Here is a 55598-nt window from a genome sequence, read left to right on the forward strand (position 1 = left end):
GGTGTTGGTGCCGATCGTCATCGAGATCGCGGGCTCGTCGACGGTGATCAGCGGCAGCGGGCGGGGGTCGTCGGGGTCGGCCAGCGTCTCACCGATCATGATGTCGGGGATGCCGGCGATCGCGATGATGTCGCCGGGGCCCGCCTGCTCGGCCGGCTTGCGCTCCAGCGCCTCGGTCATGAGCAGCTCAGTGATCTTGACGCGCTGGACGGTGCCGTCGGTCCTGCACCAGGCGACCTGCTGGCCCTTCTTCATCGTGCCCTGGTGGATGCGGCACAGCGCGATCCTGCCCAGGTAGGAGGAGGCGTCGAGGTTGGTGACGTGGGCCTGCAGCGGCGCGCTCGGGTCGTAGGTCGGCGCTGGGATCGTGCGCTTGATGACGTCGAACAGCGGCTCGAGGTCCTCGGAAGCGGGCATGCCGCCGTCCTCGGGACGCTCCAGCGAGGCCCTGCCGGCCTTCGCGGAGGCGTAGACGATCGGGAAGTCGATCTGCTCCTCGGTCGCGTCGAGGTCCATGAACAGCTCGTAGACCTCGTCGACGACCTCCTTGATGCGGGCGTCGGGGCGGTCGACCTTGTTGATGCACAGGATGACGGGCATCTTCGCGGCGAACGCCTTGCGCAGCACGAACCTCGTCTGCGGCAGCGGCCCCTCGGAGGCGTCGACCAGCAGCACCACGCCGTCGACCATCGACAGGCCGCGCTCGACCTCGCCGCCGAAGTCGGCGTGGCCGGGGGTGTCGATGATGTTGAGGGTCATGTCACCGTGCTTGACGGCGGTGTTCTTGGCGAGAATGGTGATGCCCTTCTCGCGCTCCAGGTCGTTGGAGTCCATGACACGGTCGTCGACGTCCTGGTTGGCGCGGAAGGCCCCGGACTGCCAGAGCATGGCATCCACGAGAGTGGTCTTGCCGTGGTCGACGTGCGCGATGATCGCGATGTTCCGCAGGTCGTCGCGGCTGTTCAAAGGCATGATGAGGTCTCACTCTGTGTTCGTGGAGGCTGACCGCGGGACGATGCGGCGCAACCAGTTTAGTTGATCCCGTTACACCCTTGGTGTGGTGGGAGCAACAGGGCAGACTTCACCTTGTGTCCCCTCACATGCGGCATGTCCGTAGGCTGCTGGACGAGCGGCGTTACCCGTGGGCGCACGCCTACGTCGACCGGTTGATCTCGGACTCGCCCCTCGACCCGGAGCCGTGGCTGCTGCGGGCACTGATCCTCGAGCGCCAGGGCCGCCCGAACGGGGAGGCGGTGCGGCGCGCCGAGGAACTGGGTGGCGACTACACAACGCTGAGGAACAGCCTCCCTGTTCCCCGGGCGGCCCGGCGTCCGTGGTGGGACGGCTGGGGCATGGAGATCGTGACGCTGCTCGTGCTGGGCATGCTGGTGGCGCCGCTGGTGTGGCTCGGCGAGCCGGTACGCGCCGCCGGGCCGGGCGACTGGAACCTGGCCGTGTACCTCGCGGTGATCCTCGTGGTCTACGGCGTGCCCTGGGCGGTCGGGGCCAGGCGGGAACGGCTGAACATCCCGGCGGAGGCGCGGGCGCGCAGGGGCGCCTCCAGGGCCTTCCACGCCGGGCTGGACGACGAGGGGCTGCGCCACCACGTGGGCGGGCCCGCCAGGTACCTGTGCCTGGCGGGCGTGCTCGGCGCCCTGGCCCCCGGACTGCTCCCGCTGGACGACCCCGCGGCGGCCGTACGGCTCGGCGCGGCCGTCCTCGGCGTGGCGGTGCCGGCCACCGCCCTGTACGTGATGGGCGCCGGACCGCTGCGCAGGGCGGTGCGGGTGAGCTGGGTCGTGTCGGTCAACGCCGCGCTGGCCGTGGTCTGGCTGGCGGTGTCGCTCGCCGTGCCCGGCTGGGATCCGGGCGCCTACCTCCTGGTGTGGGGGCTGCTGGGATGGCTGGCCCCGCTGCTCCCGAAGCTCATGACGCGCCTGGCCTGAGGAACGGCACGCAGGACCGCGACGCCGTGGATCACCACGTCCGTACCACGGGTCCGGCGGGAACGGATCGAATTCCGGAAGACGGAGCCGCATGTGCGCGAAGATGAGAGCGCGCCGCTGATTGACCTCCGAACCGCTTGTGTAGCTGGGTGATCGCATGCACACTCGCGGTGACGCCTGCCCTGAATACTCCGGTTGAAGGCATGACATCGCATAACCTCCCGGTCGAACCGAATCGTTTCGTCGGCCGCACGCGTGACATGGACGAGCTGTGCGGACTGCTGCGCGATCAGCGCCTGGTCACGCTCTGCGGCGTGGGCGGCATCGGGAAGACGCGCCTCGCGCTGCGCGTGGCCGCCAGGGTGGTGCCCGACTTCCCCGACGGCGTGTGGCTGGTCGAGCTGGCCAGGATCACCAGCGCCGACCTGGTGGCGCACGAGATCGCCACCGTGCTCGGCGTGCGGGAGGAACGGTCGCGGCCCGCGCTCGACGGCCTGCGCGTACGGCTGCGCGGCGCCCGGGCCCTGCTCGTGCTCGACAACTGCGAGCAGGTCGTCGAGCGGTGCGCCGAACTGGTGTCGGAGCTGCTGGCGCGCTGTCCCGACCTGCGGATCCTCCTGACGACCAGGGAGGCGCTGCGCGTTCCCGGCGAGCTGGTCTGGCGGGTGCCCCCGCTCGACCTGCCGGACGCCCGCCATCCCGACGCCGAGGCCGTGCTGCTGTTCACCGACCGGGCGATGGCCGTGGGCACCAGGCTGGCCGGTGTCGACTTCGACGACGTGGCCAGGCTGTGCGTGGCGCTCGACGGGCTGCCCCTGGCCCTGGAGCTGGCCGCCGCCCGCACCCGGGTGCTCAGTCCCGCGCAGATCGCCGACCGGATCGGCGACCGCTTCCGGCTGCTGACCAGCGGTGACCGTACGGCTCCCGCCAGGCAGCGGACGCTGCTGGCCGCCGTGGAGTGGAGCCACGACCTGCTCACCCCGAAGGAGCGGGTGCTGCTGCGGCGGCTGGCGGTCTTCGCCGGGCTCTTCGATCTCGACCTGGTCGAGCAGGTGTGCGCCGACGAGCGGGAACTGCCCGCGGAGGAGATGCTCGACCTGCTGGCCGGCCTGGCCGACAAGTCGCTGCTGCTGGCTGACGGGGGGCGCTACCGCCTGCTGGAGACGATCAAACAGTTCGCCGCCGAGCGCCTGCGCGACAGCGGCGAGGTCGCCTGGTTCCGTGACCGCCACCTGCGGGTGATCTGCGAGGTGCAGGAACGGTGCTTCGAGTCGGGCCTGGCGGCGCCGCGGGCGCCGTGGCCGGAGCGCCTGCCGTTCTTCGTCAGGGGCAGGAGCCTGCTCGACGACTGCAGGGCCGCCGTGGGCTGGGCGGTCGAGTCGGGCAACGCCCTGCTGGGGCTGCGCCTGGCGTACGTGGCCTCGGCGCTGCTGGCCGTCCACGGGCAGATCGCCGAGGGCGTCGACTGGTTCGAGCGGCTGCTGCGCCTCGACCTGACGGGCGTGCCGCCCGAGGTGATCGCGCTCAGCAAGGGCGCGCTCGCCTACGGGCTCGAGGCGAGGGACGACCTGGCCGGCTGCGAGCGGGTGGTCGCGGAGGCGCTCAAGGAGCAGGAGACGGTCCCGCACAGCCTCGGAAAGGGCGTCACGCTCAACGTGGCGGGGGTGCTGTTGCTGCGCACCGGCCAGTTCGACCGGGCGGAGCGGCACTTCGAGGAGGTCGTGGCCACCACGAGAGCGCACGACGACACCTTCAACAGGGTCATCGCGCACTCGTGCCTCGCCGTCCTCGCGGGCGTCAGGGGCCAGCTGCGCCTGGCGCAACGGCACGCGGGCGAGGCGCTGTCGGTCGCCAGGGAGAACGGCCACCCGTGGCACGTCGCGATGGCGACCAGCCAGCTCGCCGCGGTGGCCGAGTGGCGCGGCGACACCGAGGCGGCGGTGAGCCACTACCGCGAGGCCGCCGCGATCTTCGGCGACCTCGACAACAGGGTGGAGATGGAGCGCTGCCTGGTCATGGTCGCCAAGGCCGCGGTGGGCCGCAGGGACCACGCCATGGCCAGGGAACTGCTGGCCGAGTGCCTGGAACTGGCGCGGCGGACGGGTCAGCGGCTCGGCGTCGCGCGCGTGCTGCGGGTGCTGTCACGGCTGGCCGACGTCGAGGGCGACCTGGGGTCGGCCGTGCTGTGCTCGGGGGCGGCGACCGCGCTCGCCGAGGAGATGGGCGAGCCGACCGGCTCGGGCCGGATCGAGGACCTGCTCGCCCGCGCCCGCGACAAGCTCGGCGAGGGCCGTACGGCGCTGCAGTGGTCGAGGGGCAGGCAGCTCGACCCGGTCGAGGTCGCGCGCCTGGTGCTGGAGGGCGGGGGAGCGGCGGGGAGCCTGCCGGCCCCGGCCGTGGCCGAGGTGCCGCACCCGGTGCTCACCGCCCGCGAGCAGGAGATCGCCGGCCTGCTCACCCGCGGGCTGTCCAACAAAGGCATCGCCGACGAGCTGGTCATCAGCCCCGCCACCGTCGCCCGGCACATCGCCAACATCATGGAGAAGCTCGGCTTCACCTCGCGCGCGCAGATCGCGCTCTGGGCCGTGGAGCACGGCCTGGGTTCTGCATAGCGGTCTGCATATTACGCCCCATGTGCGGGCGAAGCGTGCTCCCTAGCCTGAGTCGCATGAGCACAGAAGACCTGCTCCGGCGCCGCGGGCTGCGCCCCGGCGACCGGGTGGTCGTCTGCCTGCCCCGGGGAGCGGATCTCAACGCGGCGGTGGACGGCGCGATCGCCGTGGGGGCCATCGTCACCGTGCTGCCCGCCGGCTTCGAGGTGGGCGAGCACATCCGGCAGAGCGCCGCGCGCATCATGATCTCCGACTCGGACGACGCCGTCAAGGCCGCCGAGGACTCCCGCATCAGGCAGGTCATCGGGAGCGCCGAGCTCCGTCAGTAGGCTCGCTCCATGCCTTTCGCCACCAGCTTCCCGGTCATGCTCAGGACCGCCGACGGCGTCCGGATCGACGCCGCCCACACCCCCACCCGTGGCCGCGGCGACCTCGGCATCGTGGTGGCGCACGGCTTCACCGGGTCGTGGCGCGACCGCACCGCCCGCAGGATCGTCCACGTGCTGAGCGGGTTCGGCGGCGTGCTGGCCTTCGACTTCCGCGGCCACGGCCGCTCGGGCGGCGAGAGCACCGTGGGTGACAGGGAGGTGCTCGACCTGGAGGCGGCCGTCCGGCACGCGCGGGTCGCCGGCTACTCCTCGGTGGCGGTGGCCGGCTTCTCGATGGGGGCGGCGGTGGCCGTCCGGCACGCGGCACTGCACCGCGGCGTGGACGCGGTGGCCGCGGTGAGCGGGCCCGCCCGCTGGTACTACCGCGACACCAGGCCGATGCGCCAGGTGCACTGGGCGATCGAGCGGCCGTTCGGCAGGCTGGCGGCGCGGGTGGTCAAGCGCACCAGGATCGCCCGCGGCCAGTGGGACCCGATCCCGATGCCGCCGTACGAGGCCGCCGCGCTGATCTCGCCGACGCCTCTGCTCGTCGTGCACGGCGACGCCGACACCTTCTTCCCGCTGGAGCACGCCCACCAGATCTTCGACGGCGCCCGCGAGCCGAAGGAGCTGTGGATCGAGCCCGGCTTCGGGCACGCCGAGTCGGCCGCGACACCCGAACTCATCCGTCGCGTCGGCAAGTGGATCACCACGAACACCGCGCGGGACTAGATCGAACCTTTTCCGGATGAAGAGCGTCTACCTATGACGTAAGGAAGGAACCCGCCGGGGGACTGCCATCGGCCGCATCGGCCATCACGGCGGTAGACGCGGGACATACTTCTGTAGCCGGGTGAACGCCCAGCGTCGCGGGGGCGCGCTGGGTGCCGCCCCGCACCCTGCCCCGGTACGGCACGCCGTACCGGGGCACTTCGTCGCCGGGACTCAGCCGAGCCGGGCGATGGTCTTGTACTCCAGGTAGGCGGACAGCCCCTCGGGGCCGAGCTCGCGGCCGACCCCGCTGGCCTTGTAGCCGCCGAAGGGCACGTTGGACTCCAGCATGAAGCAGTTGACGCCGTAGGTGCCGGTGCGGACCTGGCGCGCGATGTCCATGCCGTGCTCGGTGTCGGCCGTCCACACCGTGCCGGCCAGGCCGTAGTCGCTGTCGTTGGCGATGCGGACGGCGTCGGCCTCGTCCTCGTAGGGGATCACGGCCAGGACCGGGCCGAAGATCTCCTCGCGGGCGATGCGCATGTCGTTGCTGACGCCGGAGAAGACGGTGGGCGCGACGTACCAGCCCGTGTCGAAGGGCCGGTCGAGGCCGCCCACGACGATTTTCGCGCCCTCGTCCATGCCGAGCTTGACGTAGCCCTCGACACGTTCCTGCTGCCGCTTGGCGACCAGCGGGCCGATGCCGGTGGCCGGATCGGCGGGGTCGCCGACGACCTGCGAGGTGACCATGCCCGCCACGGCCTCGACGACCTCGTCGTAGCGGCGGCGGGAGGCGAGGATGCGGGTCTGGGCCACGCAGGCCTGGCCGTTGTTCATGAGCGAGGCGATGGCGAGCATGCCCATGCTCGCGCCGAGGTCGGCGTCGTCGAGCACGATCGCCGCCGACTTGCCGCCGAGCTCCAGGCTGCACCGCTTGAGCTGTTCGCCGCAGATCGCGGCGATGCGGCGGCCCGCGGCGGTCGAGCCGGTGAAGGCCACCTTGTCGACGCCGGGGTGGGAGACCAGGTGCTCGCCCGTCTCGCGGCCGGCGGGGACGATGTTGAGCACGCCGCCGGGAATGCCGGCCTCCTGCACCATCTCGGCCAGCAGGTAGGCGTCGAGCGGGGTCTCGGGGGCGGGCTTGAGCACGATCGTGCACCCCGCGAGCAGCGCGGGGGCGATCTTCGTCATGGAGACGAACTGCGGGACGTTCCACGGCACGACGGCGGCGACCACGCCGACGGGCTCCCTGCGCACCGTCGTGGGGCCGAACAGGCCGGGGCGCTCCTCCTCCTGCTGGAAGGTCTTGCCGTACTCGGCGTAGTACTGGAGCATCCCGAGCGGCTGGGGGGCCTGGGCCAGCTGCGAGAAGGTGATCGGCGAGCCCATCTCCTCGGTGATGAGGGCGGCCATCTCGCCCTGCCGCGCGGCGTAGATGTCGGCGAGCCTGCCGATCGCCGCGGCCCGCTCGCCGAAGCTGAGCCTGGGCCAAGGGCCGTGGTCGAAGGCCTCGCGGGCGGCGGCCACAGCGCGGTCCATGTCGGCGGGCGTCCCGTCGGGGACCCGGCCGACGACCTGCTCGGTGTGGGGGTTGACGACCTCGATGATGCCGGTGCCCGCCGGAGCCACCCATTCGCCCCCGATGAACAGCGTGTCGTGCTGGCGCATGTCGTGACCCTTCTCATGTGACCGAGTGCTTGCTTCCTTTGGGAGACCGAATCATGTTCTGTGAAGGCACGCAAGAGGGGTACGGCCCACAGAGCCGTACCCCTCAGCGCCGTGCGCTAGCGGGAGTCGCCCAGCAGGTGCGCCAGCGACCGCTTCACCAGATCGGTGCGCTGTGCCTGCGTGGTGACGCCTTCGACGCCGTACCCGAGCAGGACGGTGTCCTTGGTGACGATGCCGCCGCCCTCGTCGAAGACCTTGTCCGTGCGGGCCCAGGTGTTGAGCAGCGGGCCCGAGCCGGGCGGCGGTCCACCCGCCGTCCAGCCGCCGAGGTCGGACTCGAAGGAGGTCTGCTCGGTCACCGCGCCGTCGAGCGTGACCTTCGCGTCGTCGAGGAAGACGCCCGCCTGGTGGGTGGACCAGTCGGTGATGGACGACAGCGAGATCTCGACCTGCTTGCCTGCGTAGGGCGTCAGGTCGATCTTCCACTCCTGCCAGCCTGCCGAGTTGCCGCTGGCCGCGTGCCACGCGCCGCTGCTGCCGGTCGGCTCGCAGTTCGGCCCCTGGTAACGGGTGGTAAAGGGGTGGATGGTCCGCCAGTGCTGGCCGCTGGGCGTGTTGCAGCTCGACCCGGTGGACTGGGTGGTGTGCCCGTTGGCGTCCGGCAGCGTCGTCCAGTCGTCCTGGCCGACGGTGTGCGCCTCGACGGTGAAGAAGTCCCAGTCCGCCTCGGTGTCGCGCGAGGCCCAGAACGTCAGCTCACCGCTGCTCTTCCCGGTCAGGTCGATCGTCCTGGTCAGGCGCTTCCAGGAGGCGTCGGCGATGCCGCTCTGCACGTCCCACGACCCCGTGTGCGGGTCGAACGGCCCGCCCGGCCGGTCCCAGGAGATGCCCGCCCTGCTCTCGAACTGCGGGAAGGTCTCGACCGGCAGGATCGCCGAGGTGGCCACCCACGAGTTGTTATGGTCCTGGTTGCCTGCCGAGTCGCCGCCGTTCAGCGTGCCGGTGAAGCCGTCGAAGGCGCCCACCCTGCCCTTGAGCGCGTACGGCTCGTGCGTCTGCGGGTTGGTGCCGCCGTTGTCGAACCAGATGTAGGCCCCCAGCCAGTACTGCTGGAAGTCGTTGTTGATCTCGAAGCACGGCGGCGTGGCCGCGACCACGCACTCGCCGAGCGAGGGGTCGGGCTGGAAGAAGAAGCCCTGGTTGGCGTTGCGCGCGTAGTGGGCGTACTTGCCTGCCGACAGCAGCTTGCCACCCTCGTTGAGGTAGTCGCGCACCGCGATCTCGGTCTCGACGCTGTGCCTGGCGATGGTGCCGGGCACCTGTCCGGCCGAGCGCGGGTTGATGTCGTCACCGGTCTCCCACACCACGGCCTGGTAGTGGCTGAGCACGCCCAGCGGGTGCGGCGCCTTGCGGCCGTTCTTGTCGATGTCATAGACGTCGGAGGTGTAGCCGGCCTCGGAGATCGCCTTGGCGTAGTCGTCGACGTACTTCGACTCCGTCACACCCTGCGCGGGGCTGATGCCCGTGACGTCCTCGGCCGCCAGGATGAGCACCTTGCCGCCGATGTCGTCGGCCACCTTGTAGGTGAAGTCGGCGCTCTTCTTGGTCAGCGACCGGAACCAGACCTTGACGCTGTCGCCGGGCTTGGTGCCGGTGATCTTGCCGCGGAGCTGGTGGTAGTAGACGTTGTAGCCCTTGCCGTACCGCTCGCCGCCCTTCCACTCGGTGGTGAGCGCGGTCCTGGTGCGGCCGCCGTTGACCTGGTACTGCACGACCACGGGGCCGAGCTTGCGCTTGGCGTTGACCTGCACGACCTGGTCGGTGCCGTGGCTGACCTCGAAGTCGTCGACCACGAAGTCGGGCGTGGTGTTGCCCAGGTGGCTGACCGGCTCGACCGGGTTGGCCGCCGATCTGGCGATGTCGAGGGCGAAGGGCAGGTTCTTGTCGAACTCCGCCTGGACCAGCGCCTCGTCGTCGGGGAAGACGAAGCCGCAGCCGTCGCAGCCCTCGTTCAGCTCCGGCGTCCAGGACAGCGTGCCGTACTGGGCGTGCGCGCGGTCGTTGGTGTCGCCGTTGGTGATGTACAGCTCTCCCGCGGCGAGGCCCGGGTTGAAGCCGGGGACGGCGGGGTTGGCGTCGGTGCCGGTCAGGGCCTCGTAGACCGGGTTGTCGGCGGTCTGCGTGTACATCTGCCAGCCCATCGGGTACAGCAGCAGCGGACCGAAGGAGTGGTAGTTGAGCTGCAGCTTGAACTTGATCCGGCGCAGCAGCCCGTCCATCGCCCTGGTCTCGGGCTCGCTGGCAGGGCCGGTTCCCCGGTAGGTCTCGCTGCTCGGGACGCTGGAGGCGCCTTCCTCGTCATAGTGGAAGTTCGTGGGGAAGTTGCGGTTGGGGTCGACGCCGTCGCCCGCGGTGATCTGCCCGTCTCCGTTGTTGTCCCGCAGATTCTTGCGCCACAGGCGGTTGCCCTCGGTGAAGGTGTAGTCGTAGCCGTCGGGGTTGGCGACGGGCACGAACCACAGCTCGGTCGAGCCCAGCAGGTCGGCCAGCGCCTTCTTGTTGGCCACCACGTGCTTCAGCAGCCGCATGTCGACCTCTGTCGCGATCCACTCGCGGGCGTGCTGGGTCGCCGAGTAGAGGGCGGCGGGCCTGGCGCCGTCCGGCAGGATCCTGGCGTGCTTGGTCACCTTGACCGCCAGGATGTCCTGCCCCTTGATCGTCTTGCCGATCGACTGCAGTTTGACGATGTCCTTGTTGGCGTCGGCGATGGCCTTGAGCTGGTCGGCGATGCCGCCCTGCTCGGAGTAGCTGCGCCAGACCGTGTAGCCGCCCGCGGCCTGCGCCTTGGCGGCCTCGAGCTGCGTCTGGCCCTGCGGGTTGCGAACAGGTTGCGGCTTGTGCCCGAGCTTGGTGATCCTGACCAGGTCGGCCTGGTCGGCGGTGAACTCGATGTGCTCCTTGCCGGCGACGGCCTGCTTCTGCACGACGTCGACGCCGTCCTCGGCGAGCGCCTGACCGGTGCCCGGCGGGCCGTCCACCTGGTAGAGCTCGATCCGGTCGGACGGGGGTAAGGCAGGGTCCTCAGCCGCGACGGCCTGCCCCGCCACCAGGGAGGTGGCCAGACAGGCGGTCACGGCTGTGACGAGGGTGAAAGTACGAGACAAGTTCTGCCCCTTTGCAGAAGACGGAATGCTCGAAATGTCACCCGGCGTCGGGGGCTCGGCAAGACCCAAGTGTTGGCCTGTTGTCGGACAAAGTGCTAGATACTTCGCCAAAGGCGCACGAGTTCCATGGTTCGGGTGGCAGCAATCAAGATCATCTTCTATAGTCGCTGCGTCTATGAGGGGAGGATGGGCGTGAGATCAGGGCGTCTTGCCGCGCTCGCCGTCATCCTCGTCGCGCTGGTCGCCGTCCCCCTGCCGCACGCGGCGACCGCCGACCCCGACAACAGGACCAAGCTGCGCCAGCTCACCAAGCAGGCGGCCGACCTCAACAAGGTCTACCGCGGCACCCTCGAGAGCCTCGAGGACACCAGGCTGGCCGCGAAGAAGGCCACCGACCGGGCGGGCAACCTCAAGGCCGCGCTCGCCGCCGCCGAGGTCGAGGTCAGCCAGATCGCGCAGACCACCTACATCCAGGGGCCGTTCGACGGCACCAGCCTGTTCTCCATCCCCGGTGAGCCGTACCAGGTGCTGGGGCAGGCGGCGAACATGACCTATCTGTCGGCCGAACGCACCTCCAAACTCGGCCGCATCAAGGAGATGGTCGCCAACGCCAACAAGGCGAAGAAGGAGGCCGCCGCGAAGATCGACGACCTCGAGCGCGACGTCAAGAAGATGCAGAGCAAGCGACGCGATATCGAGAAGCTGCTGGCCAAGTACGGCATCCAGCAGCCCGGCAATGCCAACGGCCTCACCTCGCGCATGATCTCGGTCCGCGAGGAGGTGATGCGCAACTTCCCGATGTTCTACGGCGTCGGCTGCCTGCGCGTCGGCGACCCCGGCGAGCACGGCAAGGGCCGGGCGTGCGACTTCATGATGAGCCCCGGCGGCACCATGGCCACCGGCGCCAACCTGGTCAGGGGCGACGAGCTGGCCCAGTGGCTGATCTCCAACGGGTCGCGGCTCGGAGTCATGTACATCATCTGGAAGCAGCGCTACTACGACGTGCGCACCGGCGGCGGCTGGGACATGATGTCCGACCGCGGCGGCGTGACCGCCAACCACTGGGACCACGTGCACGTGTCGGTGTTCTGAGCCGCGCCTGATCCGTTCGAGCCGCCCGCCGCGGCCCACCCGGCGGGACCGGGCGGGCCGGGCGGCAGGTGGACCGCACCCGCCGGGACCGGGCACCCGTCGGGCCGGGCGGGATGCGGGCCGTACCGCGTGGGACCAGCCGGTTCGGGCCGGGCGGGATGCGGGCCGCCCCCGGCGCGTGTCGGCTACGGGTGCGCGGTGCCGGAGAGCCGGTCCTTCAGCCAGTGGTAGGAGGCGCGGGGCGTGCGCCTGCCGGTGGCGAAGTCGACGTGGACCAGGCCGAAGCGCTGGTGGTAGCCCTCGGCCCACTCGAAGTTGTCCAGCAGCGACCACACGAAGTAGCCCCGCACGTCGACCCCCTCGTCCTGGGCGGCGCGGAGGGCGGCGAGGTGGCCGTCGAGGAAGGCGATCCTGGCCTGGTCGTCCTGCTCGGGATAGGAGCAGCCGTTCTCGGTGATGTAGATCGGCGGCAGCGCCGTGCCGTACCGGTCGCGCAGGCCCACCAGCAGTTCGCGCAGCCCGTCGGGGACCACCGGCCAGCCGAAGGCGGTGGTGGGGTAGCCGGTGATGCCGAGGTCGGTCCACGGCAGCGTGTCGTCGGTGGGGGCGCCGATCCGTGTGGGGTTGTAGTAGTTGATGCCGAGCCCGTCGAGCGGGGTGGAGATGATCTCCAGGTCGCCGTCGCGGACGCAGTCGAGGGTGACGCCGTAGGCCGACAGGTCGGGGTAGCGCCCCAACAGCACGGGATCGTTGAACAGGCGGTTGTGCAGGGCGTCGTACGCGTCGCCCGCCGCCGCGTCCTGCGCCCACACGGGGGTGCAGTTGTTGGTCACCAGCACCTGCCGGGCGCCAGCCGCCCGCAGCGCCCCTACGGCCAGCCCGTGACCGAGCAACTGGTGGTGCGCCACCGGCAGCGCGTCGAGCATCAGCGCCCGGCCGGGCGCGTGCACCCCCATCGCGTAGCCGAACACCATGTGCACGAACGGCTCGTTGAGCGTGATCCACATCGGTACGCGGTCGGCGAGCCGCTCGGCCACGACCGCGGCGTAGTCGGCGAAGCGGTACGCGGTGTCCCTGTCGAGCCACCCGCCCCTGTCCTCCAGCGCCTGGGGGAGGTCCCAGTGGAACAGCGTGGGCACGGGGGTGATGCCGCGCTCGCCCAGGCCGTCCACGAGCCGGTCGTAGAAGTCGAGCCCCTTCGGGTTGACGGCGCCGGAGCCGTCGGGCTGGATCCTCGGCCACGCGATCGAGAACCGGTAGGCGTTGACGCCCAGGTCGCTCATCAGGTCGAGGTCCTCGGGCCAGCGATGGTAGTGGTCGCAGGCCACGTCGCCGGTGTGCCCGTCACGGGTCCTGCCGGGCTCGTGGGAGAAGGTGTCCCAGATGGAGGTGCCGCGGCCGTCCTCGTGGACGGCGCCCTCGATCTGGTAGGCGGCGGTGGCCGTACCCCAGAGGAACATAACCGGTCATATTAGGCGATCAAGGAGCCGGAGTCGCGCGGCACGGCCGCCGGAATGGGCAAGGATGGGAGCATGACGACTACTCTGCGCCGCCGTCCCTCCCAACGCCGCAGCGCCGAGCGGGTCGAGCGGATGCTCGACGAGTGCGCCTCGCTCCTGGACGAAGTGGGTTACGACGGGTTGACCACCAAGGAGGTCGCCCGCAGGGCCGAGGTGCCCATCGGCACCTTCTACCAGTTCTTCCCCGACAAGCAGGGTCTGGTCAGGGCGCTGGCCATGCGGAACCTCGACAGGTTCCTCACCCGCGTCACCGACCGCATCGCGACGGCCGATCTCGCCCACTGGTCGGAGCTGTCCGACCTGGCGATCGACGAGTTCGTGGCGATGAAGCGCAGCACAGCGGGTTTCGCGGTGGTCGACTTCGGCGAGGTGCTGCCCACGCCCGGCGGTCCGGCCCTGCCGGGCACCAGCCACATGCTCGACGCGGCGACCGAGAACAGCGCCGTCGTGGCCGAGCGGCTGCGCGCCCTCGTCGTCGGCCTGTACGACAAGCCGGAGGGCGAACGGCTCGACCTGGCGCTGCGTGTCGCCGTCGAGGCCGCCGACGCCGTACTGAAGCTGGCCTTCAGCAGGAGCCCCGACGGCGACCCCGAGCTCATCGCCGAGTGCAAGCAGCTGGTCCGCCGCTACCTCGCCGGCCACCTCAGCACGGCGCGTCCAGCCGCGCCGTGAGCGTGTCGTCCAGCTTGGGCACGGCGCCGACCTGGAGGGCGCTCCGTGTCAAGCGGTTGACCTGGAGTGCACTCCAGGTGGAAGGATCGGCCGTGTGACCGTCTACACGCCCGCTGAGGTGGTCGAGGAGACCGGCTTCAGCCTCGACACCCTTCGCTACTACGAGAAGATCGGTCTGCTGGCCCCCGTCGACCGTAACGCCGCGGGGCAGCGCAGGTTCTCCGAGGACGACCTCGGCTGGCTCGGCACGATCCGGTGCCTGCGCGACACGGGCATGCCGATCGCCCAGATGCTGCGCTTCGCCGAGCTGGTGCGCGCGGGCGACCACACCATTCCCGACAGGATCGCGCTCCTGGAGGAGCACGACATCAGGGTGCGCGGCCAGATCGACAACCTGATCGAGCGCCAGCGCTACATCCAGCACAAGATTTCCTACTACCGCAGCGTGCTCTAGCCCCCGCTTGGGATTGCGGTTGCTAAACCGGGAGGTGTGACTCCTCCGCTCCCTGAAGGGAGCGGCTTCTCGCCAAGCCGCTTCCGCAGCCTCCCGAAGGGCGAGCCCCGCCCGCACGACGCCGATCGCCGTTCTCACGTCAGGGCGCGCCTCGTGACCGCCGCCTCGGAACGCGGCCCGGGCCACGGGGTTCACCTCTCCACGGTGCCCGGTCAGCGGAAGCGGGCAGTCCCCTCCGCGCGCGTCTGATGGCCGGGCCCCGGGCGAGACGGATGAACATCCCGCTGCGTCGCGCGGCGATGGTGTGCGCGGCGATGATGTTCGCGCTCCTCGCCAACGTCACCCTCATCCAGGGGTTCAGGACGGCGAGCCTCAACGCCGACCCGCGCAACCACCGCACGGTGATCTCCAAGTTCGCGCATCCGCGCGGCAAGATCCTCGCCCGTGACGGCACGGTCATGGCCGTCAGCCGCAGGACGAAGGACCCCAGCTATGCCTACCGGCGCGTCTACCCCGGCGGCGACCTGTACGCGACCGTCACCGGCCACGCCTCCCTGTACACCACCACGGGTCTGGAGCGGGCCGAGGACGACGCCCTGACCGGCAGCGCCCCGAAGGCGCGGGTGCGGGCCCTGGTGACGGACGGCATCAGCGAGGGCGCCGACGTGCGGACCACCATCGAGCCGCGCGCGCAGCGGGCCGCCTACGAAGGACTGGCCGCGACGGGACGGCGTGGCGCCGCGGTGGCGGTCAACCCCACGACGGGGGCGATCCTGGCGATGGTCTCCTACCCCTCCTACGACCCCAACCTCTACAGCACCTTCGACCCGGCCAAGCTGAGGGAGGCCGACGCGCTGCTGCACGCCGACCCGGGCCGGCCGCTGCTCAACAGGGTGCTCAACCAGAACTATCCGCCCGGCTCCACCTTCAAGGTCGTCACCAGCGCCGCCGCGCTGAACTCGGGGACCTACGAGGCGGACTCGCCCGTCGACGCGCCCAGCAGCCTGCTGCTGCCCGGCACCTCGACGTACCTGCGCAACGCCGGGGGAGCGGCGTGCGGCGACGGGCGCCCCCCGCTGGCCTACGCCTTCCAGATCTCCTGCAACACCGCCTTCGCCGCCATGGGCCTCGACATAGGACAGGACGCGCTGCGCCAGCAGGCCGAGGCGTTCGGGTTCAACGACGACACGCTGACCGTCCCGATGCCGGTCTCCATGAGCGTCTACCCCAGCGGTCTCGACCAGGCCCAGACCGCGCTGTCGGCCATCGGCCAGTTCGACGACAAGGCCACCCCCCTCCAGATCGCCATGCTGTCGGCCGCCGTGGCGAACGGCGGCGCGCTGATGCGGCCCTATCTCGTGGACGAGGTGCGCCTGCCCGACGGCTCGGTCATCGACACGGCCGAGCCGTCGCAGTGGCGCTCGGCGATGAGCCCGCGCGAGGCCGCGCAGCTCGCCGCGATGATGGTCAACGTCACCGAGGAGGGCGGCACCGGTACGGCGGCGGCGCTGCCCGGCGTGGTGGTCGCGGCCAAGACGGGCACGGCGGAGAACGCGCCGGGAGCGCGGGACCACGCGCTGCTGACGGCCTTCGCCCCGGCCGACAGCCCGCGGGTGGCGGTGGGCGTGGTGGTCGAGCGGTCCGGCTCCGGCGGCGACGTGGCCGCCCCGATCGCCCGCCGCATCATGCAGGCCCTCCTGGCCTGACCACCCGCACCGCACACCCGCCCGGCACGACGCCCCCGGCGATACCTGGCCCCGGCGACCCCGGCACGCACGCCCCTGCGGTACTCCGCCCCGGCCCCGACCCGCACGGGCGGCCCGGTCGGTCAGCGGTAGGCCTGCGCCTGGAGGTTGTAGAGGTCGGCGTAGAGGCCGTCCTCGGCCATCAGCTGCTCGTGCGTGCCCTCCTCCACCACCTTGCCGTGGTCGAGCACGTAGATCCGGTCGGCGTAGCGCACGCTCGCCAGCCGGTGCGTGATCAGCAGCACGGTGCGCCCGTCGGAGTGCCGGCGGATGCGCTCGAACAGCGCGTGCTCGGCCCTGGCGTCGAGCGCGGCGGTGGGCTCGTCGCAGATCAGCAGCGGCGCGTCGCGGTGGAAGCCGCGCGCCACCGCGATGCGCTGCCACTGCCCTCCCGACAGCTCCTGGCCGTCCTTGAACCGCCGGTCGAGCAGCGTGCTGTAGCCGTGGGGCAGCTCGGCCACGACCTCGTCGGCGCCGGCCACCTCCGCCGCGGCGACCAGTGCGGGCTCGCCCTTGTCGGTGCCCATCGTGATGTTGTAGCGGGCCGTCAGCGGCCACCTGGTGTGGTCCTGTGCGATGACGGCGGTGGCCAGGCGCAGCTCCTCGGGCGGCACCTCCCGCACGTCGAGCCCGTCCCAGCTGACGGTGCCCCCGTCCGGCTCGTAGAGGCCCGACAGGATCTTGGCGAGCGTGGTCTTGCCCGAGCCGTTCTCGCCGACGAACGCGATGACCTCGCCCTTGCCGACCCTGATGGACACCCCGCGCAGCGCCGGGCTGTCGGAGCCCGGATAGGTGAAGGTGATGTCCTCGGCCCTGATCTCGTCGAACGATCTGGGCGCGGGCGTGGGCCTCGGGTCGGCGATCCGCCGCTCGGCGTCGGCGCAGAAGTCGAGGAAGTCGGTGAAGTACAGGCCCTCCTCGTAGAGGCGGTTGGTGGCGTACATGAGGTTGCTCAGCGACATCTGGCCCTGCCTGATCGCCAGGACGGCGGTGCCGGCCACGGCCAGCGGCAGCGCCCCGACGGCCAGCAGCACGCCCAGCGCGACGTAGACCAGGCCGGTGCCGAGGCCGCCCAGCGCCTCGCCGACCAGCCTGGCCATCGTCTGCCGCCGGGCCAGCCGCAGCAGCACCTCCTGCTCGGCCCTGGCCACCGCGTCGTACATCCGCAGCAGGAAGCCGCGCATGGTGAAGGAGCGGACCTCGGCGGCGGGGGAGCGGTCGGCGAGCAGCTCGGCGATGATCCACTTGCGCCTGCGGGCGGGGATCAGCGAGTACATGTACGAGTAGCGCATCCTGGCCGAACGCACCGCCGCCCACGCGTCCGGCAGCACGGCCAGGACCAGGAGCGGCAGCAGAACCGGGTGCAGGATGCCCAGCACGCCGGCCGCGGCGGCGATGCCGATGGCGGCGGTCATCACGTCGATCGCCGTCATCACCACCACGTCGGCCATGGCGACGCCGCGCACCCTGGCACGTTCCATCGCGTCGTGGAAGTCGGGATCGTCGTAGGCCACCAGCGGCACCCGGCTGGTCAGGCCGTACAGCCGCTCCTCGGTGAGCCGGGAGACCTGCGGGTCGAGCCGGGACTGCGCCCAGCCCGCGGCCGCCTGCGTCAGCGTGCGCAGCGCGGCGGCGCCCGCCACCACCGCGAGGCTCGGCAGCGCGGCCCACACCCGCTCGGGCGTGGGCCCCTCGCTGAACAGTGCTTCGAGGACGCCGGTGGTGGCCAGCAGCCCGAAGGCGGTGAAGATGCCGCCCGCGAGGTTGAAGCCGACGGTGGCCGCGGTGTCACGGGGGCTGGCCCGCCATGCCATCCGCATCGCCTGCCCCACGAGGGCGGGCAGCCGCCTGGCGATGGTCAGGAACCCGACCTCGGCCATCTTGTCGGTGTGGGCGTGCCAGTCGGAGAAGGAGATCTCGCCTAGTTCGAGGGGCTCGTCCGCCATACCTGGAGTGTGAACGGTGGCACCGACAATTTCCTACGGCTTTCCCGCCAGACCGTTCTGGTGCGCCGCGGGTGCCCGGGGGCGTACACAGGGGGCCGGTGCCTGACCATGCCGGAGCACATTCTCTACACATTGTTGACCCACACCGGATACATGCCCGAATGGCCATCTCGGCGCATGTGCCGGCGGCGCGCGCGGCCTAGCGTTGCCCTGTGATCGACCGGCGGCACACGCCTCGGCCCGGTGCTCCCGGGTGTACCCACACGCGGGAGAGCCGCCGGTCGATCCGTCGGGACGTCGCGTTCGCGTGAGGGCCCGGCCTCCTCGGAGGGGTGGAGGTCGTGGTCCGGCGGGCGCGGCAGCGGGCTCGAGTCGCGCAGGGCTCGAGCCCGCACAGCCTCCCTGAACGCCCGGCGTTCCGCACGGACCGGGCGCGGCCCGAGAGAGCGCTCCCCGACTATGCCGAGCTGTTACCCGCACATGCCTTGACGTCGCGGAGTGCGAAGTGGGTTGATTGCCCTACTGACAACGTTGTCACCCGACCGTGGCAAAGGAGCGGTGTGCGATGAGACGACGGTGGTTAGCGACGATCACCATGGCGGCCGTGCTCGGGCTGACGGCCTGCGGGGGCGGAGGCGGCCCCGCGGCTCCGTCGGGCCAGGCCTCCGGCGCGGGCGGCGACGCGAAGAAGCAGGTGGAGGTCTTCTCCTGGTGGACCGGCCCCGGCGAGGCCGACGGCCTGAAAGCCATGAAGGAGATCTTCGAGAAGCAGAACGCCGGCTTCTCCTTCTTCGACGCCGCGGTCGCGGGCGGCTCGGGCGACAAGGCCAAGGCGCTGCTGCAGTCCAAACTCCAGGCGGACACCCCGCCTGACACCTTCCAGGGGCACGCGGGCGCCGAACTGCAGGGCTACATCAAGGCGGGCGACCTGGAGGACCTGACCTTCCTCTACGACGAGCTGAAGCTCAAGGACGTCTTCCCCGCACAGCTGGTCGAGCAGATCAGCTACCAGGGCAAGATCTACTCGGTGCCCGTCAACATCCACCGCTCGAACATCCTCTGGTTCAACCCGAGCGTCCTCAAGGAGGCCGGGGTCGCGGGCGCGCCCAAGACGATCGAGGAGTTCGTCGCCGCGCTGGAGAAGGTCAAGGCCAAGGGCAAGATCCCGCTGTCGATCGGCTCGGAGTGGACCGTCACCCACCTGATGGAGAGCGTGCTGCTCGGCTCCCTCGGCACCGACGGCTACAACGCGCTGTTCAAGCCGGGCGCCGACTGGGGCTCCCCCGAGGTCACCAAGGCGCTGGAGAACTTCAAGACGATCCTGTCGTACGCGGGTGACCCGCAGGACGACTGGCAGCCGGCCGCCGCGCAGGTGGCGGAGGGCAAGGCCGCCTTCAACATCATGGGCGACTGGGCCTACGGCTACTTCCACAACCCGCCGGACGGCGGTCTCGGCAAGAAGTCGAAGACCGACTTCGACTGGGCGCCCGCGCCCGGCACCGGGGGCACCTACCTGTGGCTGTCGGACAGCTTCACCCTCCCCAAGGGCGCCAAGAACAGGGACGGCGCGATCGCCTGGCTCAAGGTGGCGGCGAGCAAGGAGGGCCAGGACGCCTTCAACCCGAAGAAGGGCTCCATCCCGGCCCGCAAGGACGCCGACGCCTCCCTCTACACCGACTACCTCGGTGACGCGCTGAAGGACTGGTCGGCCGACAAGCTGGCCGGATCCATCCAGCACGGCGTGGCCGTCAACCAGCCGTGGCTCGCCGCCGTCAACGAGGCGGTCGGCCTGTTCATCGGCAGCAAGGACGTGGCCGCGCTGCAGAAGGGCCTCGTCGACGCCGCCGCCGCCAACGCCCAGTGAGGCCCTGGTGATGAGGCCCCGTGAGGCATCGTGATGGCTAGAAAAGACGGGCCCGCCCTGCGGCGGGCCCGCGCCTGGTTGCCGGGCCTGCTGCTGGTGGCCCCCTCGATCATCCTGATCGGCGTGTTCGTGTACGGCATGCTCGGCTGGAACTTCAGCCTGGCCATGACCGACAAGCACGACGAGGTGTCGGAGGGCTCCTTCGTCGGCCTGCGCAACTTCATCGACATCTGGGACCTGCCCCGCTGGCACCTGTCGGTCAGCCACGCGATCCTGTTCACCGTCGTGTTCGTCGGCGGGGCGCTGCTGCTCGGCTGGTTCCTCGCCTTCCTGATGGAGAAGGGGATCAGGGGCGAGGGCACGTTCAGGGCGATCTACCTGTTCCCCATGGCGATCTCGTTCGTGGCGACCGGCATCGTCTGGCGCTGGCTGATGAACTCGGCCGAGGGCGAGCGGGCGGTCGGGCTGAACCGGTTGTTCGACGTGCTCGGGCTGCCCCAGTGGGCCTGGTTCAGGGACCAGGACTGGGGCATGGCCGCCATGGCCGTCCCGGCGATCTGGCAGATGGCCGGGTACGTCATGGCGCTCTTCCTGGCCGGGTTCCGCGGGATCCCCGAGGAGCTGCGTGAGGCCGCCCGGGTGGACGGGTGCACCGAGTGGGGCGTCTACCGGCACATCGTGCTGCCGCTGCTGCGGCCCGTGACGCTGTCGGCGCTGATCATCCTCGGGCACATCTCGCTGAAGACCTTCGACCTGGTCATGGCCGTGTCGGGCAAGCAGATCATCACCGACGTGCCCGCCGTCTTCATGTGGGTGGCGGTCTTCGACTCCCACGACCCGGCCAAGGGCGCGACCATCGCCTCCTACATCGTGCTCAGCGTGGCGATCTTCGTGATCCCTTACCTGATCTGGTCGGTCCGCAAGGAGAGGCGCTCGTGATCGTCCGCCGTGGGTTGCTGATCGCCTTCGCGGTCGTCTTCCTGATCCCCATTTACGTGCTGTTGGTCACCAGCTTCAAGCCGCTCACCGAGGCCAATCCCGCGCAGGCGTGGAACCTGCCGCAGGTGTGGACGTTCGAGGCCTGGCGGGTGGCGTGGGAGAAGCTGGCGCCGGGCATCTGGAACAGCGTCCTGCTGGCGGTGCCGGGATCGCTGCTGTCGTGCGCGCTGGGTTCCATGAACGGCTACGTGCTGTCGAAATGGCGCTTCCCCGGCGCGGACGTGCTGTTCACGCTGTTCCTGTTCGGGATGTTCATCCCCTACCAGGGGGTCATGATCCCGCTGGTGCAGCTCATGGTGAACCTCGACATCTACGGCGGGATCCCCGGCCTGGTGCTCGCGCACGTCGTCTACGGCATCCCGATCTGCACGCTGATCTTCCGCAACTACTACGTGACGATCCCCGACGAGCTGGTCGAGGCGTCCCGGGTGGACGGCGCCGGCATGCTGCGGACCTACTGGTCGGTGGTGCTGCCCGTGTCGGGACCCGCCGTCGCCGTGGTGATCATCTGGCAGTTCACCTCGCTGTGGAACGACTTCCTGTTCGCCGTCTTCCTCACCGGGCCGACGAGCTGGCCGACCACCGTGATGCTGAACAACATCGCCGGGGCGCAGGCCACGCCGTACAGCCAGCAGATGGCCGCGGCGCTGCTCGCCTCGATCCCGACGATGCTGATCTACCTGCTGCTCGGGCGGTTCTTCATGAGGGGGTTGATGGCGGGCGCGCTCAAGGGGTGAGCTCGCCGGAGACCAGCGCGTCGCCCAAGGGGGTGCGCGCGTAGACCACGCCGCGGCCCGCGCGGGCGCCGGTGACGAGGCCGGCCCCGCGCAGGGCCCCGACGTGCTCGCCGACCGTGCCGAGGGCCAGGCCCATGACGGCGGCCAGGTGCGTCGTGGTGGCGGGCGTGGCCAGCTCGGCCAGGACGCGGGCGCGCGTGCGGCCCATCAGGCGCGTCAGCCTCTCCAGGCGCGGGCCCGCGCCGGCCTGGGTCGCGCCCACGCCGCGCGCGGGATAGACCAGCGCGTACGGCCAGGCGTCGTCGAGGTAGGCGCCGACCCGCGAGCCGAACACCGAGGGCAGGAACAGCAGCCCCCTGCCGTTGAGGTCGCGTTTGACGAAGTCGCTGGTCAGGTCGCAGTCGAGCCCGCCGTCGCGCCAGCGGATCTGCGCGCTGAGGTCGTCGAGCGCGGCCGCCCAGCCGAACGTCGCCAGCCTGCCCGCCCGCCACACCACGTCGCGCTCCATCACGGCCTGGAAGCGCGGCCACTCGGGCAGGATGATCTCCCGCCACACCGCTTCGAGGGCGTCGGCGACCAGCCGTACGACGTCGGGGCCGGTGAGGGCCGCCCGCAGCGCGCGCGGGACTGGGATCCGCGCGATCTCCTCGTGGGCGCGCGCGAGCGGGGTGGCCCTGAGCGCGGCCAGCTCCGTGTCGAACGGCACGCTCACGCCGGTCGGCGGGGGCGCGATGAAGTCCACGTTCGCCGGCCCGAGGTTGCCGGAGATCGCCTGGACCAGCGGCAGCCCCGGCTGCCCCAGCCGCCGGTACGGCTCCCGCCACCGCGCGGCCCACGCCTGCAGCGCCCCGGCGCTCTCCCTGCCTTCGAGCACCCAGGTGGCGTGGAGGGTTTCCACGAGCGGCGAGATGGCGAAGCGGCTGGCGGCGATGTCCTGCGGGCTGACCTCGATCCTGATCACCTTTCGGATATTCCCGAATAAATCGTCATTTGTCGTGCCGGTGCCCAGGGTGAGCGCATGGAGCAGGCGACATTCCGTGACGTGTTCAGGGTCAGGGAGTTCAGGGTGTTGTTCGGCAGCTTCGCGCTGCTGATCGTCGGCGACGGGGTCAAGATGCTGGCCCTGTCGGTGCTGGTGTTCGAACGGACCGGCTCGCCCGGGCTGTCGGCGGCCGCCTACATGGCGGGCTGGCTGCCCTACCTCGTGGGCGGCATGTTCCTGCTGTCGCTGGCCGACAGGCTCCCGGCCCGCGGCCTCATGGTGGCGGGCGAACTGGTCAGGCTCGTGGTGTGCCTGCTGCTGGCCTACGCCGGACTGCCGGTGTGGGCGATGCTGGCGCTGATCCTGGTCACCGGGCTGGTCCAGCCCGTCTTCGGCGCGGCGCGCAACGCCATGCTGCCGGACGTGCTGCCCGGCGACGCCTTCGTCCTGGGCCGGTCGCTGCTGGGGATGACCAGCGCGGGCGCGCAGATCGGCGGGCTGTCGCTGGGCGGCGGGATCCTCGCCGTGGCGGGGCCGGAGGGTGCGCTGGCGATCACCGCGGCCATCTCGGCGGTGGCGGCGCTCGTCCTCAGGTACGGCCTGCCCGCCGCGCCGGCGCGGGGCGGCTCCGGGCGCGGCACGGTGCGCACGACGCTGCGGGTCAACCGGACCCTGCTGGGGTCGCGTGGCGTGCGGGGGCTGCTGCTGGCGATGTGGGTGCCGCCGATGTGCCTGGCGGGCGCCGAGGCCATGGTCGTGCCGTACCTGACCGCGGCGGGGTCGGCGACGGGGGCCGGGCTGGCCCTCGCGGTGGCGGCGGCGGGAATGGCGGTGGGGGAGTTCGCCGTGGGCCGCTTCGCCGCGCCCGCGACGCGCGAGCGGCTGTCGCTTCCGCTGGCGGCGGCGATGGGGGTGCCGTGGCTGGCCTTCGTGGCGGAGCCGGGGCTGCCGGTCACCGCGCTGCTCGCGGCCCTGTCGGCGGGCTGCCTGGCCTACCAGCTGGGGCTGCAGCGGCACTTCCTGGAGGCGGTGCCGGAGCAGGTCAGAGGCCAGGCGTACGGCCTGCAGTCGGCCGGGCTGATGACCGGCCAGGCACTGGGGGCGGCGATGGTCGGCGGGCTGGCCGAGGTGGCCGGACCCGGGGCCGCGATGGCCGCCTCGGGCGCGGCCGGCATCCTCGCCGCCCTCGCCCTGTCCCGCACCCTCCGCCGCCCTGCCGAACCCCGGACCGCATCCACCCACGTCCACCGTTGACGAAGAAGGCGCCCACCGGCCTCCACCGTCAGCCCCCGCCCGGCCCGATCTCGCCCGATCCCCGCGCGATCAGCCGGACCGGCTGGATGACCCGCTCGGCCGGCCCCCCGTTCCCCGCGATCCTCCTGAACAGCAGCTCGGCCGCCATCCTCCCCAGCCCCGCCGGGTCCTGCGCCACCACGGTCACCGCGGGATCCAGCAGGTCCGCCAGCTCGAAGTCGTCGAACCCCACCAGCGCGATCCGCCGCCCCTCCAGCGCCCGCAGCGCCGTGACCGTGCACCGGCCGTTGCCCGTGAACAGCGCGGTCGGCGGGTCGTCCATCCCGAGCCACCGGTCGAGCACCGCCCGCACCCTCTCGGGAGAGGGGTGGGCCATCGAGACCAGCCGCTCGTCCACCAGGTCGCCGAGCGCCTCCCGGTAACCGCGCTGCCGCTCGTCCGCCGTGAAGATCGTCGGACTGTCGCCCAGGAAGGCCACCCTCCGGTGCCCGTGCGCGAGCAGGTGCCGTACGGCCAGCCGCGCCCCGCCCGCGTTGTCGCACAGCACCGTGTCGACCTCCGGGCCAGGGCCGGCGGGCCGGTCGACGAAGACGGCGGGCGTGCCCGCGTCGAGCTCGGCCCGCAGGTAGGAGTGGTCGTTCCCGGCGGGCACGACGATGAGGCCGTCGACCCGGCGGGCGCAGAAGGTGAGCACGAGCTCCTTCTCCCGGGCCGGGTCCTCGCCGGAGGAGCCGCTGAGCACCAGGGAGCCGTGCTTGATCGCCACCTCCTCGACCGCCCGGGTCAACCCGGAGTAGAAGGGGTCGGCGACGTCCTCGATGACCAGGCCGATGCTCGACGTCCTGCCCTGGCGCAGCACCCTGGCGCTCTCGTTGCGGCTGTAGCCGAGCCGCTCGATCGCGGCGCGTACCCGCTCGGCGGTGGCGGTGTTCACGCCCGGCTCGTTGTTGACGACCCTGGAGACGGTCTTGAGCGCGACCCCCGCCTCCGCCGCGACATCCTTCATCGTCGGTCTCACACAGGGATCCTTTCCCACGCACGCCTGCTTGACAACGTTGTCAGCCGCCCCGCGTCCGACAGGCCGCGACGGCATGACAGAGTGGGGCCCGCTATGTCGTTGAGATCCGCCCTCGTCGTCGCCGGGCTGGTGCTGGTCGCGCTCAACATGCGGCCCGCCATCGCAGGCGTCTCCCCCCTCCTCGACCAGATCATGACCGATGTGGGCCTCACTCCCGCGGGCGGGGGTGCGATCACCACCGTCATGGTGGTCTGCCTGGGCCTGTTCGGTCCGGTCGCCCCGCTGCTCGCCCGCCGGATCGGCCTGGACCGCACGCTGCTCGTCGCCCTGCTCGTCCTGGCCGCGGGCGTGCTGCTGCGCAGCCTGGACGGCGCGCCCGCCCTCTACACGGGCGCCGCGATCGCCGGCACCGCCATCGCGATCATGAACGTGGTCATGCCGGGCGTGGTCAAGCAGCACTTCCCGGCGAAGGCCGGCCTGCTCACCTCCGTCTACGTCTCGGCCCTGGTGGCCGGCGCCGCGGCGGCCTCCGCGCTGATGATCCCGCTCCAGCACCTCACCGGGTACGGCTGGCGCGGCGTCTCCGCCCTGGTCGCGCTGCCGGCCCTGGCCGCCGCGGCGCTCTGGCTGCCCCAGGCCCTCGGCGGGCGGGCGGCGCCCGCCAACGGCCCGCGGCCGTTCATGGCGCTGATGCGCAGCCCGCTCACCTGGAAGCTGACGGTGTTCATGGGCCTGCAGTCGCTGACCTTCTACGCGATGCTCGCCTGGCTGCCCACGATCTTCCAGGAGGCGGGCGTCCCCGCCGAGCAGGCGGGCTTCCTGCTGGCCGTCTCGAACCTCTCCCAGGTCGCCGCCACGCTCGCCGTCCCCGTGCACGCCGAGCGCCGGGCGTCGCAGGCCCCGCACGTGGCCGCCGCCGCGCTGCTGACCGCGGCCGGTTACGCCGGCGTGCTGCTGGCGCCCACCACCGTGCCGTGGCTGTGGATGATCGTGCTCGGTGTCGGTCAGGGCGCCTCGCTGGCGCTGGCGCTGCTCATCATCACGCTGCGCGCGCCCGACCCGTCGTCGGTGACCGCGCTGTCGGCCGTGGCCCAGTCGGTGGGCTACGTGCTGGCCGCGCTCGGCCCCCTGGTGATCGGGTTCCTCCGGCAGGCGTCGGGAGGGTGGACCCTGCCGTTGCTGGCGGGCCTCGTCGCGTGCCTGATCCAGCTGGCCGTCGGGATCCGCGCGGGACGGCCTCTGCTATCTTAGGTAAGGCTTACCTTTACGAGGAAGGGCCTTGCCGTGCCGCTCGCGGAGTTGACCGGGGTGCTCGAGCGCGTCGCCGCCGAGCGTGGTGGTGTGCTGGGCGTCGAGCCGGGTCTCGTCATCGACCCCGACGCCTCGTGGACGCCGCTCAGCGAGCTGACGCGGGCGCCGTACACCCTGCTGGACGGGCTGGTCGAGCAGACCGCGGGCCGCTACGGCGCGCCCAGGCACGTGGGCGCGGCGCTGCTGTGGAAGGCGCTCGGCTACTGGCTGACCTTCCCGATGGCGGTCGGCTGGGCGCTGAACCGGCAGGTGCCCGTCATGCGGTTCGAGGACACCTACTTCAAGCCCTCCGACGCGGGTGTGACGATCGCGGCCACCTCGGTGTCGGTCGTCGGCAGCGCCGCGGCGATCGGGGCCGCGCTCCTGCAGGCGCACGAGCCGCTGGTCGACGCGATCAGCGTCCAGGCCAGGGTGGGCAGGCGCACGCTGTGGGGCTCCACGGCCGAGGCGTTCGCGCACCCGATGACCGCGGTGGTCCAGGGTGACTACATGGGCCTGCTGCGCGCGATCGGGCGGCCCGTCGACGGCCTGCTCGAACAGACCGCCGACGGCTACCGGCGCAGGACCTGCTGCCTGTGGGTCACGCTCCCTGAGGCCGAGCCGTGCGCGACGTGCTGCGTGCTGCGGGAGGCGTGCGCGGCCTGAGCTCAGGCCACCTCCTCCATGACGCCGCTCGCCGGGGTCTCGTCGATGGGGCGCAGCTCGTCCGCGTAGCTCACCGAGACCCTGCGCATCAGGCCCGTGTCGTCGATGGAGTACTGCCCGAGCCGCCACAGCGGCGGGGAGTAGGCGTGGATGGACACGCTCCGGTCCACCGCCCCCGTCAGCCGGTGGATGTGGTCGGGCCCGAAGTGGAACGACTGCCCCTCGGCGACGACGGTCTCCAGGTGCTCGCCGCCGATGCGCGGGTTGCACTCCAGGAGCCCGCCCCGCACCACGTGCACCGCTCCGGAGGAGATGTCGTGGTCGTGCCAGCCCGTGTCATCCTCGGGACGCCAGCAGAGCAGCCACACATCGACATAGGCGTCGCGGTAGAGCGAGGCGTAGTGCCGGCCGCCGTCGGCCGGGAACGCCACCTGGTCCTGCCACTGGGCAGGGTTCGCGGCCAGGTCGTCGACCAGATCGCGCAGTTCCCGCCGATCGAGCGTGCGGGCGGGAAGGTTGGTGCTCACGGGCGTTTACTCCTCTCGTCCCATTCGTGAGAACGTGGCTGCTGCCGCTCTCCTGGCCGGAGGCGGCGAAGGGGCCGACGACGCGTCTCCGGACAGCAGGCGACGCGGGTTGGTGACCCTGATGGCGTGGGCGGCCGCCAGCCCGATGCCGGGGCCGTCCTGGAAGGCGGTGGCGTACGGCGCGTCCGAACCGTTCACCACCACGTCGATGCCGAGCTCGCGGATGATCGCGTCGATCGCGCGCGGGCCGTACGACGAGGTCTCCACGAACAGGTCGGGGTCGACCCGGCCGCGGCCGCCGCCCCTGGCGATGAGCCGCTCGGAGTGCAGCGGCGCGAGCCCCGCCAGCAGCGCGAAGCAGACGCGCAGGCGCGGGTGCCGCGGGCGCACCACGGAGCGGAAGTGGTGCCAGGCGGCGTGCATCTGCTGCACGTACGGCACCAGCGCGGGCCACCAGCCGGGCCGGTCCTGCTCGGCGGCCGCCGGTCCCGGGTGGACGAACAGCGGCAGGTCGCGCGCGGTCAGCACCTCGAGCAGGCGGTCGTCGGGCGCGGCGGTCGCCGGGATCTGCAGCCCGTGGAAGCCGCGGTCGAGGTCGGCGGCCAGCCGGTCGGGGTCGATCTCGCTGTGGCAGGTCGCCGCCCACGCGCCGAACGGCTCCGGCAGCTCCAGCGCGCCCTCGTGGTAGGCGTCGATGAGCGGCCATGCCTCCTCGGGCGGCAGCGACTCGATGCCGAGCGGGCTGGACAGGGACACGAGCGCGAGCTCGAGCCCCGCGGTGTCGCGCGCGGCGTGGTCGGCCGGGTTCACCTCGTAGGGCGGCTCGCCGTCGAGGATCAGCGTCCACCCGTCGAGGTACGGAGGCGTGGCGCGGGCGCGGAGCGCGTCGACGAACGACGGGGTCCACAGATGCTGGTGCACGTCAATGCTCACGGCCACACCTCCCTCTATTTCCTACTGAGAATACAGGTAAACCCTGGGTCCTGCTTGTGAAGCGATTCAGTGATGCGATTCAGTGAACCGCTTCACCCCCGTTCCTGTCAATGCTGAGTAGGCTTGGCGAATGGCCAGAAAGCGAGCGACCATCAAAGAGGTCGCGCAGGCGACCGGCCTGTCACCTGCCGCCGTCTCCTACGCGCTGCGCGGCCTCCAGGTCTCCGAGGAGACCATGGAACGCGTCCGCGCGGTGGCGGCCGAGCTCGGCTACGAGGCCGACCCCATCGCCCGAGCGCTGGCCAGCGGCCGTACCGGCATGATCGGCCTGCTCTGTGGCTCGCTCGAGGACCTGTGGCAGCAGTCGCTCGCGGTCGGCATCAGCAGGGGCCTCAGGGAGAAGGACCGCTACGCGCTGATCCTCGACGCGGTCGGCGACCCGGGCCGCGAGCGGGTGCTCGCCCAGCAGCTGCGCGACCAGCGCGTCGACGGCCTCATCGTGCAGCCCGTCGACCCCGCCGCGCCGTTCTGGGCGGACCTGTGCGAGTCGGTGCCGGTCATCGCCATCGGCGACGGGCTGCCCGGCACGGCGGGCGAGGTGGTCTTCGACAACCGGCACGGCGTCACCCTCGCCCTCGAACACCTGAAGCAGCTCGGCCACCGCAGCATCGCCGTGCTCACCCCCACGGGCGCGCGCACCCCCGACCGGCCCGCCGACGTCCACGCCAGCGCCGAGGCCGACCGGCTCGGTCTCGACATCGAGGTGGCCACCGCGCCCCACGGGCTCGCCGGCGCCACCGAGGTGGCCCACCAGGTGCTGGCCGGCGGGCGTCACACGGCCGTGTTCTGCTTCTCCGACTCCATCGCCTACGGTGTCTACGCCGCCGCGGCCGAGCGGGGCATCGCGGTGCCCGGCGAGGTGTCGGTGATGGGCTACGACGACCATCCCATGTCGGGCCTGCTCACCCCCGGCCTGACCACCGTCGACTGGGACCTCGACGGCATCGTCCGCGCCGCCGTCCGGCTGGTGGCGGCGGCGGCCGACGGCGCGGTTCGCCGCCGCAGGGTCGTCCAGCAGCCCACGCTGCGCGAACGCGGTTCGGTGCGCCGGATCACGGGCTGATCAGGCGGAGCTCCGCCCTGGCCGCCTCGAGGTCGGTGTCGAGCGGCCGGTCAGGTTCGCCGGGCGCGGCGCGCTGCGCCAGCGCGCGCTCCGCGGCGACCAGCTCGCAGGCCAGCACGATCTCCAGCGGCTCCACGCAGCGCAGCGCGGCCCGCGCCGCCTGCGTGGCGAAACCGGCGTGGTCCTCGGCGCCCCGCGAGATCACCGCCGTGCCGGACGTCACGGGCGCCGACAGCAGGCGCAGCTCGGCGAGGGCGTCCTGGGCGACGTACTCCAGGATCATCGCGCCCGACTCGCCCAGCCGCCCGGACAGGAAGGGAAGCAGCCCGGTATAGGCGGGCTCCATGAGCGTGGCCAGCCTGGCGGTCGCCAGCTGCGCGGCGGGCACCAGCGCCGCGCGCATCGCGTCGAGAGCCAGGGCGATCGGCGCGGAGTGGAAGTTGCCGTTGTGCCAGGCGCGCCCGGCGCCGACCAGGGGGTTCTCGGTGGCCGCGTTGAGGTCGACCTCGACCGCCCGTTCCGCCCGCGCCAGCGCGTCGAGCGCCGCCCCGTGCACCTGGGCGAAGGCGCGAAAGCCGTACGGATCCTGGATCCTGGCCGCCTCACGCGCGGCGAGCAGCCCGCGCAGCCGGTCGGCCACCTCCGCCTGCCGCGGCTGCGGCCTGGCCGCGTGGACGGCCGGCGCCAGCGGCTCCACCGAGGCGTCCACCGCGGCGAACGTGCGCGCCGCCACCCCGACCGCCGCCTCCAGCAGCAGCCGCACCTCGTGCAGCGCGAGCGCCGCGTCCGCCAGCGTGGCCGCCCCCGAGCTGATGAACGGCAGCGCGTCCACCGGCGAGAGCGCGAAACGCGGCCCCGGTCCGGGTCCCCGCCATTCCCGCTCGCCGAGCAGGCACAGCGCGGTGGTCGCCAGCGCGGTCAGGTCGCCGGTGCCGATCGCGCCGTACGTGCGCACCGGAGGGGTGTGGCCGGTGTTGATCGCCTCGGCGAGGACCGGCAGCAGCGCCGGATCCACACCGGAACCGCCCGCCAGCAGCTGGTTCAGCCGGACGACGAGCATCGCCCTGGCCCGCTCGGCCGGCACGAGCGGCCCGGCCCCGCCGGCATGGCTGCGCAGCAGGGCGAGCCCGCCCTCCTCCACCGAGATCTCCTTGTTGGCACCGACCCCCGTGCTCCGGCCGTACACGGGCCCGGTCAGCGACTGGGCCGTACGCCAGGCGGCCCGGGCCCGATCGAGTGACGCGATCGAGACCGGGCCGCCGGCGGCCACCCGCGCGCAGGTGAGACCGCTGCCGTCGAGCTCCATCAGTCAGGCAGGATCAGGCTGAGCACCCAGCTCACGATGGAGACCACGATCGCGGCCCAGAACGCGGGCCAGAATCCGGAGACATGGAAGGGGACGTCGAGCTGGTCGGAGATCCAGCTCGTCAGAAGCATCAGACCGGCATTGACGACAAGGGCGAACAGCCCCAGCGTCACCACGTAGAAGGCACAGCCGATGGTCTCGATGATTGGCTTGATCACGGCGTTGATCAGGCCGAAGATCAGCGCCACCACCAGCAGCGTGCCCCAGTACTGGGCCGTGCCGGGTGGTGTCGTGATCGCCACCCCGCTCACGAGCTGCGTGGCGACCCAGAGGGACGCGGCCACGACGAGAACTTTGATGATGAGCTTCACGCCACAGGATCCTCGCACTTTCTGATCGGCGATGCGATAGAGGCACAAGCAGGCGCGGCACGGCCGGTCCCACCGGCGGGCCGAAAAGGATCTCCGGCGCGGCGTCCGGGCGGACACGGACACCACGCGCCCGTCGATCGCTCCACGGAGTCTTCGGGAAGCGTTATCGAGGTGACATCGCGGGGAAGGCCCCTCCTGTGGAGGGAGTGACATGGACACGGAAGAACTCGAGACGCTGACGGCGAGCGAACTGCACGAGCGGGCGGTCCGCTATGCCGTACGCCACGGCGACTTCGCGTTCATCTGGGACCTGCTCAAGGCGATCCCCGCCGCGGAGGCGGCCACCGGTCACCATGGGGAGGTCGTCAACGACCTGAGCCACCTGTCCGCCCTGCTCAGTGATGCCATGGCCTCAGGGCAGGGTGAGCTGGGAGAGGCGCTGAAACCGCTCTACGTCGAATACCTGTCGAAGCATCCCGACGCCTAGCCCGGTCAGCCGGCCAGACTGGTCTCCATGCCGTGGCCGGTGAAACCGGGCGTCGTCGTCGCGCGCCCATCCGCCCCGACCACCATGGTCTGGTACGGCTGGGCCGCGGCGAGCTCCCCCGCGAACCGCCTGGCCCGCGCCGTCCCCATGGCGTGCATGGCACCGGCGTACGCCCCGGCGGCCGCCAGGTCGGGGCCGACCACGCACACCCACGACCTTCCCGGCCCGCTGTACTCCTCGCCGCCCGCGGTGGCCACGGCCGCGTCGTGGGCGAACAGCACCCTGGTGGTGACCCCGTCGTAGGGGTCGCGCACGCCCACGCGCCAGGAGCGTCCCGGCGAGGACGAGCCGCGCACCCGCGTCCCGCTGCCCGCGGTCACCCGGTGGTCCACCGCGCCCGCGCCGGCCAGGGCGCGGGACAGCCGCTCCACCGCCCAGCCCCGCACGTAGACCATCGGGTCCAGCCGCCCGTCGCGGCGGCTGTCGAACCAGCCGCCGGTCGCCTCCCTCAGCTCCTCGCACCGGTGCAGGACCTCGACCACCTCGGGGATCTGCGCGATGGTCCGCCCGCTGTTCAGCCGGGCGATCTGGCTGCCGTCCACGTCGGGATGGAAGGTGTCCTCCACCCAGCGCAGCCACGCGAACGCGTCGTCCAGCAGGGGCGTCAGCTCGCGTTCGGGCAGCGCCGTGCGGATGTCCACGCACACCGGCAGGTTCATCACCATCTGGACTCGGGTGGCGCCAGGAAAGGTCATACAGCCACCGTCCCACGGCACGGATAACGCTCGGCTAAGCCCTTTACCTGAGCTTGGTCAGCGCGCCCCTGACATAGCGGACGAAGGCCCGCGGGCCGTACACCTGGACCGTGCGCTGGGAGATGTCCGGCACCAGGCGGCGCAGGCCCGAGGCGCTGACCGCCTCCTTCGCCCGGGGATCGTGCTCGGTCCCCTCCACGAGCACCACCGGCACGCCCAGCTCGCGCAACTCCCGCGCCTGCTCGGCCTCGCGGGGGTCGCGGGCCCGGTAGAGAACCAGCGTGCTGGCCGGATCCTTGACCCTCGCGGCGATCGCCGCCGCGCCGACCCCTTCGGCGATCAGCAGCGTCGACCCGCTGGGGGCGGGCCTGCGCTCCCACAGCAGTACGGCCAGCGCCGCGCCGTACAGGAGGAAGGCGGCCACGCGGCTCGGCCCCGTCACGATCGCGGGAGCGGCCAGCTGGTAGGCGACGAGCAGCGCGCCCGACAGGTAGGCCGCCCACCTGAGGCTCGGGTGCGGCCGCTCCCGCCGGTTCCAGCGCGCCGCCACCAGGCCGAGCCCCACCAGGACGGCGGCGCCGACATGGGCGGTCGGCAGCCACGGGAAGCTCCATGCGGGGTGAACCGCTCCGAAGTGTCCCACTATCGCGCCAGACCAGAAGAGCACCGTACTGGCAGTCATAGAAACGACGGTCTGGGACTTACATGAGAGTTGCCTGAATAAAACATGGGTAAATCCGAAGTTCTGGTGGTGGACGACGAACCCTCGGTGCGCGACGCCGTCACCAGGGCGCTGCGCGTCCAGGGCTACCAGGTGAGCAGCGCCCCAGACGGGCCGACCGCGCTGGCCGTGGCGGCCGTGGACCGGCCCGACCTGATCGTGCTCGACGTCATGATGCCCGGCATGGACGGCCTCGAGGTCTGCCGCCGCCTGCGCGCCGAAGGCGACAGGACACCCGTCCTCATGCTGACGGCCCTGTCCGGCGTGGGCGACAGGGTGGAGGGACTGGACGCCGGCGCCGACGACTACGTGGTCAAGCCGTTCGCCCTGGAAGAGCTGTTCGCCAGGGTTCGCGCGCTGCTGCGCCGTACCTCCTCCTCGGGCGGAGCGCTGGAGTTCGCCGGACTCGCCCTGAACACCGAGAGCCGCCAGGCCCGGCGCGGCGGCCGGATCTTCGACCTCACCGGCACCGAGGCGGCGCTGCTCGAACTGCTCATGCGCAACGCCGGCCAGGTCCTCACCAGGGAGGTCATCCTGGAGCGGATCTGGGGATACGACTTCACGCCCGGCTCCAACTCGCTCGAGGTCTACATCCGCTACCTGCGGCGCAAGACCGAGCACGACGGGGAGCCGCGGCTGATCCAGACGGTTCACGGACTCGGCTACGTGTTGAGGGAGACATGAGGCTGCATCTCAGGCTCGCGCTCGCGGCGGGCATCGCGGCGGCGCTGTCGGTCCTGCTCGTGCTCGGCGCCGCCTACTACGTCACCTGCCGCAGGGCCGAGAGCGTCATGGGGCAGATCGGGCGATGGCAGGCCGAGTTCGGCTGGCCGTTCCTCGCGGTGGCGGCGGGCGGGCTGGTCATCGCGGCCGTCTTCGGCTGGCTCGCGGCCCGCGCGTCGCTGCGCCCTCTGTCGACACTCACCGCCACGGCCGGCGAGATCGCCCGCACCCGAGACCTCGGGCTGCGCATCGACGTGACGCGGGACGACGAGATCGGGAAACTGGCGGCCAGCTTCAACACGATGCTCGACGCACTCGAACGCTCCGCCAAAGCCCAGAAGCAGCTCGTCGCCGACGCCTCGCACGAGCTGCGCTCCCCGCTGACCGCCGTGCGCACCAACGCGGAGCTGCTGGTACGCGGCGACGTGCCGGCCGCCGAGCGCGACGAGGTCGGGAGGGCCGTGGTCTACGGGCTCGAGGAGCTGAGCGGGCTGGTGTCCGACCTGGTCGAGCTGGCCAGGGACGAGGAGCCGGCGGCACTGGTGGAAGACGTACGGCTGGACGAGATCGTCACGCACGAGGTGGCCCGAGCCGGGCTGCACTGGGCCGTGACCACGTTCACGGTGGCGGTCGAGCCGACCGTGGTGCGCGGGGTGCCCGACCGGCTCGCCCGGGCGGTCGGCAACCTGCTCGATAACGCGGCCAAGTACGGCGCGCCCGACGACACGGTGGAGGTGACGCTGCGGGAAGGCGTGCTCGAGGTCAGGGACCACGGGCCGGGGATTCCCGTCGCGGACCTGCCGTTCGTCTTCGACCGGTTCTACCGGGCCGACGAGGCGCGGGCCAAGCCGGGATCGGGGCTGGGACTGGCGATCGTCCGGCAGGTCGTGAACAGCCACGGAGGGACGGTGTCGGCGGTACCGGCGCCGGACGGGGGAACGCTGGTACGCCTGGTCCTGCCTGCCATGGCGTGATCCTGGCGCTCGCGTGCAGCACGATGGCGTGCCGCGGGGGTCCCTGGGCGGCGCCGTGCCGCGGTGCCGCGGTGCCGCCGGTGTCCCGGCAGCCGATCTTGCGAACGCCGGGATCTTCCCGCATACCCTGCGGTAAAGGGGATCTTCCCTGGCGCCCTGCCGTACGTGAGGGTCGTCCAGAACGCCGTACGCCAGGGTCGTCCGGAACGCCGTACGCGAGGGTCGTCCGGAACGCCTGTTGCGCGCGATGTCCGGATACTCCCGGTAGGTTTGCCGGCATGGCAAACGTGCGTGTTGAGCGGACAGATGACGGCTTCGTGGCGACCAACGCCCGGGGCGCGCGAGTCGAGATCGGCGGCGGCGACCAGGACGGCGTCTTCACCCCCGTCGAACTGCTCCTGGCGGCCGTCGGCGGGTGCAACATCGTGACCGTGGAGCCGCTCACGGCCAAGCGTGGGCACCGCCTGCTGCGCCTGGCGATGACGGTCGAGGCGGAGAAGATCGAGTCGAACCTGCTCGGGCCGCTGACGGTGACCTACGATGTGGAGGTTCCCTCCGACGAGGCCGACCAGGTGTTCAGGGCGGTGGCCGAACGGGTGGAGGAGAAGCACTGCACGGTGAGCCGTTCCCTCCGGGAGGGTACGGAGGTCCGCTTGGAGCTCCCCTAGCCTGATTAGGGCGATAATCGACCCTGGTATGACGCGTCCGTTGCATTCGTCTCTGTAACGTTGAAGCAGGTCAAGGGTGCTGCGACTGACTTGCAGAGCTTTTGCCGATGCGGACGCGGAGGGGGACCGTCGTCTGCTGAGCGGGACCGCCGGCACTTTGGGGGAAGGTGTCGGCCTGGACCGCGGTAGATCGGGGCCGGGTGGTTTTGGGGGAAACCACCCGGTCCCGATTCATGTGTACTGTCTTGTCGTGAAAAAGCTCCTCCTTGACTGTGACCCCGGCATCGACGACGCCCTGGCCCTCGCGCTGGCCGCCGGCTCCCCCGAGATCGACCTCGTCGGCATCACCACCGTCGGAGGGAACGTCAACCTCGACCTGACCACCGCCAACGCGCTCGCGCTGCGCGAGTTCTACCGGATCGACGACGTCCCAGTCACGCCCGGCAGCGCCCAAGCTCTGCTCGGAGTGGGAGTACGCGCCGAATCCGTCCACGGCGCCACCGGCCTGGGCGGCGTGACCCTCCCCGCGCCGGTCAACGGGATCGCCGACGGGCACGCCGTCGACTTCATCATCGAGACCCTCCGCTCGGCGCCCGGCGAGATCACCCTCGTCGCCGTCGGCCCCCTCACCAACATCGCCCTCGCCGTACGGCGGGAGCCGCGGATCGTCGAGTGGGTGCGCGACTTCGTGATCATGGGAGGCTCCTACACCCGCGGCAACCACACGCCCGCCGCCGAGTTCAACATCAAGGCCGACCCCGAGGCCGCGGCGATCGTGTTCGGCGCGGGATGGAACGTCACCATGGTCGGCCTCGACGTCACCCTGACCGCCGTGGTCACCGAGTCGATCCTGGACCAGATGCGGTCCCTGGGCCGGCTGGCCGACCTGGTCGTGCCGATCTCCCAGTTCTACGGCGTGGTCGAGGCCGACGGCGGACCGGCCATCCACGACGCGGTCGCCGTGGCGCACGTCATCGACCCGAGCCTGCTGAAGGTGGTCCCGGCGGTGGTGAACGTCGAGACTGTCGGGACGTACACGTCCGGGATGACGGTCACGGACTTCCAGCTCGACGGGAAGGTGCCGAACGCTTCGGTGGCGGTGGAGCTGGACGTCGACCGGTTCTGGAAGCTGGTGATGGAGGCGTACGGGAGGCTGGCGGCGGCGATCGCGTGATGTGCGAGTGGTGGTCGGCGGCTGCTACAGTTACACCTGTCGCAAGCGCCGCTAGCTCAGTTGGTTAGAGCAGCTGACTCTTAATCAGCGGGTCCGGGGTTCGAGTCCCTGGCGGCGCACCGCGCGAATCCCAGGTCAAACATGGTTTGGCCTGGGATTTTTTTGTGTGCCGTCCGGGTGAAGTCGCTGGTGGACGGCTCGACCCTCACGATCGTCTTTCGGGCGGTTTCAGGCGGATCGTGGCACGGTGATCATCGGACCGGCGTGGGCGGCGCCGGTGGCGGCGACCGCAGGAGCCGGCAGACCGGCGAGGCTCGCCAACCGGTCGCCATGCGCCCGGCGGAGACAGCAGGACGGTCTCAGCCACGCGGCATGCACCACCAGCCGCGGAGCGGCCCGCGTCTCCGTGCGCCCTACGTCACCGGAGGCGGAACGTCCCGCTCTGCGTCACCGGAGGCGGAGCGTCCCGCTTGTCCGCACGCCCCTACGTCACCGGACGCAGGGCGGCCCGCTTCTTTGCGTGGATCCGCGCGGTGTGGTCGGTGGCACCCGGCGCCGTCGAGGCGCTTGATCAGAGTGGGCTTGCCTTGGTGGAGCTCCCACATGCGGGTGAACGCCCCGGTCCGGTCGGCGTGGCAGGCCGACTCCCGCAGTCCCCACCGCCGTACCCCTCCCGCCCGGTACGGCTTCGGGTGGGGCTTCGGGGGTGAGGCTTCGGGGGTGAGGGGCCGACCCCGGCCGGTTATCGCCGCCCGCTCCCCGGGGAAATCTGTCGGTGCTGTGCCGTAGAAATCTCGGCATGGGAACGTGGGACATCGGTCCGTTCGACAACGACACGGCCGCCGACTGGTGCGGTGGCCTCCAGGACGCGGTCGCTGAGCAGCGCCCGCTGCTGATCCGGAAGACGCTGGCCGCCGTAGCCGGTCAGGACGACTACCTGGACAGCGACGAGGCAGGAGAGGCGATCGCGGCCGCCGCCATCGTCGCCTCCCAGCGGTCGGGAACGCCGATCACCTCGCCCTACGCGCCGGACTTCCTGGTCGAGGGCGGCAGCGTGGCGATCGACGACGAGCTCGTGGCGCTGGCCGTGGCGGCGCTGGACCGAGTGGTCGCGGAGGACTCGGAGTGGCGGGAGCTGTGGGCGGAGTCGGGTGCCTTCTCCCAGGCCACGGCGGTGATCGCACAACTCCACACGGACCTGGTGACCTGATCGCCACGCGTGCCCGCCCCCTGCCGGCGCGACACCGTGTTCTCGGCGTTCCCTGTGCTCGTGTTCCACCCGCTCGTAGGGAAGGAGCATGACGTCATGGACGATGACAAGCGGGTGCTCGGGGTCGACGGGTGCAGGCGGGGCTGGGTCGGCATCGCCGTCGGCGCCGGAGCCGTGGCCGCCTACTTCGCGACTGAGCTCGGCGAACTCGTCTCCCTGGCGGCGAAGGACGGCGAGCTCGACGTCGTCGCCGTCGACATGCCGATCGGCCTGCCCGATCGAGGCCGGCGCGAGGCCGATGTCCTGGCGCGGCGGGCGCTGGGCCCGCGCTGGGCGTCGGTGTTCATGACGCCGACGCGGGCCGCGCTGGAAACCGCCGACTACGGCGCGGCAGCGCTGGTCAACCAGGAACTGGCGGGTGAAGGCATCTCCCGGCAGGCGTACGCGCTCAAGGAGAAGCTGCTGCAGGCCGACCGGTGGGTACGCGAGACGAGCCTCAGGGTCGTCGAGGTCCATCCCGAGGTCTGCTTCGCCGAGCTCGCGGGGGCTCCGCTGCAGGTCCGCAAGACGACCTGGGCGGGCGCGGAACGCCGGTACGCGCTCCTGGAGGGCGCCGGCATCGCCCTTCCCCGGCTACTCGGTACGGCGGGCGCGATGGCGGGCGTCGACGACATCCTCGACGCGGCGGCCGCCGCCTGGACCGCGCGGCGCGTCGCCGCCGGCCACGCCCGCTCCATGCCCGACCCACCGCAAACCTTCAGCGATGGCGTCGCCTGCGCGATCTGGGTCTGAACCCTGCCACTCGTCGAGCACCTCCCACGACCACGATTCAAAGGCCCATCAAAGACGGGGGATTGCACTCGGTCAACGGCTTTCGACCGATCGAAGTTCCTTCGGCGAGAACGGCCGGGCCCGGTGATGGGAGGTTGTTCGTCGTGTTGTGTGGCGCCTCACCTGCCGGTGAGTTGTCTGGCCAGACGCATGGGGAGGTCGAGGCCAGGTACAGGTGGTCACCTTTGGCCCAGACCAGGGCGAGCAGGAAATGGTCTGGAGAGGATTCACCACTCAAAGTCGGGTTGCCCGGGCCGCCCGAGGCCGTGATGCGGTGTCCCTGTGCCTGCCAATGGGCGCGCACCTGGCGCGAGATGTTCATGTTTTCACGCGCGGGTACACCTCGAAGCCAGTAGGCGCGGTTGATCACCACTTGTTCGGCTGATCCGCCTTCATGCAGGCACATGGCGGGTGGCATTGAGTGCTCGATGAGTTCCAGCCGTGGCCGGGGGACGAGGACCGAGGCGGTGTCGTGGATGAGCTGATCGACGCGCGCGACGGCGCGTGCCTGGGTGAGCGTTGGCTCTTTCGCTGTGCAGGCTGACAGAAGGAGAATCAGAGCCGCGGAAAATACACGGTGCATGGCGATTTCACCTGTTCAGTTTGAGTGTCACGTCGGGTGCGACTTCGGGCATGAGGAGCTTGAGCCTGGCCGTGGAGCGGCTCGGGGCTGATGACCTTGTCGTAGTCCCCGTTGATGATGTGACCCATATTGATCAGCGAGATGGAATCCTGGTCCCAATAGGAGCTGTGGGCGGCGGTGTAGGGGACGCGGCCGACCGGGAAGCGTCGGGCGCCGAAGCTCGCCTCTCCCGGGTCGGTGCCGAAACTTCCCAGGGTGGCGACCGGATCGTTGCCCGCTTCGCCGACCCAGACGTGTTCGGGCTTGACGCCGAGCTGTGCCGCGTGGTCCACGCCGACGCCGGGGCTGCCGACGAAGATGAGCTCGTCGGCGAAACGTCCGGGCCGGAGCCGGGCGGCGTGTCCGGTCGTGAGGGAGCCGTAGCTGTGGCCGACGACGACGGAGCGTGCCGTACCCGAGGGGGTGTGAGAGGCGCGCAGGCCGTCGGCGAAGGACGCGAGGGCCGGCGCGCCGTTGATCGCCGCGTTGTCGAGGGCGACGGACTTCGCGGCGTCGAAGAGGCCGGGGTCGATCTGGGGTGCGTCGTAGCCGAGCCACGTGATGGAGGCGATGGTGTGGTCGCCGCTCGTCCTGGACGCCTGGCTTCAGAGGGCGCGGGAGCGGTCCAGGTCGCCGAGGGCGCCGTCCAGGCCTGAGGTGAGGCCGGAGACGGAGGTCACCGTCGTGTCGGCGGTGTCGGGGTCGCCCCAGGAGACGATGAGCCGGCCCTGTCCGGTCAGGTCGAAGGCCAGGAGGAGCGGGGCCGGGTGTCCGGGGACGGGGCGCAGGGCGTCCTCGACGAGTTCGAGGCGGCGCAGCTGGTTGGCGGTGCGTTCCCAGTCGCCGAGGAGAGCGGGCTGGTTGAGGCGGGCGAGCTCGGCGGTCTTTGCGGCGAGTTCGCGGGTCAGCCGTGCCTTCTCGGCGGTCAGCCACCGCCGGTTGGACTGGTCGCGGACGGTCGCGGGGAGCCCGTCGAGCAGTCCGGCGCCGGCCAGGCCGGTCAGTCGCCGGCGCAGGTCGGGGGTGAGGGTCTGCCACCAGGCGTTCACGCGGGCGGCGAGGCCGGGGTCCTGTCCGCGGCGCTGTACGGCGAGCAGTCCGGCGAGCGCCTCCTGCTCTCCTGCGGCGATGCGGGTGAGGAGGGCTCCGGAGCCGAGGGGGTCGGCGGCGTGCGCGCCGAACAGGTCGTAGGCCGTGACGCCCGCCGAAAGGGCGGGCCCGGGGACGGTCTGCCGGATGCGGGTGAGGCGGCGGCGCAGGTCGGCCGTCTGGGTGGCGGCCCAGGCGGCGACCTGGCCGATCGTGTGGCCTGGCCGGGGTGACAGTCCGTGGGCCGACAGCTCGGCCGACAGGCGGGTGCCGGCGGTGGCCAGGGTGTGGCTGCCGTGGTCGAGGGTGGACAGGAGGGTGGTCATCGCGTTCGGGTCGATGCCCTGGAAGCCGCCCGGGGGCGCGGTCATCGTCGTCACCCGCGTGGTGAGGGCGGGAACCGCCGGTGGGGGGCCGCCTTGCCGTACGACGAGGTGAGCGAGGGAGTCGAGGGCGCTCTGCAGCGCGGACTGGAGGGTGGCGCGGTGCCGGGCGAGGTCGGCGGTGAAGGACGACGCGCCGCCGCCGACCCAGGCGTGGGCCTGCATGAGGCGGGCCGCGGTGTCGAGGTCGGTGTGGTGGTCGGCGGCCAGGGCCGTCACTCGTCGGAGGGCGTCGGACGCCGCTGCGTGGTCCACCATGATCCGGCCAGGATGGCAGGCGGTGCGGCGGGCGCTCAGGTGATCGTCGGCTCACCCCGGTTTGGGACGGCTGTCCTGACTGCCGGAATTGGGCCTTGTCAAGGGGGTGTCGCGCTTCTACGATCTTGCCAATCCTTAGGAAACTTTCCTGTAAGAAGGTGATCGTCAGGTGCTCAGGCTACGGATCATGGCGCCCCTGGCCGCCGTCGCGCTGCTGGCCGCCGCGCTCACCGCCGTCCTTCCGACGGCGTCGGCGGCCGCCGCCGACTGCGCCGCCGCGTGGAGCTCGTCGGCCGTCTACCACGGCGGCGCGGCCGTCTCCCACGCCGGCCGCAACTGGTCGGCCAGATGGTGGACCCAGAACGAGACGCCCGGCACCGCCGAGGTGTGGGCCGACCAGGGCGCCTGCGGTGGCGGCGGGAGCACCCCGCCGCCGTCCACGTGCAACCACCCGAACTGGGTCGCCGGGCAGTGGTACCCGGCCGGCAGCATCGTGCGCTACACCGACGGCAGGTACTACCGCGCCGAGCACGACAACCCCGGCTACGATCCGACGATCAGCACCTGGTACTGGGAGCCCTACACCTGCGGCGGGACGACCCCGACCGACCCGCCGTCATCGGGATTCGTCGTGACCGAGGCGCAGTTCGGCCAGATGTTCCCCAGCCGCAACTCCTTCTACAGCTACAGCGGGCTGACCAGCGCCATGAGCGCCTTCCCCGCCTTCGCCGCGACCGGCAGCGACACGGTGCGCAAGCAGGAGGCGGCCGCCTTCCTGGCCAACGTCAACCACGAGACCGGCGGGCTCGTCCACATCGTGGAGCAGAACACCGCCAACTACCCGCACTACTGCGACGCGGCCAAGCCCTACGGGTGCCCCGCCGGGCAGGCCGCCTACTACGGTCGCGGTCCGATCCAGCTGAGCTGGAACTTCAACTACAAGGCGGCGGGCGACGCGCTCGGGCTCAACCTGCTGCAGGACCCGTGGCGGGTCGAGCGGGAGTCGTCCGTGTCGTGGAAGACCGCGCTGTGGTACTGGATGACGCAGAACGGCCCCGGCACGATGACCGCCCACAACGCCATGGTCAACGGGTACGGCTTCGGCGAGACGATCCGCAGCATCAACGGCAGCCTGGAGTGCAACGGCGGCAACCCTGCGCAGGTGCAGAGCCGGATCAACGCCTACCAGCGCTTCACCCAGATCCTGGGCGTGCCGGCCGGCGGCAACCTGAGCTGCTGACCGATCACCGCCGGCGCCTCCACGGTTGGGGGAACGCCTTCCGAACCGGCGAGGGGGAGGCGCCGGCGGGGTACGGCCTTCGGGCGCATGCTCCCCAGGTCCCCCTGGGGAGGCGTCGATGGGGTACGGCAGGCAGGTGCATCCCCCAGGGCGGTGGGGTGTCGGTGCGGTGGACGGCGGGCATGGACCGTGGGTGATCGCTACGTTGCTGATGGTGTTGGCGCTGGCCGGTGGGCCGCTCGACGGGTTCGAGATCGGTCATGTGCCGCGCGGAGTCGGCGACCGGGTGTCGGACTTCTCCTACGAGTGGGAGGACGTCCGTTTCGCCGCGCGGGTGTGGGAGCGGCGGCTGGACGACGGCGGTTTCCGGGTGGATTTGCGGGTGCTGGTTCTCAGGGGTGAGCGACTGTCGACGCCCCGGGCGTTGCGCGGCTTCCTGTCGGAGTACCTGGAGGGCGACCTCCGCGACACGGCGCACCGGCTGGTCGAGCCGGGCGTCGCGGTCGTCGTGAGGATCGACGGTGCGCGTTTCGGCCGGGAGGAGCTGAGAGCGACGGCCACCGGCATCAGGCCCGCCACCGCAAGGCGGCCGCCGGTGTCGGGCCGTCCAGCGGCGTGACGGGCGGGATTGCGGGCACGGAAAGGAAGTGTCGGGGCCGTCCAGTGGCGTGACGGGCGCGGGGGTGGCGGGCGCGAGGAAGGGAGTGTCGGGCCGTCCGGCGGCCGTTGGCAGGCAGGCCACGGGGAAGTGTCAGGCCGTCCACCGGTAGTGGGCGTCGGGAAGGCCTTCCTCGTTGTCGTCGCCCGTCGCGAGCAGGCTGAACCCGTGGCGCTCGTAGAAGCGGATCGCACCGCCGTTCGCCTGGAAGACGTGCAGGTCGAGCGCGGGCCTGACCTGTTTGGCCCGCGTGAGCAGTACGCTGCCGACCCCTGCGTTCTGGGCGGAGGGCGCGATGTAGAGGTGTTCGAGCCACTCCTCGCGCAGTGCGGCGAATCCGACGACACGTCCGCCGTCGTCGCAGGCCACCCACACCTCGTGCGAGGGGAGTACCACGCCGGTGATCCACCGGCGAGTCTCCTCGTCGGTGTGCAGCCGCGGCAGGTAGGCCATCCCGGCTCGGGCGGCCAGGAAGACGTCGGCGATCCGACCGGCGTCCACCGCGGACGCCCGCCTGACGGTCACGGGAACGCCTTCCGGGCGGTCATGACTCCCGGCCGTCATGTGAGAGCCTCCGAGCGGCCACGGGCCGCGGCTGTCATGGGAGCGTCTCCCGGGCGGGCAAGAATTCTGGTCCATGCGGGCGCCCTGGTGTCGTGAGCTGTCGTACGGGCGCCGTGGTGGTCGTGAGCCGTCGTGCGGGCGCCGTGGTGGTCGTGAGTTGTCGTACGGGCGTCGTGGTGGTCGTGAGCGGTCGTGTAAGCGCCCTGATGGTCCCGGGCGGTCATGCCAGCGTGTCCCGGGCGGTCATGAGGGCGAACCCGAGCAGGTTCAACCCCTGCCAGGTCGAGGGGGTGGCGGCTCTGGGGTCGTCGGCGGTCAGCCCGATGCCCCAGATCCTGTCGTACGGGCTGGCCTCGACCAGCACGCGTCCGGAGGTGCCGAGCAGGAACTCCTTCAGTGCGGCGTCCCCGCCGAACTTGGCGATCGAGCCGCGCACGACGATGTCGAACCGGTGCGCCTTCCACGTCTCCTCGTCGAAACCCCTGACGGTCCGGCCGAGCTTCTTGGCCTCAGCTGGGTGGTCCGCGGACAGGACGGCCGCCGCGGCGTCGTCGTCGCCGAACAGCCATGCCTTGTGCGCCATCATGTAGTGCTCTGCGGAGGCGAACGTGTGGCTGTCCTCGGTGAAGGTGACGGGCCACCACTGGCTGAGGCAGCCGGTGCCGATGCCGCCGTCGCGGGCCGGCCGGTGGCCCCAGAAGTACAGGTGGCGAAGGGGCTGGCCGGCCTGTTCCGCGGCGATGGCCGCGTCGAGGGTACGGGGAGCACTCCCACACCGTGCCACAACGGGCGAAGGGGGCGCCACCTGATATCCCGGACACCGGCCACGAGAAAAAGGAGTTGCCGACAATTCGTGAATCCCGGGATGCTTTCTCCGTGAACGTCCGCCGAGTGCGGAAAAGGCTCGCGCGCGACATCAGGACGTCGGTGCGCGAGCCGTACGGAAATGTCCGAGCGGGTGAGGGTGCTGGTGTGCCCGGCGGTTTCATAAGCCGCACCAGGCGGGTTCGATTCCCGCACCCGCTACAGATCAGCAGTGCGGGCAGCGGGTACGGCGGCGCCGGGCGTGGACCGGCCGCGGCGCGCACGGCGACAGCGAGGCGTCGCTGGTGAGGATGGCGAGCTCGAGCCGGCGCAGTTCCGCGCCTGGTTCGAGGCCGAGGTCGCGGGCGAGGATGTGCCTGCCGGCGCGGTAGACCTCCAGCGCTTCGGCCTGGCGTCCGGCGCGGTAGAGGGCGAGCATGAGCTGCCCGCGGAAGCGCTCCTGCAGCGGGTGCTCGTCCACCAGGACCGACAGCCTGCCGATGAGGTCGGCGTGGCGGCGCAGGCGCAGGTCGGCGTCCATGCAGTCGCCCAGCGCGGCGAGACGTTCCTCGTTGAGCCTGGTCGCCTCCTGGTGGAGCGGCGGCAGGTCGTCGAGGCCCGACAGGGCGGGCCCGCGCCACAGCGACAGCGCGGCGTGCAGCAGCTCGCTGGCCTGGGTGACCCGGCCCGCCGCCAGCGCCTGCCTGCCCTGGTGGGCCAGGGTCTCGAAACGGCGGGCGTCGAGGGCGGCGGGCGGGATGTCGAGGGCGTAGCCCTGGACGCGGTGGACGATGGCGTCGGCGGCCCCGAGGGTGCGCCGTAGCCGGTGCAAGTGGAGCCGGAGGCGCCGGACGCCGTGGTCGCCGGCCTCGTGACCCCACAGCGATTCGATCAGCACGTCGCTGTGGACGACCCTGCCCGCCTGGCACAGCAGGAGGGCCAGCAGGGCCTGCTGTTTGCCGGACCTGACCGGTAAGGGGCGATCGTCCTTGATGACATCAAGCGCCCCCAGAATGCGAAATTCCATGGCGCTCAAGAGCTTTTCCACGAAGGGAGGATAGAAGCGCGGATCGAGAAATGAAGGAGAAACCGAAGAGAAATCCGCTGAACCCACACTCAAGCGAGAAGTCACCGGCCTCGCGGGCTTTAAACCCACAAAGAGAGGGAATGTCATGAAAAAGGCCTGGTTAGTGCCGGTCGCGGTCGGCCTCGTCGCCGCCTTGCCCACCCCGTCGACCGCCGCATCCCACCCCGCGTCCCACCCCGCACCCCGCCCCGCCCATCTTGCCCACCTCACCTCCTCGACCACCGCACCCCGCCCCGCGACCGCCACCCCGTCCCCGCAGCCGTCCGTGTCCCCGCAACCGTTCGGGGCACAGCAGCCGTCCGCATCCCCGCAGCCGTCACCAAGGGAGCAGTCCCCGCAGCCGTCACCGGCGCAGCAGCCGTCCGTGTCCCCCCAGCCGCACGCTCACGCCGCACCCCTTCGTGCCGACGTCGACCGCCCCCGGCCGGGCAAGGCGCGCCCGCTTCCCAAGGCGCCCACGAGCGCCATCGAGGTCGAGGGCACCGCCAGGGCGCTGGCCGCGGCGAGCGGGAAGGTCGCGCTCAGGGCGCTGGTCGTCGGCGTCGACGGCGACGACTTCGGCCTGGCCACCTGGAAGGCGGTCCTCGACCGGGTCGGCATGCCGTACGACGTGGTGGAGAGCCGGTCGCAGCCGCTGCCCGCGCTGGTCAGGGAGGACGGCACCGGCAGGTACGACGCGGTCCTGCTCACCGACAACGCGCTGCTGTACGACGACGGCGGCGGGTTCGTCAGCGGGCTCGACGCCGGCGAGTGGAACGCGCTGTGGGCCTACGAGCGCGACTTCCAGGTCAGGCAGGTCTCGCTGTACACCGCCTACGGCGCCTTCCCCGAGGACTACTGCCTGCGGCCGGGCAGCGAGGGCGGGGTCGGCGCGACCCCCGTGACCGCCACGCTCACGCCGGCCGGCGCGGCCGTCTTCGACGATCTCAAGGGCACGGTCCCGATCAGCCAGTCCTACGTCTACCGCGCCGTGATCGGGCAGGGCTGCCAGGCCGAGCCCATCCTCACGGTCGGCAGCGATGTCGTGGGGGTCCGGAGCACCTCGGCCGACGGCCGCGAGCGGATGGCGCTGACGTTCACCTCGAACCAGTACCTGCCGCAGGCCGACCTGCTCACCTACGGCCTGCTGCGCTGGGCGACCCGCGGCGTGATGCTGGGCGAGCGCCGCCACTACCTCAACGTCGACGTGGACGACTGGTTTTCGCACACCTCGCACCTGCGGACCGACGGGACGGTCGACGACGACCCCGGCTTCAGGATCAGCCGCAACGACGCCGACGGCACCTACAACCAGCAGCAGAACTTCCGCACCGCCCACCCGCTCGCGGCGGGCTTCCGGCTCAACGTGGCCTACAACGGCGAGGGTGCCAACCCGAACGCGCCCAAGACGTGCATCCTCACCCTGCTCAGCCCCGACCCGCTGACCAGCTACTCCAGGTGCAGGGCGAGCGCGTTCTCGTGGATCAACCACACCTTCAGCCACCCGAAGATGAACACCACCGACTACCAGACCAGCTACAAGGAGATCGTCGACAACCTCACCAGGGCCCAGCAGCTGGGGCTGGCCGTCGACAGGACGGTGCTGAAGACGGGTGAGTACTCCGGTCTCGGCGTCTACCATCCCGACCCGGCCAACGACATCGACCCGCCCACCGACCACGGCCTGGCCGCCTCCAACCCCGCCCTGCTCCAGGCGGCCAAGGCGGCGGGCGTGAAGTACCTGCACGGCAACATGTCGTTCGCCAGTCACCGGCCGGCCTGCTTCAACTGCGGGATCCGCCACCCGCTCGAGCCGTCGCTGCTGGTCGTGCCGGACTGGCCGACCAACGTGGCCTACCACGTGACGACCCCCGCCGAGCAGACCGTGTTCTACAACTCCTACTACGGCCCGAACGGCAGGTTCCCCTACTGGCCGACGAACCAGACCTACACCCAGATCGTGGGACATGAGAGCGACGTCGCGCTCCAGCACGTCATGTCCGGCTCGGTCTACACGCACACCTTCCACCAGGGCAACCTGAGAGGCACGCCCAACCTCGTCTTCGACTGGCTCAACGCGGTGATGACGAAGTACAGGGGCTACTACAAGGTGCCCGTGCTCACCCCGACCTGGACCGAGCTGGCCGGCCACGTCGAGGCGCGCACCGCCCACTTCGCCGCGCTCCAGCAGGTGGACGCCGTGTTCGACAGGCAGGCGGCGACGGTCACCTTCACCTCCTCCGCGGCGGGAGCGGTGTTCGCGACCAACGCCGGCGCGAACGCCACGCCGTACGGGACAGACAGGATCGCGCGGATCACGCTCACGCCGGGCGCGCCGGTGACGGTTCCCGCGAGCGTGCGCCCGTGAGGGTGACGCTCGTCTCCGAGGGCACCTACCCGTTCGCCATGGGGGGTGTGAGCGTCTGGATGGACCAGCTCATCCGCGGCATGCCGGACTATCGCTGGGACGTCGTGACGCTCACCGTGGACGGGGCGGAACGTCCGATGTGGGACAGGCCGAGCAATCTGGACAAGGTGACCGCGGTGCCGCTGTGGCGCCCGCAGGCCAGGCGGCCCGCGCCGGTGCCCCCGGCGTACGAGGAGTTCCTGCGGCTCATCCTCACCCCCGCGGTGATGGGGGAGGGCAGCCGGGCGTTCCTCGCGGTCCTGCGCGAGTTGTCCGGCTGCGAGGACCTGCTCGGCGCGCTGACCGGCTCGCGGGCGCTCACCCTGCTGATGGACCGCTGGTACGGCCACCGCATGGACGGCATCAACCTGGCCGACGCCATCACCGCGGCCCACCTGCTCGGCCACATGCTCCGCCCGCTCACCGAGCCGCCCGCCCGCTCCGACCTGACGCACGTGGCGATGAACGGGCTGTCGATGCTCGTCGCGATGGCCGCCAAGTGGCGGTACGGCACGCCGATCGTGCTGTCCGAGCACGGTGTGTACCTGCGGGAGCGGTACCTGCAGTACCTCACGGAGCCCGCCTCGCACGCGGTGCGGGTGCTGCTGCTGAGCTTCTTCAGGCGCCTGGCCGGCGCGTCGTACGCGATCGCCGACCGGATCGCCCCGCACTCCTCCTACAACAAGCGCTGGCAGCTCAGGGGCGGCGCCGACCACGAGCGGATCAGGGTGATGTACAACGGCGTCGACCCGGCCGACTTCCCCGTCGCCGCGGGCGAGCCCGACCGGCCCACGCTGGTGTTCATGGGCCGGATCGACCCGCTCAAGGACATCCACACGCTGATCCGCGCCTTCGCCGTCGTCCGCGACAAGCTGCCCGAGGCGCGCTTACGGATCTTCGGCGGGGTGCCGGAGGGCAACGAGTCGTACCACGCCGGCTGCGTGTCGCTGGTCGAGGAGCTCGGCCTGGAGGCGTCGGTCGTCTTCGAGGGCCGGGTCACGCTGCCGCTTGAGGCCTACCACGCCGGCCACGTGGTGGCGCTGACCAGCATCTCCGAGGGCTTCCCCTACACCGTGGTGGAGGCGATGGCCTGCGGCAGGCCGGTGGTGTGCACGAACGTGGGCGGGGTGGCCGAGGCGGTGGCGGACGCGGGCCTCGTCGTCGCGCCGCGCGACCACCTGGCCGTGGCCGGGGCGGCGCTCACGCTGCTGACCGACGGGCCGCTCAGGCGCAGGCTCGGCGCGCTGGCCCGGCTGCGCGTCATGGACAGGTTCACGCTGCGGCAGTCGCTGGCCGACTACCGGGGCGTCTACCGGGAAGTCGTGGCATGAAGATCATCATTGCGCCGCTCGACGAGCTGGTCGAGCATCTGCGCCCCCGCCTCTCCCAGGCGGTGGAGCCTCTGCAGGTGGCCGCCGCGCTGGAGTCGGAGGGCCTCAACGACAAGGTGGCGCGGGAGCGCTACGGCCATCCGGATGTCTTCGCGCTGGCCGAGGCCGTGTACGCCCGGCTGAGCAGGGACGAGCCCGAGCCCGCGGCGCCCGCCTTCCCCGTCGCGGCGTGGCGGTCTCTCGTGCACGGTCCGCTCTACGCGATGCCCGCCGCCCTGCTGCCCGCGGTGAGCGCGCTGGTCGGCGTCCGCTGGCTGATGCCCGGACTGGTCGTCACGACGGGGATCGGCTGGGTGCTCGGCTCGGTGCTGTCGCGGATGGCCTACGGGCTGACCGGGCGCGGCTCGCCGGGCTCGGCCGCCAGGACGCTGCGCTGGGGGCTGGCCGCCGGCGTGGTCCTCGCGGGCGGTACGGCGACGCTGTGGGACGGGCCCGCCGCGATCGTCCTGGTGGCCGTCGCGCAGCTGACGTTCCAGATCGGCTCGGGGATCCTGCTGTTCCACCGCCGCGAGGGCCTGCTGGCCGTCCTCATGCTGCCCGCCACGGGAGCGGGGGTCCTCTACGTGGCCGTGGGTCACCCGCCGGTGGCGCTGATGGCGGTGGCGCTGGGCGCGGTGTCGATCGGGGCCGTCGCGTGCGCCGCGGTCCTGCTGACCAGGCCGTCGCGGGCGGACGGCCGGCCGCGCCTCGACGGGGAGCTCGGCGTCGCGGCCCTCTACAGCGGGCTGACCGCCGCCTTCCTGCTCCAGGCCGAGGCCGCCTACGTCGTGGCCAGGCCCGACCTGGCGATCACCGGGGCGGGCCTCGTGCTGGGGATGGGCGTGCTGGAGTGGCGGGCCCATCGGTTCGAGTGGGCGGTGCGCCGCGTGATCAGGCAGGTCTGCTACCCGGCCGAGTTCACCGCCCAGGGGCACCGGCTGCTGGCGCGCGGGCTCGGCGGGTGCCTGGCGGCGCTGGCCGTCCTCACCGCGGTGCCGGTGGCCTTCACGCAGGTGAGCCCGCCGGTCGTGGTGATGGCCGCGGCGCACGTGCTGCTCGGCGGCGCCTACTTCGTGGCCTTCCTGCTGGCCAACCAGGGCAGGCTGACCGAACTCTGCCTGGCCCAGGGCGCCGCGCTGCTGCTGCACCCCGGCCTGGGCCTGTTGCTGCCCGGGAACGTGCTCGCCGACGTGCTGCTGTTCCTCGCGGCCTGCCTGCTGTTCCTGTCCGCCCTGCTGGCCCTCATGTCGCGTGGCCTCGGGGACGTCTGGCACTACCGCTGAGAAGGAGCGCCCGTGAAACCCATCTGCTTCTACTACGGCGACGGCCGGCTCGACCGGCTCGCCGGCTACGACAAGGTCGTCCTGCAGACCGGCTTCTACGGCGCGGCGCAGCTCGACGTGCTGAAGCGCCAGGGCGTGCACACGCTCGGCTACCTGTCGCTGTCGGAGGACGTCGGGCCGCCCGCGCCGTGGCAGCGGCCCGAGCGCAACCCGGACTGGGGCGGCGCGTTCGTCCACGTGGGCGATCCGGGCTGGGTCGCGCACGTGGTCGACCAGGCCAAGGCGGCGATCGCGACCGGCTTCACCGGGCTGTTTCTCGACACGCTCAACCTGGAGCAGACCTACCCCGAGGACCTGCCGCACCTGCTCGCCCTCATCGCGGCGATCAGGGAGGAGGCAGGGCCCGACTACCTGCTGGCCAACCGGGGCTTCGGGCTGCTGCCCCGGATGGCCGAGCTGGTCGACGGCATCCTGTTCGAGTCGTTCTCCGCGCGCTGGGTCGACGAGCACTCCTACGCGCCGTGGCCCGACGACGTGCTGGAGGTGCACGCCGCGGTGGCCGAACGGCTCCTGGAGCACGACCTCGACCTGTACGCGCTGGACTACGCCGACACCGACGAGCTGGCCGACTTCGCCCACCGGCGGGCCACGGAGTACGGCATGCTCTGCTTCGTCAGCGACCGCGTCCTGTCGCGCGCCTAGCCCGGGTCCGCCGCCCGAGCGGGCTGTCCGGCCGGGGTGAGCGTGATCGCCCCCGACGGGCAGAGGGTCGCCGCCCTGCGGACGGCGGCCTCGTGTTCCGGCGGCGGCACCGGTTCGAGCAGGATCACCCGGCCGTCGTCCTCGTTCTGGTCGAACACCGTCTCGACGGTGAGCGCGCACATGCCCGCTCCGCAGCAGCGCTCCCTGTCCACGTCGATCCGCATGGCCTACTCCTCGTCCCAGGTCACGGGGAGCCGGTGCACGCCGTAGATCATCATGTCGGTGCGCAGCGGCACCTCCTCCGGCGGTACGGCGAGCCGCAGCGTCGGGAACCTGGCGAACAGCGCGGGCAGGCCGACCCGCATCTCGACCCTGGCCAGCTGCTGGCCGAGACACTGGTGGATGCCGTGGCCGAAGGCCACGTGACCGGCGGTGGCCCGGCCCAGGTCGAGCGTGTCGGGGTCGGCGAAGTGCGCGGGATCGCGGTTGGCGGCGGGGATGGAGACCGTGACCGACTGCCCCGCCTTGACGAGTTGCCCGCCGATCTCGACGTCCTCGAGGGCGGCCCTGACAGTGCCGGGGACGATGCTCAGGTAGCGCAGGAGCTCCTCGACGGCCTTGTCGGCGAGGTCGGGGTCCGCGCGCAGGGCGGCGAGCTGGTCGGGGTGGTCCATGAGCGCGTAGGCGCCGAGCGCCAGCATGTTCGCGGTGGTCTCGAATCCGGCGCCCATCAGCACGCCGCCGATGTTGGTCAGCTCCTCGTCGGTCAGGTCGGTGCCGCTGATCAGGTCGCCGAGCAGGTCGTCGGTGGGCTCGGCGCGCTTGGCGCGCACCAGCTCCGACATGAAGGACTGGACCGCGCCGAAGGTGGCGATCTTCTCCTCGGTAGGGACCTCCAGGCTCATCAGCTTGGACATGTCGCTCTGGAAACCGGCACGGGCCGCCGTCGGCACGCCGAGGAGCTCGCAGATGACCAGGCCGGGGATGGGCAGCGCGAACGCCTCCATCAGCTCGGCCGGCGGGCCCTGCCGGTCCATGGCGTCGAGGTGCTCGGCGGTGATCTCCTCGATCCGCCCGGTCAGCCTGCGCATCCTGCGGACGGTGAACTGGCCGGTCAGCAGGTGCCGGTAGCGGGTGTGCTCGGGCGGGTCCATCGAGGTGAAGATCCCGGGCGGCGCGGGTTGCGCCGGGCCCCCGCGGGTGCCGGCCAGCGGGTTGTGGATGAGGTCGGACCGGTGGCTGAAACGGGGATCGGCCAGGACAGCCCGCACCAGGGCGTGGCTGGTGACCAGCCAGCCGACATGGCCGTCGGGGTAGGTCATGGGGCTGATCGGATGGTCCTGGCGCAGCCCGGCGAGTTCCTTCGGCGGGTCGAAGGGACAGCCGGCGGCGCGGGTGACCGGCATCGGCGCCGGCTCGGGGGACGAAGGTCCTGACATGTCATTCCTTCCCAGACTTGGCGGATACGTGACGGAGGAGGCCTCAGCCGGCCGGGATGTCGCGACGGCGCAGGCCGAGGAGGCCGAGCAGCACGAGCGCCGCGGCCATGACCGTCAGGACGGCGAGCGGCGGCACCGCGAACTCCCCTCCGGGAAGCTGCGGGATGTGGTTGAACACCGACAGGTCCAGCACCCACCGGCTCAGCTGCAGTTCGCCGCCCAGCCAGCCGAGCAGCAGGCTGGCGAGCAGCACCGCGAACGCGCCCGCCGCCAGGCGGGGCCACAGGCCGAACAGCGCGAACCCCAGCCCCGCGAACAGCCACACCGCGGGCAGCTGGACGAGCGCGGCGGCCAGGATCCGAGGCAGGTCGCGGCCGAGATCGCCGGTGTTGAGCCCGTGCGCGAAGCCGGCGGCCGCCCCGAAGGCGGCCAGCCCCAGCACCGGGCCGAGCAGGACGAAGACGAGGTGGCCGCCCGCCCACCGCAGCCGGTCGACGGGCGCGGCGAGCAGGGGTTCGGCGCGCCCGCCGCTCTCCTCCGCCCTGAGCCGCAGCGCGGTCTGGATCGCGAACCCGGCGTTGATCACGGCGAACATGGTCATCATGCCGACCAGGTACTGGTCGACGACCGTGCCAGGGCCGCCCAGCCGGGCCAGGACCTCGCGTGCGGCGGGGGAGCCGTTGTTCATGAGCTCGCCGATGCTCTCGGCGATGCCGCCGAGGCCGAGACCGACCACTGCCAGGCCCGCGGTCCTGCCGGCCAGCGATCCGCGGTGCAGCCGCCAGGCCAGCCCCAGGGGCGAACGCAGTCCCGGCGGGGCGACGGCGGGGCCGACCCTGGCCGCGAGCAGCCCGTTGCCGAGGTCTCGCCGTCCGGACAGGGCGACGGCCGCCGCGGTGAGCGCGACGGTGGCGCCCACGGCGAGCGCGATGATCCACCAGCGCTCGCCGTGGAAGGGTTGCAGCCGGTGCGCCCAGCCGATCGGCGACAGCCAGGACAGCCAGCCCAGCCGGCCGCCGGACAGCCCGCTGACGTCGCCGATCCCGCGCAGCAGGAAGGCGACGGCCAGGACGACGACGGCGATGCCCCGGGCGGTGCCCGCGCCCGCGCTGAGCTGGGCGGCCACCGCGCCGATCGCGGCGAACACCCATCCGGCGGTGGCCAGCTCGAAGCCGTAGGCGAGCGATCCCGCCGCGGGCAGGCCCTGGCCGATCATGGCCAGCGCCGAGACCGCGCCCAGGACCAGGCAGGCCCCGCAGGCCATGAGGAGAGCGGCGGCGATGGTCGCGTGCCGGGAGACGGCGGTCGAGCCGATCAGCTCGAGTCTGCCGGCTTCCTCCTCGGTCCTGGTGTGCCTGACGACGGTCAGGAGGGCGACGAGGCCGATCATGACGGGGACGAAGCCGGAGCGCCAGGTGACCATCTCGCCGAGGGTGGAGCCGTGCAGCGGGCCGTACGCCACGGTGAAGGCGGTGTTGTGCAGGCTCGTCTCCATGTACTCATGGCGGGCCTGCGCGGTGGGGTAGGCGCCGTTGAAGGCGGCCACGAACACCGGTGGGACCAGGCAGGGGAACAGCACCCATAGCGGCAGCAGCCACCGGTCGCGGCGCACCGCGAGGCGGATCAACCGCCCTGTACCGGTCAGCGCCGTACCGGTCAGGGCGGTCATCGGGCCGCCCCCGCGTGCTTCCCGTTGCCCGCCGCGGCCCGGTCGTAGTGCCGAAGGAACAGCTCCTCCAGCGTGGGCGGGTGGCTGACGAGGCTGCGCACCCCGGCCGCGGAAAGGCGGCTCAGCGCCGGGCCGAGCGCGGCGGAGTCGACGTCGAAGCGGATCCTGCCGTCGTCGGCGCGCACGTCGTGGACGCCCGGCAGGCCGGCCAGCCCGTGCGGCGGGCCGTCGAGCTCGGCCTGGATGGTGGTGCGGGTCAGGTGCCGCAGCTCGGAGAGCGTGCCGGTCTCGACGGTACGGCCGTCGCGGATGATGGTGACCCTGTCGCACAGCGCCTCGACCTCGGACAGGATGTGGCTCGACAGCAGCACGGTCCTGCCGCCGCGCCGTACCTCCTCCCTCACGGTCTCGCGGAAGACCTCCTCCATCAGCGGGTCCAGGCCGGAGGTCGGCTCGTCGAGGATGAGCAGGTCGACGTCGGAGGCGAAGGCCGCCACGAGCGCCACCTTCTGCCGGTTGCCCTTGGAGTAGGCGCGCCCCTTCTTGCGGGGGTCGAGGTCGAAGCGCTCCAGCAGGTCGGCGCGGCGGCGCGGGTCCAGCCCGCCGCGCAGCCGGCCGAGCAGGTCGATCACCTCCCCGCCCGAGAGGTTGGGCCACAGCGTGACGTCGCCGGGCACGTAGGCCAGCCTGCGGTGCAGCGCCGTGGCGTCGGCCCACGGGTCGCCGCCGAGCAGGCGGGCGGTCCCCGCGTCGGCGCGCATCAGGCCCAGCAGGATCCGGATCGTGGTGCTCTTGCCGGCACCGTTGGGCCCCAGGAAGCCGTGGACCTCTCCGGTGCGTACGGCGAGGTCCAGGCCGTCCAGTGCCGTGGTGGAGCCGAACGTCTTGACCAATCCCGCCACCGAGACGGCGTCAGTCATGGTGATGCTCCTCGTGTTGGCGGAGCGTTTTCTGGGGAGCTCCGCGCTCTGTCGTGGTCCGCTCGGGCTGGAGCCGGTCGAGCGCCGCTCTGGCCTCGGCGGCTTCCTCCAGGCTGAGCATGGGGTGCGAGTAGAGGTCGATGAGGGCCCGGGCCAGCAGCAGGTCGCCCTCGGGGGTGGACAGGTCGACGCCCATGCCCCTGGAGACGTGCTTGCGCAGGACCGCGACGGCCAGCGCCATGGCGGTGCCGATGGTGGCCCTGACCTTCCTGTCGATGTCGGGGACGTCGGGACGCCTCGCGTCGGCGTCGGCCAGCCACTGCTCGCTGAGCTCGACCATCTCGTCGAAGACGACCTCGGCCGATCCTTCCACCAGCGCGCGGGACAGGTAGCGCTGGTAGGGGCCCATCGCGGTGTTGGCGGTGGCGACGGGGTTGGACCTGTCGAGCGCGTAGCCCGATCTGACCTCGTCGTTCAGCCTGCGGATCATCTTGGTCAGGTACGCGTCGCAGGCCTCACGCAGCGCCTGCTTGGAGCCGAAGTGGTGGCGCACCAGGCCTGACGACACGCCGGCGGTCTCGGCGATGCCTCTGATCGTGGCCCGTTCGAACCC

51 protein-coding genes, 2 tRNA genes and 1 pseudogene (2 of these 54 cut by a window edge) are annotated in these 55598 nt (G+C 71.5%); 30 read left to right on the forward strand and 24 right to left on the reverse strand.

Annotated features, from left to right (window positions below):
• A protein-coding gene (gene typA / locus ACWDLG_RS37905) for a translational GTPase TypA (protein ID WP_449929343.1) crosses the window boundary here: on the reverse strand, positions 1–972 show its 5' portion. Its footprint begins 882 nt before the window's first position; only the first 972 of its 1854 coding nucleotides appear in the window; the start codon lies at positions 970–972; its stop codon lies off the left edge, out of view.
• Positions 973–1100: 128 nt separating this feature from the next.
• Here typA and ACWDLG_RS37910 point away from each other — a divergent pair, with 128 nt between their 5' ends.
• The 4 genes from ACWDLG_RS37910 to ACWDLG_RS37925 all read left to right on the forward strand — a co-directional run bounded on the left by ACWDLG_RS37910 (position 1101) and on the right by ACWDLG_RS37925 (position 5658).
• Positions 1101–1946: a hypothetical protein gene (locus tag ACWDLG_RS37910; protein WP_449929345.1), complete on the forward strand. Its 846-nt coding sequence runs from the start codon at positions 1101–1103 to the stop codon at positions 1944–1946.
• Positions 1947–2149: 203 nt separating this feature from the next.
• The gene (locus ACWDLG_RS37915) at positions 2150–4558 is read left to right on the forward strand and encodes a LuxR C-terminal-related transcriptional regulator (RefSeq protein WP_449929347.1); all 2409 of its coding nucleotides are present in this window, start codon (positions 2150–2152) and stop codon (positions 4556–4558) included.
• A gap of 56 nt (positions 4559–4614) precedes the next feature.
• Positions 4615–4887, forward strand: coding sequence for an AMP-binding protein (locus tag ACWDLG_RS37920; RefSeq protein WP_449929349.1), 273 nt, complete (start codon positions 4615–4617; stop codon positions 4885–4887).
• A 9-nt stretch (positions 4888–4896) separates the two neighbouring features.
• Positions 4897–5658: an alpha/beta hydrolase gene (locus tag ACWDLG_RS37925; RefSeq protein WP_449929351.1), complete on the forward strand. Its 762-nt coding sequence runs from the start codon at positions 4897–4899 to the stop codon at positions 5656–5658.
• 213 nt (positions 5659–5871) lie between these two features.
• Here ACWDLG_RS37925 and ACWDLG_RS37930 read toward each other — a convergent pair whose 3' ends face one another.
• Together ACWDLG_RS37930 and ACWDLG_RS37935 are read right to left on the reverse strand one after the other, a co-directional pair.
• On the reverse strand, positions 5872–7305 hold the full coding sequence (locus ACWDLG_RS37930; protein ID WP_449929353.1) for an aldehyde dehydrogenase: 1434 nt from the start codon (positions 7303–7305) through the stop codon (positions 5872–5874).
• Positions 7306–7421: 116 nt separating this feature from the next.
• On the reverse strand, positions 7422–10469 hold the full coding sequence (locus tag ACWDLG_RS37935; RefSeq protein ID WP_449929355.1) for a M14 family zinc carboxypeptidase: 3048 nt from the start codon (positions 10467–10469) through the stop codon (positions 7422–7424).
• A 186-nt stretch (positions 10470–10655) separates the two neighbouring features.
• On the opposite strand from ACWDLG_RS37935, the gene ACWDLG_RS37940 reads away from it, so the two are divergent.
• Positions 10656–11561 (forward strand): coiled-coil domain-containing protein, encoded by a 906-nt coding sequence (locus ACWDLG_RS37940; protein WP_449929433.1) that lies wholly within the window; start codon positions 10656–10658, stop codon positions 11559–11561.
• Between the two features lie 185 nt (positions 11562–11746).
• On the opposite strand, the gene ACWDLG_RS37945 is transcribed toward ACWDLG_RS37940, so the two are convergent.
• Positions 11747–13021, reverse strand: a complete 1275-nt coding sequence (locus ACWDLG_RS37945) for a GH1 family beta-glucosidase (protein WP_449929357.1) — start codon at positions 13019–13021, stop codon at positions 11747–11749.
• 72 nt (positions 13022–13093) lie between these two features.
• On the opposite strand from ACWDLG_RS37945, the gene ACWDLG_RS37950 reads away from it, so the two are divergent.
• From ACWDLG_RS37950 to ACWDLG_RS37960, 3 genes are all read left to right on the forward strand, one after another.
• Complete coding sequence (locus ACWDLG_RS37950) at positions 13094–13753, forward strand: TetR family transcriptional regulator (RefSeq protein WP_449929359.1); 660 nt, start codon at positions 13094–13096, stop codon at positions 13751–13753.
• Positions 13754–13847: 94 nt separating this feature from the next.
• Entirely contained in the window at positions 13848–14207 is a 360-nt protein-coding gene (locus ACWDLG_RS37955; protein ID WP_354921949.1) for a MerR family transcriptional regulator, read from the forward strand.
• A gap of 272 nt (positions 14208–14479) precedes the next feature.
• A complete protein-coding gene (locus tag ACWDLG_RS37960; RefSeq protein ID WP_449929362.1) occupies positions 14480–15913 on the forward strand; it encodes a peptidoglycan D,D-transpeptidase FtsI family protein in 1434 nt (477 codons plus the stop codon).
• A 122-nt stretch (positions 15914–16035) separates the two neighbouring features.
• Here ACWDLG_RS37960 and ACWDLG_RS37965 read toward each other — a convergent pair whose 3' ends face one another.
• Positions 16036–17898 (reverse strand): ABC transporter ATP-binding protein, encoded by a 1863-nt coding sequence (locus ACWDLG_RS37965; RefSeq protein ID WP_354921943.1) that lies wholly within the window; start codon positions 17896–17898, stop codon positions 16036–16038.
• 565 nt (positions 17899–18463) lie between these two features.
• Between ACWDLG_RS37965 and ACWDLG_RS37970 the strand changes: the two genes are divergently transcribed.
• The 3 genes from ACWDLG_RS37970 to ACWDLG_RS37980 are packed head-to-tail and all read left to right on the forward strand — an operon-like array spanning position 18464 to position 21498.
• The gene (locus tag ACWDLG_RS37970; protein ID WP_449929364.1) at positions 18464–19762 is read left to right on the forward strand and encodes an extracellular solute-binding protein; all 1299 of its coding nucleotides are present in this window, start codon (positions 18464–18466) and stop codon (positions 19760–19762) included.
• A 33-nt stretch (positions 19763–19795) separates the two neighbouring features.
• The gene (locus tag ACWDLG_RS37975) at positions 19796–20701 is read left to right on the forward strand and encodes a carbohydrate ABC transporter permease (protein ID WP_449929366.1); all 906 of its coding nucleotides are present in this window, start codon (positions 19796–19798) and stop codon (positions 20699–20701) included.
• A complete protein-coding gene (locus ACWDLG_RS37980) occupies positions 20701–21498 on the forward strand; it encodes a carbohydrate ABC transporter permease (RefSeq protein ID WP_354922019.1) in 798 nt (265 codons plus the stop codon). The genes ACWDLG_RS37975 and ACWDLG_RS37980 overlap by 1 nt, the downstream gene beginning before the upstream one ends.
• On the opposite strand, the gene ACWDLG_RS37985 is transcribed toward ACWDLG_RS37980, so the two are convergent.
• A complete protein-coding gene (locus ACWDLG_RS37985) occupies positions 21488–22459 on the reverse strand; it encodes a winged helix-turn-helix domain-containing protein (RefSeq protein ID WP_354921938.1) in 972 nt (323 codons plus the stop codon). The genes ACWDLG_RS37980 and ACWDLG_RS37985 overlap by 11 nt on opposite strands.
• Before the next feature lie 57 nt (positions 22460–22516).
• On the opposite strand from ACWDLG_RS37985, the gene ACWDLG_RS37990 reads away from it, so the two are divergent.
• Entirely contained in the window at positions 22517–23734 is a 1218-nt protein-coding gene (locus tag ACWDLG_RS37990) for an MFS transporter (protein ID WP_449929368.1), read from the forward strand.
• A gap of 28 nt (positions 23735–23762) precedes the next feature.
• Here the strand turns inward: ACWDLG_RS37990 and ACWDLG_RS37995 are convergent, their stop codons facing one another.
• On the reverse strand, positions 23763–24752 hold the full coding sequence (locus ACWDLG_RS37995; RefSeq protein ID WP_449929370.1) for a LacI family DNA-binding transcriptional regulator: 990 nt from the start codon (positions 24750–24752) through the stop codon (positions 23763–23765).
• A 93-nt stretch (positions 24753–24845) separates the two neighbouring features.
• On the opposite strand from ACWDLG_RS37995, the gene ACWDLG_RS38000 reads away from it, so the two are divergent.
• Both ACWDLG_RS38000 and ACWDLG_RS38005 read left to right on the forward strand, forming a co-directional pair.
• Positions 24846–26003 carry an MFS transporter gene (locus ACWDLG_RS38000; RefSeq protein ID WP_449929372.1) on the forward strand — a complete coding sequence of 386 codons (1158 nt, stop codon included), beginning with the start codon at positions 24846–24848 and terminating at the stop codon, positions 26001–26003.
• A 33-nt stretch (positions 26004–26036) separates the two neighbouring features.
• Positions 26037–26708, forward strand: coding sequence for a hypothetical protein (locus ACWDLG_RS38005; protein ID WP_449929373.1), 672 nt, complete (start codon positions 26037–26039; stop codon positions 26706–26708).
• 2 nt (positions 26709–26710) lie between these two features.
• Here the strand turns inward: ACWDLG_RS38005 and ACWDLG_RS38010 are convergent, their stop codons facing one another.
• Positions 26711–27235, reverse strand: a complete 525-nt coding sequence (locus ACWDLG_RS38010; RefSeq protein WP_449929375.1) for a cysteine dioxygenase — start codon at positions 27233–27235, stop codon at positions 26711–26713.
• A gap of 6 nt (positions 27236–27241) precedes the next feature.
• Complete coding sequence (locus ACWDLG_RS38015; protein WP_449929377.1) at positions 27242–28168, reverse strand: amidohydrolase family protein; 927 nt, start codon at positions 28166–28168, stop codon at positions 27242–27244.
• A 130-nt stretch (positions 28169–28298) separates the two neighbouring features.
• On the opposite strand from ACWDLG_RS38015, the gene ACWDLG_RS38020 reads away from it, so the two are divergent.
• A complete protein-coding gene (locus ACWDLG_RS38020; RefSeq protein WP_449929379.1) occupies positions 28299–29291 on the forward strand; it encodes a LacI family DNA-binding transcriptional regulator in 993 nt (330 codons plus the stop codon).
• Here the strand turns inward: ACWDLG_RS38020 and ACWDLG_RS38025 are convergent.
• Positions 29281–30597, reverse strand: coding sequence for an aromatic amino acid lyase (locus tag ACWDLG_RS38025; RefSeq protein ID WP_449929381.1), 1317 nt, complete (start codon positions 30595–30597; stop codon positions 29281–29283). The genes ACWDLG_RS38020 and ACWDLG_RS38025 overlap by 11 nt on opposite strands.
• Positions 30597–30968, reverse strand: a complete 372-nt coding sequence (locus ACWDLG_RS38030) for a phage holin family protein (protein WP_354921916.1) — start codon at positions 30966–30968, stop codon at positions 30597–30599. Before ACWDLG_RS38030 ends, ACWDLG_RS38025 begins: the two co-directional genes overlap by 1 nt.
• 211 nt (positions 30969–31179) lie before the next feature.
• Here ACWDLG_RS38030 and ACWDLG_RS38035 point away from each other — a divergent pair, with 211 nt between their 5' ends.
• The gene (locus tag ACWDLG_RS38035) at positions 31180–31455 is read left to right on the forward strand and encodes a hypothetical protein (RefSeq protein WP_354921913.1); all 276 of its coding nucleotides are present in this window, start codon (positions 31180–31182) and stop codon (positions 31453–31455) included.
• Positions 31456–31460: 5 nt separating this feature from the next.
• Here the strand turns inward: ACWDLG_RS38035 and ACWDLG_RS38040 are convergent, their stop codons facing one another.
• On the reverse strand, positions 31461–32210 hold the full coding sequence (locus tag ACWDLG_RS38040) for an FAD:protein FMN transferase (protein ID WP_449929383.1): 750 nt from the start codon (positions 32208–32210) through the stop codon (positions 31461–31463).
• 43 nt (positions 32211–32253) lie between these two features.
• Positions 32254–32892: a hypothetical protein gene (locus ACWDLG_RS38045; RefSeq protein WP_449929385.1), complete on the reverse strand. Its 639-nt coding sequence runs from the start codon at positions 32890–32892 to the stop codon at positions 32254–32256.
• A gap of 45 nt (positions 32893–32937) precedes the next feature.
• Here ACWDLG_RS38045 and ACWDLG_RS38050 point away from each other — a divergent pair, with 45 nt between their 5' ends.
• The 7 genes from ACWDLG_RS38050 (at position 32938) to ACWDLG_RS38080 (ending at position 38472) form a co-directional block, all read left to right on the forward strand.
• Positions 32938–33615 (forward strand): response regulator transcription factor, encoded by a 678-nt coding sequence (locus ACWDLG_RS38050; RefSeq protein ID WP_354921904.1) that lies wholly within the window; start codon positions 32938–32940, stop codon positions 33613–33615.
• Positions 33612–34628, forward strand: a complete 1017-nt coding sequence (locus ACWDLG_RS38055; protein ID WP_449929388.1) for a sensor histidine kinase — start codon at positions 33612–33614, stop codon at positions 34626–34628. The genes ACWDLG_RS38050 and ACWDLG_RS38055 overlap by 4 nt, the downstream gene beginning before the upstream one ends.
• Positions 34629–34906: 278 nt before the next feature.
• Positions 34907–35296: an OsmC family protein gene (locus ACWDLG_RS38060; RefSeq protein WP_354921898.1), complete on the forward strand. Its 390-nt coding sequence runs from the start codon at positions 34907–34909 to the stop codon at positions 35294–35296.
• 250 nt (positions 35297–35546) lie between these two features.
• Positions 35547–36470 (forward strand): nucleoside hydrolase, encoded by a 924-nt coding sequence (locus ACWDLG_RS38065; protein ID WP_449929390.1) that lies wholly within the window; start codon positions 35547–35549, stop codon positions 36468–36470.
• 45 nt (positions 36471–36515) lie between these two features.
• Positions 36516–36589 (forward strand) — tRNA-Lys (locus ACWDLG_RS38070).
• Positions 36590–37269: 680 nt separating this feature from the next.
• A complete protein-coding gene (locus ACWDLG_RS38075; protein ID WP_449929392.1) occupies positions 37270–37680 on the forward strand; it encodes a DUF4259 domain-containing protein in 411 nt (136 codons plus the stop codon).
• Positions 37681–37776: 96 nt separating this feature from the next.
• Positions 37777–38472 carry a DUF429 domain-containing protein gene (locus ACWDLG_RS38080; RefSeq protein ID WP_449929394.1) on the forward strand — a complete coding sequence of 232 codons (696 nt, stop codon included), beginning with the start codon at positions 37777–37779 and terminating at the stop codon, positions 38470–38472.
• Between the two features lie 37 nt (positions 38473–38509).
• On the opposite strand, the gene ACWDLG_RS38085 is transcribed toward ACWDLG_RS38080, so the two are convergent.
• From ACWDLG_RS38085 to ACWDLG_RS38095, 3 genes and pseudogenes are all read right to left on the reverse strand, one after another.
• Entirely contained in the window at positions 38510–39094 is a 585-nt protein-coding gene (locus tag ACWDLG_RS38085) for a hypothetical protein (RefSeq protein WP_449929396.1), read from the reverse strand.
• A pseudogene (locus ACWDLG_RS38090) lies at positions 39067–39714 on the reverse strand (alpha/beta hydrolase); the annotation flags it as partial. The pseudogene ACWDLG_RS38090 and the gene ACWDLG_RS38085, both read right to left, overlap by 28 nt.
• 24 nt (positions 39715–39738) lie before the next feature.
• Complete coding sequence (locus tag ACWDLG_RS38095) at positions 39739–40863, reverse strand: hypothetical protein (RefSeq protein ID WP_449929398.1); 1125 nt, start codon at positions 40861–40863, stop codon at positions 39739–39741.
• Positions 40864–41032: 169 nt separating this feature from the next.
• Here ACWDLG_RS38095 and ACWDLG_RS38100 point away from each other — a divergent pair, with 169 nt between their 5' ends.
• Both ACWDLG_RS38100 and ACWDLG_RS38105 read left to right on the forward strand, forming a co-directional pair.
• Positions 41033–42103, forward strand: a complete 1071-nt coding sequence (locus tag ACWDLG_RS38100) for a glycoside hydrolase family 19 protein (protein ID WP_449929400.1) — start codon at positions 41033–41035, stop codon at positions 42101–42103.
• 193 nt (positions 42104–42296) lie between these two features.
• On the forward strand, positions 42297–42722 hold the full coding sequence (locus tag ACWDLG_RS38105; protein WP_449929402.1) for a hypothetical protein: 426 nt from the start codon (positions 42297–42299) through the stop codon (positions 42720–42722).
• Between the two features lie 132 nt (positions 42723–42854).
• On the opposite strand, the gene ACWDLG_RS38110 is transcribed toward ACWDLG_RS38105, so the two are convergent.
• Positions 42855–43286, reverse strand: a complete 432-nt coding sequence (locus ACWDLG_RS38110) for an N-acetyltransferase family protein (protein ID WP_449929404.1) — start codon at positions 43284–43286, stop codon at positions 42855–42857.
• A gap of 259 nt (positions 43287–43545) precedes the next feature.
• Entirely contained in the window at positions 43546–44109 is a 564-nt protein-coding gene (locus ACWDLG_RS38115) for an NADAR family protein (protein WP_449929406.1), read from the reverse strand.
• Positions 44110–44278: 169 nt separating this feature from the next.
• Between ACWDLG_RS38115 and ACWDLG_RS38120 the strand changes: the two genes are divergently transcribed.
• Positions 44279–44351, forward strand: a tRNA-Met gene (locus tag ACWDLG_RS38120).
• A 4-nt stretch (positions 44352–44355) separates the two neighbouring features.
• On the opposite strand, the gene ACWDLG_RS38125 is transcribed toward ACWDLG_RS38120, so the two are convergent.
• Entirely contained in the window at positions 44356–45177 is an 822-nt protein-coding gene (locus ACWDLG_RS38125) for an AfsR/SARP family transcriptional regulator (RefSeq protein WP_354913813.1), read from the reverse strand.
• Between the two features lie 403 nt (positions 45178–45580).
• Here ACWDLG_RS38125 and ACWDLG_RS38130 point away from each other — a divergent pair, with 403 nt between their 5' ends.
• From ACWDLG_RS38130 to ACWDLG_RS38145, 4 genes are read left to right on the forward strand one after another with little or no spacing between them, the layout of a single operon-like run.
• Positions 45581–47563, forward strand: a complete 1983-nt coding sequence (locus ACWDLG_RS38130) for an Agd3-related carbohydrate deacetylase (protein ID WP_449929409.1) — start codon at positions 45581–45583, stop codon at positions 47561–47563.
• Positions 47560–48933 (forward strand): GT4 family glycosyltransferase PelF, encoded by a 1374-nt coding sequence (pelF, locus tag ACWDLG_RS38135; RefSeq protein ID WP_449929411.1) that lies wholly within the window; start codon positions 47560–47562, stop codon positions 48931–48933. The genes ACWDLG_RS38130 and pelF overlap by 4 nt, the downstream gene beginning before the upstream one ends.
• Positions 48930–50255, forward strand: a complete 1326-nt coding sequence (locus ACWDLG_RS38140) for a hypothetical protein (RefSeq protein WP_449929413.1) — start codon at positions 48930–48932, stop codon at positions 50253–50255. Before pelF ends, ACWDLG_RS38140 begins: the two co-directional genes overlap by 4 nt.
• 12 nt (positions 50256–50267) lie before the next feature.
• The gene (locus ACWDLG_RS38145; protein ID WP_449929415.1) at positions 50268–50957 is read left to right on the forward strand and encodes a hypothetical protein; all 690 of its coding nucleotides are present in this window, start codon (positions 50268–50270) and stop codon (positions 50955–50957) included.
• Here ACWDLG_RS38145 and ACWDLG_RS38150 read toward each other — a convergent pair.
• The 5 genes in view from ACWDLG_RS38150 to ACWDLG_RS38170 are tightly spaced (at most 43 nt apart) and all read right to left on the reverse strand, a layout consistent with a single transcriptional unit that may run on beyond the window.
• Positions 50954–51181: a ferredoxin gene (locus ACWDLG_RS38150; RefSeq protein ID WP_449929417.1), complete on the reverse strand. Its 228-nt coding sequence runs from the start codon at positions 51179–51181 to the stop codon at positions 50954–50956. The two genes, ACWDLG_RS38145 and ACWDLG_RS38150, sit on opposite strands and share 4 nt — an antisense overlap.
• Before the next feature lie 3 nt (positions 51182–51184).
• Positions 51185–52396 (reverse strand): cytochrome P450, encoded by a 1212-nt coding sequence (locus ACWDLG_RS38155; RefSeq protein WP_449929419.1) that lies wholly within the window; start codon positions 52394–52396, stop codon positions 51185–51187.
• 43 nt (positions 52397–52439) lie between these two features.
• The gene (locus ACWDLG_RS38160) at positions 52440–54065 is read right to left on the reverse strand and encodes an ABC transporter permease (protein ID WP_449929421.1); all 1626 of its coding nucleotides are present in this window, start codon (positions 54063–54065) and stop codon (positions 52440–52442) included.
• Positions 54062–54985 carry an ABC transporter ATP-binding protein gene (locus tag ACWDLG_RS38165; RefSeq protein WP_449929423.1) on the reverse strand — a complete coding sequence of 308 codons (924 nt, stop codon included), beginning with the start codon at positions 54983–54985 and terminating at the stop codon, positions 54062–54064. The genes ACWDLG_RS38160 and ACWDLG_RS38165 overlap by 4 nt, the downstream gene beginning before the upstream one ends.
• Positions 54978–55598 carry the 3' portion of a TetR/AcrR family transcriptional regulator gene (locus ACWDLG_RS38170; RefSeq protein WP_449929425.1) on the reverse strand. Its footprint extends 90 nt past the window's final position, so 621 of the gene's 711 nt are visible here — the last part of the coding sequence; its start codon lies off the right edge, out of view — the gene reads right to left on this strand; the stop codon is at positions 54978–54980. The genes ACWDLG_RS38165 and ACWDLG_RS38170 overlap by 8 nt, the downstream gene beginning before the upstream one ends.

It is taken from the genome of Nonomuraea sp. NPDC003727 (genome assembly GCF_053586935.1).

Bases quoted from the DNA above. Each gene is read 5' to 3' on its own strand.
- ACWDLG_RS37990 (WP_449929368.1), top strand. From the start codon at position 22,517: ATGGAGCAGGCGACATTCCGTGACGTGTTCAGGGTCAGGGAGTTCAGG.
- ACWDLG_RS37970 (WP_449929364.1), top strand. From the start codon at position 18,464: ATGAGACGACGGTGGTTAGCGACGATCACCATGGCGGCCGTGCTCGGG.
- ACWDLG_RS37910 (WP_449929345.1), top strand. From the start codon at position 1,101: ATGCGGCATGTCCGTAGGCTGCTGGACGAGCGGCGTTACCCGTGGGCG.
- ACWDLG_RS37920 (WP_449929349.1), top strand. From the start codon at position 4,615: ATGAGCACAGAAGACCTGCTCCGGCGCCGCGGGCTGCGCCCCGGCGAC.
- ACWDLG_RS38045 (WP_449929385.1), bottom strand. From the start codon at position 32,892: ATGACTGCCAGTACGGTGCTCTTCTGGTCTGGCGCGATAGTGGGACAC.
- ACWDLG_RS38095 (WP_449929398.1), bottom strand. From the start codon at position 40,863: ATGGTGGACCACGCAGCGGCGTCCGACGCCCTCCGACGAGTGACGGCC.
- ACWDLG_RS37965 (WP_354921943.1), bottom strand. From the start codon at position 17,898: ATGGCGGACGAGCCCCTCGAACTAGGCGAGATCTCCTTCTCCGACTGG.
- ACWDLG_RS38035 (WP_354921913.1), top strand. From the start codon at position 31,180: ATGGACACGGAAGAACTCGAGACGCTGACGGCGAGCGAACTGCACGAG.
- ACWDLG_RS37945 (WP_449929357.1), bottom strand. From the start codon at position 13,021: ATGTTCCTCTGGGGTACGGCCACCGCCGCCTACCAGATCGAGGGCGCC.
- ACWDLG_RS38060 (WP_354921898.1), top strand. From the start codon at position 34,907: ATGGCAAACGTGCGTGTTGAGCGGACAGATGACGGCTTCGTGGCGACC.
- ACWDLG_RS38055 (WP_449929388.1), top strand. From the start codon at position 33,612: ATGAGGCTGCATCTCAGGCTCGCGCTCGCGGCGGGCATCGCGGCGGCG.
- ACWDLG_RS38025 (WP_449929381.1), bottom strand. From the start codon at position 30,597: ATGGAGCTCGACGGCAGCGGTCTCACCTGCGCGCGGGTGGCCGCCGGC.
- ACWDLG_RS38150 (WP_449929417.1), bottom strand. From the start codon at position 51,181: ATGCGGATCGACGTGGACAGGGAGCGCTGCTGCGGAGCGGGCATGTGC.
- ACWDLG_RS37960 (WP_449929362.1), top strand. From the start codon at position 14,480: ATGAACATCCCGCTGCGTCGCGCGGCGATGGTGTGCGCGGCGATGATG.
- ACWDLG_RS38155 (WP_449929419.1), bottom strand. From the start codon at position 52,396: ATGTCAGGACCTTCGTCCCCCGAGCCGGCGCCGATGCCGGTCACCCGC.
- ACWDLG_RS37930 (WP_449929353.1), bottom strand. From the start codon at position 7,305: ATGCGCCAGCACGACACGCTGTTCATCGGGGGCGAATGGGTGGCTCCG.
- ACWDLG_RS38040 (WP_449929383.1), bottom strand. From the start codon at position 32,210: ATGACCTTTCCTGGCGCCACCCGAGTCCAGATGGTGATGAACCTGCCG.
- ACWDLG_RS38165 (WP_449929423.1), bottom strand. From the start codon at position 54,985: ATGACTGACGCCGTCTCGGTGGCGGGATTGGTCAAGACGTTCGGCTCC.
- ACWDLG_RS38020 (WP_449929379.1), top strand. From the start codon at position 28,299: ATGGCCAGAAAGCGAGCGACCATCAAAGAGGTCGCGCAGGCGACCGGC.
- ACWDLG_RS37940 (WP_449929433.1), top strand. From the start codon at position 10,656: ATGGGCGTGAGATCAGGGCGTCTTGCCGCGCTCGCCGTCATCCTCGTC.
- ACWDLG_RS38075 (WP_449929392.1), top strand. From the start codon at position 37,270: ATGGGAACGTGGGACATCGGTCCGTTCGACAACGACACGGCCGCCGAC.
- ACWDLG_RS37950 (WP_449929359.1), top strand. From the start codon at position 13,094: ATGACGACTACTCTGCGCCGCCGTCCCTCCCAACGCCGCAGCGCCGAG.
- ACWDLG_RS37975 (WP_449929366.1), top strand. From the start codon at position 19,796: ATGGCTAGAAAAGACGGGCCCGCCCTGCGGCGGGCCCGCGCCTGGTTG.
- ACWDLG_RS38140 (WP_449929413.1), top strand. From the start codon at position 48,930: ATGAAGATCATCATTGCGCCGCTCGACGAGCTGGTCGAGCATCTGCGC.
- ACWDLG_RS38080 (WP_449929394.1), top strand. From the start codon at position 37,777: ATGGACGATGACAAGCGGGTGCTCGGGGTCGACGGGTGCAGGCGGGGC.
- ACWDLG_RS38000 (WP_449929372.1), top strand. From the start codon at position 24,846: ATGTCGTTGAGATCCGCCCTCGTCGTCGCCGGGCTGGTGCTGGTCGCG.
- ACWDLG_RS38085 (WP_449929396.1), bottom strand. From the start codon at position 39,094: ATGCACCGTGTATTTTCCGCGGCTCTGATTCTCCTTCTGTCAGCCTGC.
- ACWDLG_RS37925 (WP_449929351.1), top strand. From the start codon at position 4,897: ATGCCTTTCGCCACCAGCTTCCCGGTCATGCTCAGGACCGCCGACGGC.
- ACWDLG_RS38050 (WP_354921904.1), top strand. From the start codon at position 32,938: ATGGGTAAATCCGAAGTTCTGGTGGTGGACGACGAACCCTCGGTGCGC.
- ACWDLG_RS38160 (WP_449929421.1), bottom strand. From the start codon at position 54,065: ATGACCGCCCTGACCGGTACGGCGCTGACCGGTACAGGGCGGTTGATC.
- ACWDLG_RS37915 (WP_449929347.1), top strand. From the start codon at position 2,150: ATGACATCGCATAACCTCCCGGTCGAACCGAATCGTTTCGTCGGCCGC.